Origin of the sequence: Streptomyces sp. NPDC046985 (genome assembly GCF_040644415.1) — a bacterium.
In the GTDB taxonomy this organism is placed as follows: Bacteria; Actinomycetota; Actinomycetes; order Streptomycetales; family Streptomycetaceae; genus Streptomyces.
Genome location: NZ_JBEYWK010000013.1, coordinates 171,614 through 229,284, shown reverse-complemented (window position 1 = coordinate 229,284; position 57,671 = coordinate 171,614). Strand labels below are relative to the sequence as shown.

Annotated in this window: 43 protein-coding genes, 2 tRNA genes and 1 pseudogene (1 of these 46 cut by a window edge); 31 read left to right on the top strand and 15 right to left on the bottom strand. The window is 73.0% G+C overall.

The genetic code is table 11. From position 1 onward, the window contains the following. Positions 1-833, top strand: the 3' portion of a protein-coding gene (locus tag ABZ861_RS19020; RefSeq protein WP_361631469.1) for a hypothetical protein. Its footprint begins 238 nt before the window's first position; 833 of the gene's 1,071 nt are visible here — the last part of the coding sequence; its start codon lies off the left edge, out of view; its stop codon occupies positions 831-833. A 789-nt stretch (positions 834-1,622) separates the two neighbouring features. On the opposite strand, the pseudogene ABZ861_RS19015 reads toward ABZ861_RS19020, so the two are convergent. Further along, positions 1,623-2,696 (bottom strand): annotated as a pseudogene (locus tag ABZ861_RS19015) (M48 family metallopeptidase); the annotation flags it as partial. An 88-nt stretch (positions 2,697-2,784) separates the two neighbouring features. Between ABZ861_RS19015 and ABZ861_RS19010 the strand changes: the two are divergent. The 10 genes from ABZ861_RS19010 to ABZ861_RS18965 all read left to right on the top strand — a co-directional run bounded on the left by ABZ861_RS19010 (position 2,785) and on the right by ABZ861_RS18965 (position 8,263). Beyond that, on the top strand, positions 2,785-2,949 hold the full coding sequence (locus ABZ861_RS19010; RefSeq protein ID WP_361631467.1) for a hypothetical protein: 165 nt from the start codon (positions 2,785-2,787) through the stop codon (positions 2,947-2,949). A gap of 83 nt (positions 2,950-3,032) precedes the next feature. Next, entirely contained in the window at positions 3,033-3,236 is a 204-nt protein-coding gene (locus tag ABZ861_RS19005; protein ID WP_361631509.1) for a hypothetical protein, read from the top strand. Between the two features lie 103 nt (positions 3,237-3,339). Continuing rightward, on the top strand, positions 3,340-4,002 hold the full coding sequence (nadD, locus tag ABZ861_RS19000; protein WP_361631465.1) for a nicotinate-nucleotide adenylyltransferase: 663 nt from the start codon (positions 3,340-3,342) through the stop codon (positions 4,000-4,002). A gap of 17 nt (positions 4,003-4,019) precedes the next feature. Continuing rightward, complete coding sequence (locus ABZ861_RS18995) at positions 4,020-5,942, top strand: LytR C-terminal domain-containing protein (protein WP_361631463.1); 1,923 nt, start codon at positions 4,020-4,022, stop codon at positions 5,940-5,942. Positions 5,943-6,019: 77 nt separating this feature from the next. Beyond that, on the top strand, positions 6,020-6,466 hold the full coding sequence (gene rsfS / locus ABZ861_RS18990) for a ribosome silencing factor (protein WP_361631461.1): 447 nt from the start codon (positions 6,020-6,022) through the stop codon (positions 6,464-6,466). Further along, complete coding sequence (locus ABZ861_RS18985) at positions 6,463-7,134, top strand: histidine phosphatase family protein (RefSeq protein ID WP_361631459.1); 672 nt, start codon at positions 6,463-6,465, stop codon at positions 7,132-7,134. The genes rsfS and ABZ861_RS18985 overlap by 4 nt, the downstream gene beginning before the upstream one ends. 174 nt (positions 7,135-7,308) lie before the next feature. Continuing rightward, a tRNA-Ala gene (locus ABZ861_RS18980) sits at positions 7,309-7,381 on the top strand. Positions 7,382-7,596: 215 nt separating this feature from the next. Continuing rightward, complete coding sequence (locus tag ABZ861_RS18975; RefSeq protein WP_361631457.1) at positions 7,597-7,767, top strand: hypothetical protein; 171 nt, start codon at positions 7,597-7,599, stop codon at positions 7,765-7,767. Between the two features lie 3 nt (positions 7,768-7,770). After that, positions 7,771-8,004: a hypothetical protein gene (locus ABZ861_RS18970; RefSeq protein ID WP_003976229.1), complete on the top strand. Its 234-nt coding sequence runs from the start codon at positions 7,771-7,773 to the stop codon at positions 8,002-8,004. Positions 8,005-8,190: 186 nt separating this feature from the next. Further along, positions 8,191-8,263: transfer RNA gene (locus ABZ861_RS18965), tRNA-Ala, on the top strand. Between the two features lie 169 nt (positions 8,264-8,432). Here the strand turns inward: ABZ861_RS18965 and ABZ861_RS18960 are convergent. After that, positions 8,433-10,043, bottom strand: a complete 1,611-nt coding sequence (locus tag ABZ861_RS18960) for an NADH-ubiquinone oxidoreductase-F iron-sulfur binding region domain-containing protein (protein ID WP_361631455.1) — start codon at positions 10,041-10,043, stop codon at positions 8,433-8,435. Continuing rightward, positions 10,040-11,485 (bottom strand): cytochrome b/b6 domain-containing protein, encoded by a 1,446-nt coding sequence (locus ABZ861_RS18955; RefSeq protein WP_361631453.1) that lies wholly within the window; start codon positions 11,483-11,485, stop codon positions 10,040-10,042. Before ABZ861_RS18955 ends, ABZ861_RS18960 begins: the two co-directional genes overlap by 4 nt. A gap of 565 nt (positions 11,486-12,050) precedes the next feature. Here ABZ861_RS18955 and leuS point away from each other — a divergent pair. From leuS to ABZ861_RS18930, 5 genes are all read left to right on the top strand, one after another. After that, positions 12,051-14,948 (top strand): leucine--tRNA ligase, encoded by a 2,898-nt coding sequence (gene leuS / locus ABZ861_RS18950; RefSeq protein WP_361631451.1) that lies wholly within the window; start codon positions 12,051-12,053, stop codon positions 14,946-14,948. Positions 14,949-15,169: 221 nt separating this feature from the next. After that, complete coding sequence (locus ABZ861_RS18945) at positions 15,170-15,904, top strand: hypothetical protein (protein WP_361631449.1); 735 nt, start codon at positions 15,170-15,172, stop codon at positions 15,902-15,904. A 72-nt stretch (positions 15,905-15,976) separates the two neighbouring features. Next, entirely contained in the window at positions 15,977-16,822 is an 846-nt protein-coding gene (locus tag ABZ861_RS18940) for a DegV family protein (protein ID WP_361631447.1), read from the top strand. Between the two features lie 551 nt (positions 16,823-17,373). Continuing rightward, positions 17,374-18,402: a ComEA family DNA-binding protein gene (locus ABZ861_RS18935; RefSeq protein WP_361631445.1), complete on the top strand. Its 1,029-nt coding sequence runs from the start codon at positions 17,374-17,376 to the stop codon at positions 18,400-18,402. A 677-nt stretch (positions 18,403-19,079) separates the two neighbouring features. Next, positions 19,080-21,344 carry a ComEC/Rec2 family competence protein gene (locus tag ABZ861_RS18930; protein WP_361631501.1) on the top strand — a complete coding sequence of 755 codons (2,265 nt, stop codon included), beginning with the start codon at positions 19,080-19,082 and terminating at the stop codon, positions 21,342-21,344. Positions 21,345-21,689: 345 nt separating this feature from the next. Here ABZ861_RS18930 and ABZ861_RS18925 read toward each other — a convergent pair whose 3' ends face one another. The 8 genes from ABZ861_RS18925 to ABZ861_RS18890 all read right to left on the bottom strand — a co-directional run bounded on the left by ABZ861_RS18925 (position 21,690) and on the right by ABZ861_RS18890 (position 30,328). Next, positions 21,690-23,036, bottom strand: coding sequence for a UDP-glucose/GDP-mannose dehydrogenase family protein (locus tag ABZ861_RS18925; RefSeq protein WP_361631443.1), 1,347 nt, complete (start codon positions 23,034-23,036; stop codon positions 21,690-21,692). A 70-nt stretch (positions 23,037-23,106) separates the two neighbouring features. Next, positions 23,107-23,763, bottom strand: coding sequence for a hypothetical protein (locus ABZ861_RS18920; RefSeq protein WP_361631441.1), 657 nt, complete (start codon positions 23,761-23,763; stop codon positions 23,107-23,109). 50 nt (positions 23,764-23,813) lie between these two features. After that, positions 23,814-25,601, bottom strand: a complete 1,788-nt coding sequence (locus tag ABZ861_RS18915) for an asparagine synthase-related protein (RefSeq protein WP_361631439.1) — start codon at positions 25,599-25,601, stop codon at positions 23,814-23,816. A 59-nt stretch (positions 25,602-25,660) separates the two neighbouring features. Further along, positions 25,661-27,454, bottom strand: coding sequence for an asparagine synthase (glutamine-hydrolyzing) (asnB, locus tag ABZ861_RS18910; RefSeq protein WP_361631437.1), 1,794 nt, complete (start codon positions 27,452-27,454; stop codon positions 25,661-25,663). A 30-nt stretch (positions 27,455-27,484) separates the two neighbouring features. Next, a complete protein-coding gene (locus ABZ861_RS18905) occupies positions 27,485-28,567 on the bottom strand; it encodes a nucleoside-diphosphate kinase (protein WP_361631435.1) in 1,083 nt (360 codons plus the stop codon). Then, positions 28,561-29,061, bottom strand: a complete 501-nt coding sequence (locus ABZ861_RS18900; protein WP_361631433.1) for an NUDIX domain-containing protein — start codon at positions 29,059-29,061, stop codon at positions 28,561-28,563. Before ABZ861_RS18900 ends, ABZ861_RS18905 begins: the two co-directional genes overlap by 7 nt. Next, positions 29,058-29,891 carry a nucleotidyltransferase domain-containing protein gene (locus tag ABZ861_RS18895; protein ID WP_361631431.1) on the bottom strand — a complete coding sequence of 278 codons (834 nt, stop codon included), beginning with the start codon at positions 29,889-29,891 and terminating at the stop codon, positions 29,058-29,060. Before ABZ861_RS18895 ends, ABZ861_RS18900 begins: the two co-directional genes overlap by 4 nt. Then, on the bottom strand, positions 29,885-30,328 hold the full coding sequence (locus tag ABZ861_RS18890; RefSeq protein ID WP_361631429.1) for a hypothetical protein: 444 nt from the start codon (positions 30,326-30,328) through the stop codon (positions 29,885-29,887). The genes ABZ861_RS18895 and ABZ861_RS18890 overlap by 7 nt, the downstream gene beginning before the upstream one ends. Before the next feature lie 978 nt (positions 30,329-31,306). Here ABZ861_RS18890 and ABZ861_RS18885 point away from each other — a divergent pair. The 7 genes from ABZ861_RS18885 to ABZ861_RS18855 all read left to right on the top strand — a co-directional run bounded on the left by ABZ861_RS18885 (position 31,307) and on the right by ABZ861_RS18855 (position 41,342). Then, complete coding sequence (locus tag ABZ861_RS18885) at positions 31,307-32,053, top strand: alpha/beta fold hydrolase (protein ID WP_361631427.1); 747 nt, start codon at positions 31,307-31,309, stop codon at positions 32,051-32,053. A gap of 115 nt (positions 32,054-32,168) precedes the next feature. Continuing rightward, complete coding sequence (locus tag ABZ861_RS18880) at positions 32,169-35,240, top strand: non-ribosomal peptide synthetase (protein ID WP_361631425.1); 3,072 nt, start codon at positions 32,169-32,171, stop codon at positions 35,238-35,240. Between the two features lie 166 nt (positions 35,241-35,406). Then, on the top strand, positions 35,407-37,224 hold the full coding sequence (locus ABZ861_RS18875) for a non-ribosomal peptide synthetase (protein ID WP_361631423.1): 1,818 nt from the start codon (positions 35,407-35,409) through the stop codon (positions 37,222-37,224). A gap of 156 nt (positions 37,225-37,380) precedes the next feature. Further along, positions 37,381-39,768, top strand: coding sequence for a beta-ketoacyl synthase N-terminal-like domain-containing protein (locus ABZ861_RS18870; protein ID WP_361631421.1), 2,388 nt, complete (start codon positions 37,381-37,383; stop codon positions 39,766-39,768). Continuing rightward, positions 39,765-40,115: a PqqD family protein gene (locus ABZ861_RS18865; RefSeq protein ID WP_361631419.1), complete on the top strand. Its 351-nt coding sequence runs from the start codon at positions 39,765-39,767 to the stop codon at positions 40,113-40,115. Before ABZ861_RS18870 ends, ABZ861_RS18865 begins: the two co-directional genes overlap by 4 nt. A gap of 59 nt (positions 40,116-40,174) precedes the next feature. Continuing rightward, positions 40,175-41,089, top strand: a complete 915-nt coding sequence (locus tag ABZ861_RS18860) for a TIGR03560 family F420-dependent LLM class oxidoreductase (protein ID WP_361631417.1) — start codon at positions 40,175-40,177, stop codon at positions 41,087-41,089. Beyond that, positions 41,082-41,342 (top strand): phosphopantetheine-binding protein, encoded by a 261-nt coding sequence (locus ABZ861_RS18855; protein ID WP_361631415.1) that lies wholly within the window; start codon positions 41,082-41,084, stop codon positions 41,340-41,342. The genes ABZ861_RS18860 and ABZ861_RS18855 overlap by 8 nt, the downstream gene beginning before the upstream one ends. 22 nt (positions 41,343-41,364) lie before the next feature. On the opposite strand, the gene ABZ861_RS18850 is transcribed toward ABZ861_RS18855, so the two are convergent. Beyond that, positions 41,365-42,090 (bottom strand): thioesterase domain-containing protein, encoded by a 726-nt coding sequence (locus ABZ861_RS18850; protein WP_361631413.1) that lies wholly within the window; start codon positions 42,088-42,090, stop codon positions 41,365-41,367. Positions 42,091-42,213: 123 nt separating this feature from the next. Here ABZ861_RS18850 and ABZ861_RS18845 point away from each other — a divergent pair, with 123 nt between their 5' ends. The 4 genes from ABZ861_RS18845 (at position 42,214) to holA (ending at position 45,914) form a co-directional block, all read left to right on the top strand. After that, positions 42,214-43,053 carry a hypothetical protein gene (locus ABZ861_RS18845; RefSeq protein WP_361631411.1) on the top strand — a complete coding sequence of 280 codons (840 nt, stop codon included), beginning with the start codon at positions 42,214-42,216 and terminating at the stop codon, positions 43,051-43,053. A 161-nt stretch (positions 43,054-43,214) separates the two neighbouring features. Further along, positions 43,215-44,483 (top strand): MFS transporter, encoded by a 1,269-nt coding sequence (locus ABZ861_RS18840; protein ID WP_361631409.1) that lies wholly within the window; start codon positions 43,215-43,217, stop codon positions 44,481-44,483. A 135-nt stretch (positions 44,484-44,618) separates the two neighbouring features. Further along, entirely contained in the window at positions 44,619-44,873 is a 255-nt protein-coding gene (locus ABZ861_RS18835) for a hypothetical protein (protein ID WP_361631407.1), read from the top strand. Between the two features lie 51 nt (positions 44,874-44,924). After that, positions 44,925-45,914, top strand: a complete 990-nt coding sequence (gene holA / locus ABZ861_RS18830; RefSeq protein ID WP_361631405.1) for a DNA polymerase III subunit delta — start codon at positions 44,925-44,927, stop codon at positions 45,912-45,914. Between the two features lie 354 nt (positions 45,915-46,268). Here holA and rpsT read toward each other — a convergent pair whose 3' ends face one another. Then, positions 46,269-46,535 carry a 30S ribosomal protein S20 gene (gene rpsT, locus ABZ861_RS18825; RefSeq protein WP_361631403.1) on the bottom strand — a complete coding sequence of 89 codons (267 nt, stop codon included), beginning with the start codon at positions 46,533-46,535 and terminating at the stop codon, positions 46,269-46,271. 253 nt (positions 46,536-46,788) lie between these two features. On the opposite strand from rpsT, the gene lepA reads away from it, so the two are divergent. The 4 genes from lepA (at position 46,789) to hemW (ending at position 54,862) form a co-directional block, all read left to right on the top strand. Then, the gene (gene lepA, locus ABZ861_RS18820; RefSeq protein WP_361631401.1) at positions 46,789-48,657 is read left to right on the top strand and encodes a translation elongation factor 4; all 1,869 of its coding nucleotides are present in this window, start codon (positions 46,789-46,791) and stop codon (positions 48,655-48,657) included. Between the two features lie 384 nt (positions 48,658-49,041). Next, entirely contained in the window at positions 49,042-50,913 is a 1,872-nt protein-coding gene (locus ABZ861_RS18815; protein WP_361631399.1) for an AMP-dependent synthetase/ligase, read from the top strand. A 526-nt stretch (positions 50,914-51,439) separates the two neighbouring features. Further along, complete coding sequence (locus ABZ861_RS18810; protein ID WP_361631397.1) at positions 51,440-53,314, top strand: SpoIIE family protein phosphatase; 1,875 nt, start codon at positions 51,440-51,442, stop codon at positions 53,312-53,314. Between the two features lie 315 nt (positions 53,315-53,629). Then, positions 53,630-54,862, top strand: a complete 1,233-nt coding sequence (gene hemW, locus ABZ861_RS18805) for a radical SAM family heme chaperone HemW (protein ID WP_361631395.1) — start codon at positions 53,630-53,632, stop codon at positions 54,860-54,862. Between the two features lie 634 nt (positions 54,863-55,496). Here hemW and ABZ861_RS18800 read toward each other — a convergent pair. Then, a complete protein-coding gene (locus ABZ861_RS18800) occupies positions 55,497-56,303 on the bottom strand; it encodes a DUF3097 domain-containing protein (RefSeq protein ID WP_361631393.1) in 807 nt (268 codons plus the stop codon). Positions 56,304-56,334: 31 nt separating this feature from the next. Next, positions 56,335-57,216, bottom strand: coding sequence for an MBL fold metallo-hydrolase (locus ABZ861_RS18795; protein WP_361631391.1), 882 nt, complete (start codon positions 57,214-57,216; stop codon positions 56,335-56,337). Between the last annotated feature and the right edge of the window lie 455 nt (positions 57,217-57,671).

Sequence of the window (57,671 nt, the reverse complement as noted above, 5' to 3'; positions counted from 1 at the left end):
CCACCGCCGTCTACATGGGCGTGCGCACCCCCACCCGGGCGCCGCGGGCCGAGACGCCCGCCGTGCCGCTGCGGGCGGCCGTCGTCCCGCTCGCCCCGCAGGGCGCGGTGCCCGGCGCCGCCGATCCCCGCTTCCTGTACGCGCACAGCCCCGCCGCCCACTTCGAGACCGGCGCCGAGGGCATCCCGCTGCCCGCCCACCGCAGCACCGCGCACTTCACGGACGGCCAGGTCGCCGCCGCCCTGCTGAGCGCCAGGGACTACATCGTCGCCTCCTCGCTCGACCCGGCGGTGCTCACCGGGGGCGAGAGCGACATGGTGCGGGCGCAGCTCGACGCGGCCCAGCTCGACCAGTTCGACCGCAGCCTGGACCACCCCGCCGCCGACGGGCAGCACGCGGCCACCGGCTGGCTCGTCCGCTTCGACCCCGCCCGCACCGAGCTGGCCGAGCCCGGGATCCGGGTCCAGGGCAGCCTCGCCGTCGCCGAGGCGGATCCGGCCACGCTGGAGGTCACCGCGGACCCGACCCTCGTCTACGCGCTGCGCCCGGCGGGCGCACGGGCCGGGGCGCCCGCCTCGCTGTTCACCGTGCGGCGCCAGCTCCAGTTCCGCTTCGACCACGACGACCTGCGGCTGCGTCAGGTCCGGCTGGTCGCCGCCACCGTGCAGGCCGGCCCGCTGTCCTGCGCCGACGACTCCGCCAGCCGCTTCCACCCCCTGCTGGCCGGGCAGAGCGCCCGCCCTGGCGGCCCGGCGGGCACCGACCCGTACGCGCCCGGCGCCCCGGCGCCCCTGTGCGGCGCCCTGTCGCCCGACGCCCAGCCGAAGGTGTGAGGTCGCTTCGGCGCTTCAGCGCTTCGGGGGAGCTGAGACGGGCACGCGCGTCGAGAACGTATGAGCTGCGGACTGGGACGCGCGCCGAAAAGGTCGATGTCGGGGACTGGGACGCGTTGACGGTCGCCCGTCCGGGACGCATGCCGACGGCGTGCACGGCGGGTACCGGAGCGCGCCGACGGCGGGCACCTAGGGGACTGGGACGCGCGCCCACGGCGGGCACCTAGGGAACTGGTATGCGCGCCCACGGCGGGCACGTCGGGGATTGGGATGCGCGCCCACGGCGGGCACCTAGGGGACTGGGATGCGCCTACGGCGGGCACCTCGGGGACCGAGACGCGCGCTGACGGCGTGCGAGCCGGGGCTCGCGGGTCGGGGGAGAAGCGTGAGGCCGTCGTGCGGTCAGCGGTGGTCGCGGGGCGGCTCGTCGCGGGGACCGGCGGTTCCCGGGCCGTCCGTCCCTGAGCTGCCGCTCCCCTCGCCGTCGTGTCCCGGGCGGCCGTCCGCCGGGTGACCGCCCGCCGGGTCGCTCGGACCCGGGCCGCCTGTACCCGCGCCGCTCGTACCCGAGCTGTCCCTACCGGGGTCGCCCTTGGCCGGACCGCCCGACTTCGGGCTGCCTGCCCCGGGGGTGCCGGAACCCGGGCTGCCTGCCCCCGGGGTGCCGGAACCCGGGTCGCCTGCCCCCGGCCCGCCGGAACCCGGCCCGCCGTCTGTCGGGTCCTCCGACGGCCCAGGCGGGCCGTCGGCCGGGCCGCCGGAACCCTTCGTCGGGCCGGCCTGCGCGCCGTCCCTGGACGCGCCCGGCCCCGCGAAGCCGCTGAAGCCGCGCCGGACCCGGTCGCCCAGGCCGCCGGCCCCGCCCGCGAGGTCGCTGACCAGCTTCATCAGCGGGTCCTTGGAGTCCTTCACCTGACCGGCGTAGTGCGCCGCCGACTCGCGGAAGGAGTCGCCGACCGAGGCGCCCTGGTCCTCGGCGCGCCGCGGATAGTGGCCGTCGACGATCCGCTGGTAGTCGCGGGAGGCCGCCCACTTGTTCAGCTCCGCGGCCCGCACGGTCGCGAACGGGTGCGTGCGCGGGAGCACGTTGAGGATCTTCAGCACGGAGTCGCGCAGGTCGCCGGACTTCTCGTACTCCTCGGCCTGCTCCAGGAACGCGTCCACGTTCATCTCGTGCAGATGGTTGCCGCCCGCCAGCTTCATCAGGCCGCGCAGCGAGGCGTGCACGTCCTGGCCGACCAGCAGGCCCGCCCGGTCCGCCGACAGCTCCGACGTGCGGAACCACTCGCGCAGGGCCGTGAGGATCGCCGTGATCGCCAGGTTGCCGAGCGGGATCCAGGCCACCCGCATGGCCAGGCTGGTCAGGAACAGCAGGATCGTGCGGTACACCGCGTGGCCGGACAGAGCGTGCCCCGCCTCGTGGCCGACGACCGCCCGCATCTCCTCCTCGTCCAGCAGCTCGACCAGGCCGGTGGTCAGCACGATGATCGGCTCGTCCAGGCCGATGCACATCGCGTTCGGCTGCGGGTCCTGGGTGACGTACATCGGCGGGACCTGCTCCAGGTCCAGGATGGAGCAGGCGTCCCGCAGCATGTCGTACAGGTGCGGGAACTGCCGGTCGCCGACGCGCACCGAGTCGGACAGGAACAGCAGCCGCAGGCTGCGCTCCGGCAGCAGACCGCTGAGCACCTTGAACACCGTGTCGAAGCCGCTCAGCCTGCGCAGCGCGACCAGGGCCGAGCGGTCGGCCGGGTGCTCGTAGGCGCGCGAGGAGATCTCAGGGAAGCGCCTGCGCCGCCGGCCCGGCACACGCTCGTGTCCCTGCCGCCCGCGGCCGTCGTCGTCGGTCATGTGATCCCCCATGCGTCGGTGATGCCCGAAGTGCCCCCGCTGCGGAAGCCAGCCTAGGCGGCGCTACCGTGGACGGGCAGAACAGCGAAGGAGTCCGTCCATGGAGCACCACATCGCCGCCGTCCGGCTCGCCCAGGCCCTCGCCGCCACCGCACCGCGCCAGGGATCGGGTGACCTGCTACGGGTCGTGCTGGTCGTCATGGTCCTGGGCTGCGTCCTCACCGGCTGGTTCCTGCTGCGCGGCTACAAGCGGAACGACGACTGAGCCGGCCGGAAGGTTCCCGGCGCCGCGGCGGCCCCCGCGCGACAGCGGAGTCGACGTGAGGCCCGCCACCGCGGACGCTTACGATGAGCGGGCATCTTTATCCCGCCCACACCCGGATAGGTCTGCCGAAGATGAGCTTCCACAGCGCCGCTGCCCCCTTGGTCAACCTCGCCGAGGCCCAGGGCGGCCACCACGAGAGCCTGAACCCCGCGGTGACGGGCGGGTCCGCGTTCGTCATCCTGCTGCTCCTGCTCTGGGTCACCACGCGTTTCAACCGCGACCGCTGAGCCGCGCCGGGGCCGTCCGCCGGGCCTGCGCCGCAGGCCCCGGCGCCCTGTGCGCCGATCTCGCCCACGGCGCCCCCAGGCCGGGCCGGTAGGGTCTGCACGCATGGGAGAGCAGCACATGCCGACCGGCCTGGAGACTGACACGGTGAACCACCCCGGCTACCGGCCCGCCCCGTCGGGCAGGCGCCGCCTGGGCGTCATGGGCGGGACGTTCGACCCGGTCCACCACGGGCACCTCGTGGCGGCCAGCGAGGTCGCCGCGCAGTTCCGGCTGGACGAGGTGGTGTTCGTCCCCACCGGCCAGCCCTGGCAGAAGAGCGACCGCGCCGTCTCCCCGGCCGAGGACCGCTATCTGATGACGGTCATCGCGACCGCCGAGAACCCGCAGTTCTCCGTCAGCCGCATCGACGTCGACCGCGGCGGCCCCACCTACACCGGGGACACCCTGCGCGACCTGCGCACCCTCAACCCCGACACGGACCTGTTCTTCATCACCGGCGCCGACGCGCTCGCCCAGATCCTCACCTGGCGGGACCCGGAGGAGCTGTTCGCCCTCGCGCACTTCATCGGCGTCACCCGGCCGGGTCACCACCTCACCGACGCCGGGCTCCCCGAGGGCGGCGTCTCGCTGGTCGAGGTCCCCGCACTGGCCATCTCCTCCACGGACTGCCGGGCGAGAGTCGCCAAGGGCGACCCCATCTGGTACATGGTCCCGGACGGAGTCGTGCGGTACATCGCCAAGCGCGAGCTGTACCGCGGCGAGTGAGCCGAGAGGGGGCACCGGTGAACGACCGATACGACGCCGGCTACACCGGCGACGGGGCCTACGGGGCTGACCGGGCAGGCCAGGCGCGGCAGCCAGACCAGCCCGACCAGCCCGATCAGTACGAGATCGCCGGCTACGACGAGTACGGCCGGCCCGTGTACCGGCGGATACCGGCCCCGCAGCAGCAGCAGCCGCCGCAGCAGCCCTACGGCGGCTACGGCGAGCAGGGCCGCCCGGACCAGCAGGGCTACGGCTACGACCCGTACGCGTCGGGCGGCCGGCCGCAGCCCCCTGCGCCCGGCTACGGCGGTCCCACGGCCGCCGGGCAGCCCCCGGCCCCCTACGGGTCCTACGACCCCTACGGGTCCGCCGAGCAGCCGCACGGCGGCCCGGACGGCGGCGCCTACGCCCCTTACGGCCCCGGCCCCGCCGCCGCGCCCTACGACCCCTACGGGGCCGCTCCCGGCCCCGCGCCCGCGTCGTACGACCCCTACGGCCAGGCGGCGACCAGCGGCCAGCAGCCCCGGACCGCCGAGCACACCGCGTACATCCCGCAGCAGACCGGCCCCGAAGACGCCGGCGACGCCGGACACGCGGCGCACGCGGCGGACCGTTCCGAGCAGGACGGCGCCGACTACGGCACCGAGCAGTTCGCCTTCGTGGAGGAGCCCAGCGACGACTCCGAGGACGTCATCGACTGGCTGAAGTTCACCGAGAACCGCACCGAGCGCCGCGAGGAGGCCCGGCGCCGCGCCCGCAGCCGGATCGTCTCCCTGGCCGTGGTCCTGGCCCTGGTCGCGGCCGGCGGCGCCGGCTACCTCTGGTACGCCGGAAAGCTGCCCGGGGTGTCGTCCTCCGGCGGCGGCGCAGCGACCTCCGCCGCCGCGGGCGCCCAGAAGCGGGACGTGATCGTCGTCCACCTGCACGACACGGCCAAGGGCGGCACCTCCACGGCGCTGCTCGTCGACAACACCACCGCCAAGCGGGGCGCCGCCGTCCTGCTGCCCAACTCCCTCGCCCTGTCCGACGACGACGGCGCCACGACGACGCTCGCCAAGTCGGTGCAGGACGACGGCTCCTCCGGCACCCGCGACCAGCTCGACACCGTCCTCGGCACCGACATCCAGGGCACCTGGCGCCTGGACACCCCCTACCTCCAGAACCTCGTCGACCTGGTGGGGAACATCGACGTCGACACCGACGCCGACGTGCCCGACCCGGACACGAAGAACACGAAGAACACGAAGAACACGAAGAAGAATGCCGCCGGCCCGCTCGTGCACAAGGGCGCGCAGCAGACCCTCAGCGGCCGGATGGCCGTCGCCTACGCCACCTACCGGGCCCCCGGCGAGTCCGTGAACGCCCAGCTCGAACGGTTCGGCCAGGTGATGCAGGGCGTGCTGCGCAAGATCTCCTCCGACCCCTCCTCGGCGACCACGACGGTGCAGACGCTGGCCCAGATCCTCGACCCCTCGCTCACCGACCGGGACCTCGGCGCCTTCCTCGCCAAGCTCGCCGACCTCGCCAAGGGCGGCGACTGCAAGACGGACCTGCTGCCCGTCGGCGCCGACGGCACGCTGAGCGCGCGCACTGGCCAGAGCGTGGTCAAGGAGGTGCTGGGCGGGACTGCCAAGAGCCCCGGCAGGGGATCGGCCGTGCGCGTCTCCGTCCAGAACGCGTCCGGGACCAAGGAGGACGCCGAGAAGGCCCGCGTCGCGCTGCTGGGCGGCGGATTCACCTTCCTGGAGGCCGGTGCGACGAACGCCGTCCAGTCGGCGTCCAAGGTCGTCTACGCCGACCCCGGGGACAAGGCGAACGCCGCCGAGGTCGCCAGGACCCTGGGCCTGCCCGCGTCCGCCGCGGCGAAGGGCGCGGTCGGGCCCGGCGCCGACGTCTCGGTCGTCCTCGGCCGCGACTACCGGCCCTCCCCGGCCCGGTGACACCGCCGTCACGTGGGACGCCCCCCGCGGTCCGTGAGATCCTGGGGGTCCAGTGACCGCCTACGGAAAGCTCCGCAGTGACCGCAACCGACCGTTCCCTTGAGCTCGTCAACGCCGCAGCCCAGGCTGCTGCCGACAAGCTCGCGCACGACATCATCGCCTACGACGTCAGCGACGTGCTGTCCATCACGGACGCCTTCGTGCTGGCGTCCGCGCCCAACGACCGCCAGGTCAAGTCGATCGTCGACGAGATCGAGGAGCGCCTCCTCAAGGACCTCGGCGTCAAGCCGGTGCGCCGCGAGGGCGACCGCGAGGCCCGCTGGGTGCTGCTCGACTACGTCGACATCGTGGTCCACGTCCAGCACAGCGAGGAGCGCGTCTTCTACGCCCTGGAGCGGCTGTGGAAGGACTGCCCCGAGATCGAGCTGCCCGACGACGCCCGCGCCACCCGGGGCAAGGCCGAGGAGCACGCCAAGACGCAGGCCGGCGGCGAGCCGGCCGAGCCGGACGGTGGGTGGCGGTGAGCCCCGCCGGTGAGGCGGTCGGCGCGGCGCCCGGCAGGGGCCGCCGCGTCATCCTGTGGCGGCACGGGCAGACGTCCTGGAACGTGGAGCGCCGTTTCCAGGGCTCCACGGACGTCGAGCTGACCGAGACCGGCGTCGCCCAGGCGCGTCGCGCCGCCCGGCTGCTGGCCTCCCTCGGACCCGACGCCATCGTCTCCTCGGACCTGACGCGCGCCGCGCGGACGGCCGAGGAGCTGGCCGCCCTCACCGGCCTGGAAGTCGTCGCCGACGAGGCCCTGCGCGAGACCTACGCGGGCGCCTGGCAGGGCCTGACGCACACGGAGATCATCGAGCGGCACGGCGGGGAGTACGCCGCCTGGAAGCGCGGCGAGCCGGTGCGCCGCGGCGGCGGCGAGCTGGAGACCGAGGTCGCCGACCGCGCCGCCCCGGTGGTGCTGGGGCACGTGGAGAAGCTGCCCGAGAACGGCACGCTCGTGGTGGTCAGCCACGGCGGCACCATCCGCACCACCATCGGGCGCCTGCTCGGCCTGGAGGCGCACCACTGGGAGAGCCTGGGCGGCCTGTCCAACTGCTGCTGGTCCGTCCTCGGCGAGGGCGCCCGCGGCTGGCGCCTGCTGGAGCACAACGCGGGCACCCTGCCCGAGCCCGTCCTCGGCGACGACGACTGATCCGCGGGGCGCCGCCCCGCCGGCGGCCAGGCGCGGCCCCGTCACTGCCCTGGCGCGGCGCCGACAGCCGCGCGGTCCGCGGATTTCACTTTCCGGCAGGTCACAGGCTAAAGTTCTTCTTGTTCGCCCCGCCCAGCGGGACGTAACGCCAAGTGGCCGCGCCACACTGCACAAGGGGCTATAGCTCAGTTGGTAGAGCGCCTGCATGGCATGCAGGAGGTCAGGAGTTCAATTCTCCTTAGCTCCACGGGTCGGCACTCTGTCGAGTCGAGTCGCCCAAGACCGGTGATGAGAATCCCGTCCCCCTCGGGGGGCGGGATTCTCCGCGTTGCGCTCCAGGCTCCCCGCCGCACGGCCTTCTCCCGCGGCCGGACTGGTACCGAGACGTCGCTGACCGCATCGGCCCGGCCGTGGCAGAATCAGACGGCCGGAAGGGGGCGCGCCCGACGGGAGGGAGTCGCGATGCCTGCCAGCATCCTCGAGGAGGGCGGTCGCCTCCTCGGTGCGGCATGGACAGGAGTCACCGTCACCCGCCTCGTCCGCCCCTCCCGCGGCGCCCTGCGCGCCGCCCGCCCGCTCGGCGACGACGGCGGGGCCTCGTACGCGTGCACGGCCTGCGGCCGCAGGAGCTGATCGATGGGCGCCCACAGGCGGAAGTGCGACTGGTGCGGCAGCGGTACGCCGATCGTCCGTGACATGGAACCGGTCAACCCGGACTACCAGTACTGGTGCGAGGAGTGCGCGCGGGCGCTCATCATCAAGGGCGACCCGATCGAGACGTACCGCGAGCTGGAGGGCGAGCCGATCTACGGGCGGCTTCTGGAGGAGCACTGCACCTTGAAGCGGTTCTACTCGTTCGTGACGGCGTGAGAGCGCGTCGGCGTGAGGGCACGACGCTGCGGGGGCGCGACGGTGTGACGGCGGGTTAATTCCGGTCACATCGGGCGTAAGGGAAACCGATTTGGTGGACCACCCCCTGGACCGTGTAATGTTGGCATCGCCGCCGGGGGAACCGGGCGGAACCAGTCCACTTGCGGCGTCGCCGCACGGCGACATGGGGCTATAGCTCAGTTGGTAGAGCGCCTGCATGGCATGCAGGAGGTCAGGAGTTCAATTCTCCTTAGCTCCACAGCGATCGAAGGCGGGTCATCCGAACGGATGGCCCGCCTTCGACGTGTTTCGACGTATGCGGTGGTCGCGCGCCCGCGCGCGTGCGCGTCTATGTGCCTGTGTGCGGCGGCTGTGCGTGCGGCGCCGGCGCGGGCCGCCCCTCGTGTGGAGGCGGCCCGCCGGGCGGTTCAGCGGCCCAGGGCGCGGCGTCCGCGTCCCTGGGAGAGCACCGGGAGGTTGCGCGACGGGGCCTGTGTCCCCGCGTCCTCCTCAAGGCGCAGGGCCAGCGCGGGACAGCGGCGCACCGCGCGCAGCGCCTTGGCCTCGGCGTAGCGCGGCACCTGCGCCTGGGCGACGGTCGGGAAGCCGTCGGCGCCCAGTTCGAACACCTCGGGGAGGATGTCCGCGCACAGGCCGTGCCCGCGGCACAGGGTCCAGTCGACGTGGATCTTCTGGCGGCTGGGACCGTTCTCCCCGGCCGCGCCGCCGCCGGGGACGCCTGTGGGGGCCCAGCCCCCCTCGAAGAGCGGCAGCACGCCTTCCACCGGGCGGCCGCAGCCGTTGCCGAGCACATGGGCGGCCAGGTCGTCGGTGAACGCCTTGACGGTGGACTCCAGGAACATCGCCGAGCCGTCCGGATGCGAGCACGCGCCGCGCCGCTTGACGTTCGAGGCGACCTGTTTGAGCGCTTCCAGCGCGGCCGGTCCGCCGCCGTTCAGGATGTCCTCCAGGCCGCGGGCGGCGGCGGGCAGCCCGAGGTAGCACGGTCCGCACTGACCGGCGCTCTCCTCGGCCAGCCACTTCGCCACCTGGAGCGACTCGCCCAGCGGGCAGGTGTTCTGACTGATCGGCAGGATCGCCCCGGCGCCGAGCGAACCGCCCACCGCGTCTAGGGAGTTACGGGAGACGATCGCCTCGTCGAGGGTCGCCGCGTCGATCCACTTGCCGTGGTAGCCGCCGGTCAGCACGCCCTGCGGCGCGGGCGGCGCCCCGGCCAACTGGAGGACGTAGCGCAGCGGCACGCCGGTGGGGACCTCGATCACCATGGGGCGGGCGACGGCGCCGGAGACCGTCAGCATGACGGTGCCCGGCTCGTCGTAGAGGCCGGTGTTGCCGTAGCGCTCGGGGCCGATGCGGGCGGCGATGGCGAGCTGGGCGAAGGTCTCGGCGTTGGACAGCAGGGTGGGCGCTCCGCCCACGCCGCTCTCCGAGGCGCTGATCTTGCGGCCGGTCGGGATCGCCGGGCCGCCGTCGATGGACCGCACCAGCGAGGCCGCCGCGCCGGTGACCATGCGCACGGGGTTGCGCTGCACGCGCGCCCGCAGCGCCGATCGGCGGCCGTTGGTCAGCCCCCGTTCGGCCAGCGCGGCTTCCATGGAGCGCTGGGTGGACTCCCGGGTGACCCCCACCACGAGCGTGCGGGCGCCCAGGGCCTCGGCGCACAGCAGCGCGCCGTCCAGGATGAGGTGCGGTGCGCGGTTGATGAGCACCGTGTCCTTGCGGCTGGCCGGCTCGTCCTCGCTGCCGTTGACGACGACGACCGGCCGGACGCCGCGGCGGATCGCCGACTCGGCGACCGCCCGCAGCTTCTTGTGGAAGGGGAAGCCCGCGCCGCCGCGGCCCCTGAGATTGATGGCCTCGGCGAGCTGCGCGAGCCGCTCGCCGCCCAGCGGTTCGAGCGGCCCGTGCACTTTCAGGTGCATGGGCAGGTCGAGTCGTTCGACAAGGTCGAAGCCCGAAGTGAGCTGCGGGAGTCCGACGACGCGGACTTCCGGAACGTCGGGCAGGGCCTCGTTCAACTATGGCCTCCGGAAGGCGTGTTCCAAGATTCGCCCGTCCCCGGCGCGTCGAAGGACGCGCCGGGGTGTGGTGCATTGGCAGGACCGCTCAGGTACGTGTCGTTCGCGTGGTACGTGCCGGAGCGGGGATTCGTCTCACCGGTGTCGTGCACATCACGTCCGCGGTAGCCGTTCGCGCCCGGATTGCCGTAGACCGGGATGGTGTATCCCGTGTCGTTCAGCGGGTCGTAGGCGGACGGGGGCGCTTCGCCGACCGGCGGCGGGGAGGGGATCGGCCAGCCGCCGCCGTCCGCGGCGGCGGCCTGGAGGTCGAACGGCAGGTCCATGCGGGCGGTCGGGTCGCCCGTCCCGTAGAGCTGCTGCGAGGGCGGGAGGGAGACGGCGCGGTAGGCGGCCGCGACGCCGGCGGCCGGGTCGGGCGCGGGCGCGTCGTAGTGCGGCGCGTAGGGCGCGTCGTACGAGGGGGAGGGCGCCTCGTACGGCGGGAAGGGCGAGTCGGAGGCCGGGGGGTGCGCCTGGTAGGCCGAGGAAGGCGTGCCGAACGCGGGGGCGGCCGTGTCGTAGAGCGGGGAGGGCATGCCGAACGGCGGGGAGGGCGCCTCGTACAGCGCGGAGGAGGGGGACGGCACGCGCGGCAGCGGGCCGGTGGCGTCGGGGCGGCCGTTCCGTTCGGACCGTGTGCGCTCGTAGCCCGGCAGCGCGGAGGCGCTCGCGCGGGAGCGGCTCGCGGTCAGGTCGTCCAGGTCCCGGCGGTCGCCGCCGTCGAATAGCGTCGTCAGCCGGTCGGCGACCCTGCGCTTGACCGGGCGCGGCGCCGCGCGCAGGGCGAGCGCGCCCATGACGCCGAGCAGGGACAGGCTGTAGAGGATCACGAAGACCGGCTTGGCCTGGCGGCCCGCGTACAGGCCGTGGACCAGGGCCGCGCACCAGGCCGGGTAGGCCAGCATGTGCATCGCCCGCCAGCGCGCGGCGACCGGGGCGGGGGTGGCGAAGTTGCTGCGCAGCGCGCCGGTGATGCCCACGAAGACCATCAGCAGGCCGGCCAGCGAGCCGAGGCCGATCAGGCCGGCGCTTCCGGAGACGCCGAGCGAGAAGGGCACCAGCGCCCCGATGAGCTGCGTGTGGTCCAGCGCGATCTTGACGGTGATGTGCAGCAGGAGGAAGGCGATCGAGGCCACCGCGGTGATCCGGTGGACGCCCTGGCCCACGATCCGCTGGCGGGTGTTGAGGAAGATCCGGTCCTGGGCGACCAGGCCCCAGATCACCGAGGCGCTGAGGGAGACCAGCGAGAGGACGCCCGCGCCGAAGTTCAGGAACTCGCGGAACTGGCTGCCTCCCACCAGTACGACCAGGGGTATCAGAAGCAGGACGACAGCGGACGCCGCCCCGTAGGCCGACCGGCCCGGTTTGGGGAGCGAGCTGTTGCTGCGACGAGGGTTCATGGGGGCGACTCCGAGCGGTTCGGGTGAGCGGTCCCGTGGACGCACTCTAAGTGGCTCTCAAACCGCTGAGTACGCCTTTCGAGTTATTCCTTTGTTATCTGGGTGACGTCCGGGGCGGGAGTTGTCCGGATAGCGTCCCTTACGCCGGGTAATTGTCGCGCGTCAATCCGTCCTGCCGCTTTTCCGCGCCTCCTCAAGCGGAGGGATGCTTTCCGTTTCGGGGCGGCGGCTTCCCGTCCGGGCGGGCGGCGGCGCCGTGCCGGGTGGTGGCGCCCTGCCGGGCGGCGAGGGGCCTGCCGGGCCGCCAGGGGCCTGCCGGGGGGAGGGCCTGCCAGGCGGGGAGGGGCGGCCGGGGGACGCTCCGTCGCCTCCCGCTCGACGGCTGCGGTACCCTGACGCCATGCGTGCCGTACGCCTTCTGCTTAGCGAGCCGCGCTGATCAGTCCCGACCGCCGGCCAATCGGACGGTCGGAACCGGCGCGGCGTCCCCTCCTGTGCGAGGGGATTTTTCATTTCCGGAAAGTCGCAGCCGCGGGCAGAGACGATCGATGGAGCTTTGAGGATCATGAGCGAGACGAACCCCGCCGCCCCCGCCGCCGCGTCGGCGGAGGCTGCGCCGCACCGCTACACGGCCGCCGTCGCGGCCGAGATCGAGGCACGCTGGCAGGACGTATGGGACGCCGAGGGCGTCTACGCCGCGCCCAACCCCGAGGGCGACCTGGCGGGCGACCCCGAACTGGTCGCCCGGCCCAAGAAGTTCATCATGGACATGTTCCCGTACCCGTCCGGTGCGGGCCTGCACGTCGGCCACCCCCTGGGCTACATCGCCACCGACGTACACGCCAGGTTCCAGCGGATGACCGGGCACAACGTGCTGCACACCCTGGGCTTCGACGCCTTCGGCCTGCCCGCCGAGCAGTACGCCGTGCAGACCGGCACGCACCCGCGCGTGTCCACCGAGGCCAACATCGCGAACATGAGGGCCCAGCTCCGCCGGCTGGGCCTCGGCCACGACAAGCGCCGCTCGTTCGCCACGATCGACCCGGAGTACTACAAGTGGACCCAGTGGATCTTCTTGCAGATCTTCGACTCCTGGTACGACGCCGAGGCGGGCAAGGCCCGGCCGATCTCCGAGCTGATCGCCCAGTTCGAGTCGGGTGAGCGCGCCGTGCCGGGCGCCGACGGCCGTACGCGCGCGTGGAGCGCGCTGACCGCCGCCGAGCGCGCCGCCGTCCTGAGCGAGTTCCGCCTGGCCTACGCCTCCGACGCGCCCGTCAACTGGTGCCCCGGCCTGGGCACGGTGCTGGCCAACGAGGAGGTCACCGCCGACGGCCGCTCCGAGCGCGGCAACTTCCCGGTCTTCAAGTCCAAGCTGCGCCAGTGGAACATGCGCATCACCGCCTACGCCGACCGTCTGCTGTCGGACCTGGACGGCCTGGACTGGCCCGACGCCATCAAACTCCAGCAGCGCAACTGGATCGGCCGCTCGGAGGGCGCCCGCGTCGACTTCCCGATCGACGGCGAGCACATCACGGTCTTCACCACGCGCCCCGACACCCTGTTCGGCGCGACCTACATGGTGCTGGCGCCCGAGCACCCGCTGGTGGACGAGTTCACCCCGGACACCTGGCCGGAGGGCGCCCACGCGGTGTGGACCGGCGGCCACGCCTCGCCCGCCGAGGCCGTCGCCGCCTACCGCGCGCAGGCCGCCGCCAAGTCCGACGTCGAGCGCCAGGCCGAGGCCAAGGACAAGACCGGCGTCTTCACCGGCGCGTTCGCCGCCAACCCGGTCAACGGCGAGAAGGTCCCCGTCTTCATCGCGGACTACGTGCTGATGGGCTACGGCACCGGCGCCATCATGGCCGTCCCGGCGCACGACAGCCGCGACTTCGCCTTCGCCCGCGCCTTCGAACTGCCCATGCGCTGCGTGGTCGAGCCGAGCGACGGCCGCGGCCTCGACCCGGCCGCCTGGGACGACGCCTTCGCCTCCCACGACGCGACGATCGTCAACTCCTGCGGCGACGACGTGGAGCTGGACGGCCTGGGCGTCGCCGACGCCAAGGCGCGCGTCACCGACTGGCTGGAGCGCCGGGGCCTCGGCGAGGGCACCGTCAACTTCCGGCTGCGCGACTGGCTGTTCAGCCGCCAGCGCTACTGGGGCGAGCCCTTCCCGATCGTCTACGACGAGGACGGCGCCGCCCACGCGCTGCCCGAGTCGATGCTGCCGCTGGAGCTGCCCGAGGTCGAGGACTACTCCCCGCGCACCTTCGACCCCGACGACGCGGACACCCGGCCCGAGACGCCCCTGTCGCGCAACGAGGACTGGGTGAACGTCACCCTGGACCTGGGCGACGGACGCGGCCCGCGCCGGTACCGCCGCGAGACCAACACCATGCCCAACTGGGCCGGTTCCTGCTGGTACGAGTTCCGCTACCTGGACCCGCACAACGACCGGCGGATGGTCGACCCGGAGATCGAGCGGTACTGGATGGGCCCCCGCGCGGGCCGCCCGCACGGCGGCGTCGACCTGTACGTCGGCGGCGCCGAGCACGCCGTGCTGCACCTGCTGTACGCCCGCTTCTGGTCCAAGGTCCTGTACGACCTGGGCCACGTCTCCTCCGCGGAGCCGTTCCACAAGCTGTTCAACCAGGGCATGATCCAGGCGTACGTCTACCGCGACAGCCGCGGCATCGCGGTGCCCGCCGCCGAGGTGGAGGAGCGCGACGGCGCCTACTTCTACCAGGGCGAGCAGGTCTCCCGGCTGCTGGGCAAGATGGGCAAGTCGCTGCGCAACGCGGTCACCCCGGACGAGATCTGCGCCGAGTACGGCGCCGACACGCTGCGGCTGTACGAGATGGCGATGGGCCCGCTGGACGTGTCCCGGCCGTGGGACACGCGTGCGGTGGTCGGCCAGTTCCGGCTGCTCCAGCGGCTGTGGCGCAACATCGTCGACGAGGGCGCCGGCGAGGTCACCGTCTCCGACGCCGCGCCCGACGAGGAGACCCTGCGCGCCCTGCACAAGGCGATCGACGGCGTCCGCCAGGACCTGGAGGGCCTGCGCTTCAACACCGCCATCGCCAAGGTCACCGAGCTGAACAACCACCTCACCAAGACGGGCGGAGCGGTGCCGCGCTCGGTCGCCGAGCCGCTGGTGCTGATGATCGCGCCGCTGGCCCCGCACATCGCCGAGGAGCTGTGGCACAAGCTGGGTCACACCGACTCCGTCGTCCACCGGGACTTCCCCGCGGCCGACCCGGCGTACCTGGTGGACGAGACGGTGACCTGCGTCGTCCAGATCAAGGGCAAGGTCAAGGCACGCCTGGAGGTGTCGCCGTCGATCTCCGAGGAGGACTTGGAGAAGACCGCGCTGGCGGACGAGAGGGTCGTCGCGGCGCTGGACGGCGCGAGCATCCGCAAGGTCGTCGTCCGGGCCCCGAAGCTGGTCAACATCGTCCCGGCGTGAGGTGACGGGGGCCGCGGCGGGGCGGCGGGCGCCTCCGCCGGTGTGGGCCCCGCTCCCGGTGCGGCCGCCTCCGCCGGTCCGGCTGCCTCCGCCCGTGCGGCCGCCTCCGGGTAGTCCCTTACGGGCAGGTTCGGGGTTCTGGTGGAACCTCGGGCCTGCCCGCTGCGTTTACCGTTGAAGAGCGGCGCGGCTGCGTGCCGCCCGAGCCGAGGAGGAGCGCCGTGGAAGCACTCGTCACCGTCTTCGCCGTGCTCTTCCTGCTCTGCCTGGCCGTCGGCGCCTATGCGGCGGTCAAGGCCGTCGGCGCCGCCAAGCGCGGGGTGGACCGCACCATCGGCCAGGCCCGCCGCGCTGTGGAGGACCACGCCCTACGGGCCAAGTCCTTCGCCCCGCCCGGCCCCGGCCGCGAGCTGGCCTCGCTGCGGCTCACCCTGCGCACCTCCATGCGTGCCACCCAGGACGCTCTGTACGCGGGCGCCGCCGAGGACGAGTCGCTGAAGGAGTCCATCGCCCTGTTCGAGCGCCTCAGCGCCTACGGGCGGGAACTCGACGCGGAACTGCGGCGCCTGGAGAGCGAGCCGGACCGCGCCACGCTCGCCCAGCAGATCCCGGCGCTGCGCGAGCGGACCCAGCGCGTCACACGGTCGGCCGACTCGCTGCGCTGGGCCGCCCGCGACCGCGCCCGCCGTTTCGCGGAGGACGACCTGGACGAGCTGAGCGCCCAGATCGACGTCGAGGCCGGCGCCCTGCGCCACTGGACCAGGCCGGCGCCCCCGGCCGCGGCGTCCCCGTCCTGGCCCGAGCCCGCCCCCGCCGACGAAGACGGACAGGGCATGCAGGAGCCCCCGCTGCCCACGCACGGATCGGCGACGGTCCAGCAGCCCGCCATCACGCCGCCCGCGCCCCGCTCCGTGTTCTCCTGGCAGAAGAAGCCCCGCCCCGAGAGCACCACGTGATCGGGTCACCGGACCACCCGGTCAGAGGGGCTGGGCTGCCGCGCGGACGCTACGGCAGGTAACCTCCAGCTCATGTCCCGCCATGTCGCGATCGTCACCGATTCAACGGCCTACCTGCCGCCGCGGACGATGGAGCGCCACGGCATCACCGCGGTCCCCCTGACCGTCGTCCTCGGCGACCAGGCGCTGGAGGAGGGCACCGAGATCTCCACGCGGTCCCTCGCCCAGGCCCTCCAGAAGCGCCGGTCCGTCACCACCTCCCGCCCCAGTCCGGAGGTCTTCGCCGAGACCTACCGCGCGGCCGCCCGGTCCGGCGCGACCGGCATCGTCTCCCTGCACCTGTCCGCGGAGCTGTCGGGCACCTACGACGCGGCGGTGCTCGCGGCGCGCGAGGCCCCGGTGCCGGTGCGCGTGGTGGACACGGGGATGGTGGCGATGGCGCTCGGCTTCTGCGCGCTCGCCGCGGCCCGCGCGACCGAGAACGGCGGCTCCGTGGACGACGCCGTCACCGCCGCGGAGAAGCGCGCCGGGGACACCTCCGCCCACTTCTACGTCGACACGCTCGACTACCTGCGCCGAGGCGGCCGGATCGGCGCCGCGCAGGCGCTGCTCGGCTCCGCGCTCGCCGTGAAGCCGCTGCTCCAGCTCCAGGACGGCCGTATCGAACTCCTGGAGAAGGTGCGGACGGCGTCGAAGGCGATCGCCCGTCTGGAGGAGATCGCCGCCGAACGTGCGGGCGGCGAGGGCATCGACATCGCCGTCCACCATCTCGCCGCCCCCGAGCGGGCGTCCGCCCTCGCGGACCGGCTGCGGGCGCGCGTGTCCGGACTGGCCGACCTGCATGTGAGCGAGGTGGGGGCGGTGATCGGCGCTCACACCGGTCCTGGGCTGCTGGGGGTCGTGGTCTCACCGCGGTGAGCGGTGTGGGGGTGTGGGTGTGGGGGTGTGGGTGCGGGGCGCGTTGGCCGGGGGGCGCGCATTGTGGGTCGTGGGTCGCGTGGCTCGCGTGGCTTCTGTGGGGGTCCACGGCGGTGGCGGCGGTGCCTGGGCGTGGCGAGCGAGCGGGCGGCCTTCGGTGAAGGCGAGTGGGTTCCGGCGTAGGCGGCGGGCCGACCTCCGGCAGGGGGCTGGGCGCGGCAGGGGGCTGGGCGGGGTCCGGGAGGGGGCTGGGCGATCTCCGGCAATGACGCGCGTGGGTGACGGACTTATCCACAACTGGGCGGTTATCCCCGGGAATCCAGCAAGATCATCGCGGATGTGCCTCGTTGGCCCAAGCTCCTCGCATGGCACTTCGCGCACAGTCACGCACCGCTACGGCGACCAGTGGTCCGGGTCGCGGCCCCGGCTCCGACGGTCGCCACCGGCACCGTCGCCCCGGCCCACCCACACGTCGCGGACATCGGCGGCCGCCCGCACCGGCCGCCGAGGAACTTCGCCGCCGCGCGCACGCGCTGTTCACCGAACGCCCCATGCCGGTCGGGGAGTCGGGAAGCGGACCGCCGGGGGACACCCCACGGGGCGCCGGGGCGGCTGAGCCGGACCCCGGGAGCCGTCCGCCCGGCCCGCCCGCTCAACGCCCGGCCACCGCCACCGCCCCCGACGTCTCCACGGCCGCCCGCCGCGCTCACGCCGTGGAGCCCGCCGCGCCCCCGGCCGCCTCGGTGCCCTTTGGCGCCGCCGCGCATGACGCGGGGTCGGTCGCGGAGGCCCACGCCGACCGGTTCCTCGCCGCCGATTCGGCCGCCGCTGAAGCGGGGCCGTCCGACTGGCGGGACCGTGCCGTGCTCGCGCTGCGCGAGCGGATGCCCCTGTGGGTGCAGACGCGATGCGAGCTGGAGCGCCGGCATGTGATCGCCCTCGCGGCGGTGTTCGCCCTCGCCGCGATCCTCGCCGTGCAGCACTTCTGGACCGGCCGCACCCAGACGGTCCACGCCCCCGACGTGGTGCGGGCGGCGGCCCCCGCCACCGTGAGCGGAAAGGACCAGGGCGCCCGCCCCGGCGCCCCGGCGTCAGAGACCACCGCCACCGCCACGGCTACGGCCACGGGACCGGCCATCGTCGTGGACGTCGGCGGCAAGGTCCGCCACCCGGGGATCCGCCGCCTGCCGGCCGGGTCACGGGTGGCCGACGCGCTGCGCGCCGCGGGCGGAGCGCGGCCCGGCACGGACCTCGACGGACTCAACCGGGCCCGCTTCCTGGTGGACGGCGAGCAGGTGGTCGTCGGCGGTCCCGCTCCGGTCTCGGCGCCCGCGCCGGGTTCGGGCGCCGGGGGCCCGGCCGGGACCGGCCCGGCGGGCGCCCCGCAGGCGCCGGTCCCGCTGAGCACGGCCACCGCCGAGCAACTGGAGGCGCTGCCCGGCGTCGGACCCGTGCTGGCCCAGCACATCGTCGAGTACCGCACGCAGCACGGAGGCTTCCGCTCGGTGGACGAGCTGCGCCAGGTCAGCGGCATCGGCGACCGCCGCTACGCCGACCTGCGCAGCCTGGTGACGTCATGAGCCGCACGCGCTCCGCCGTGCACGCGGCCGCGGAAAGCCGCCTCGGGGCCGCCCGTCCCCGGCAGGAGGGACCGGCCGACCTGCGCCTGGCGCCTCCCGCGCTCGCCGCCTGGGCGACGGCGGCCGTAGCGGTGACCGCGCCCGCGCGAGGGGTGGCCGTCTTCGCGCTCGCCTGCACCGCCGCGGCCGCCGTCCTCCTGACCGGTCCGCGCTTCCTGACCGGCCTGCGACGCCGAAGCGGTCAGCGGACCGCGGCGCACACGGGAATCGGCGGGCAGGCCGGTTTAGTGGAACCGGGGGAGCAGGGCGGAGCCCACGAACGGAGCGCACTCCGCGAGCAGCGCGGACTCGGCGGATTCGGCGCGACGAGCGGAATCGATGGATCATGCGATCCGGGCGGACTCGGCGGAACTGACAGGTCGCGCGGTCCGAGCGGACCCAGCGGCTCGGGCGGCTCGGGTGGCTCGGGCGGAGGGAGCGAAACTGAACCAGCCGGGCCGCGGGGCCTCAACGCACTCGCCGCACTCGCCGCATCCAGCGGACCCGGCGAGCCCGCCGCACCTGCCGCGCCCAGCGGACCCGCCGAACCGAGCGAGTCCGCCGGGTCTGGCGAACCTACCCAACCGGCCGAAGCGAGCGCACCGCGCGGTCCCCGCGCACCCACCAGTCCCGGCCGACTGCCCGGCTTCCGCTCCCGCGCCTGGTCCCGCGTCTCCGCCGCCGCCGTGCTGCTCGGGGCCGCCGCGGCAGCCGCCTCCGCTGGGTTGCATGGCGCCGATGTGCGGCGGGGCCCGGTGCCCGCCCTGGCGCGGCACTACGCCACGGTGACCGCCGAGGTGGAGCTGACCTCCGACCCGCGGCTCACCCGCCCCCGGGTGAGCGGCGACCACATGGCGCCGGTCTCCGTGCTGGTCGACGCGGAGGTGCGGCGGATCGAACGGGTGGGCCAAGGGAGCGCGGTGGCGACCCGGACGCCGGTGCTCATCCTGGTGGACGGCGGCGCACGGCACTCGCCGTGGCTCGGTCTGCTGCCCTCGACGCGGCTCAGGGTGACCGCGCGGCTGGCGCCTCCGCTGACGAGCGGCGACCGGATCGCGGCGGTGCTGCGGGTCCGTGATCGAGTGGCGCCCGAGGCGGTCGGCGGGCCGTCCGGACCGCAGCGGCTGGCGGGCCGGCTGCGGGCAGGACTGCGGGAGGCGACCGACGGGCTGCCGACGGACGCGAGGGCGCTGCTGCCGGGTCTCGTCGTCGGGGACACCTCGCGGATCACGCCCGAACTGGACCAGGCGTTCAAGGACACGGACCTCGCGCACCTTCTGGCCGTCTCCGGCGGCAACCTCACGATCCTGCTCGCCCTGCTCATCGGGCCGCCCGGCCTGGCCCAACACGTCGAGCGCCGCGGCCTCGCCCCGCGCCTCGGCCTGCCGCTGCGGGCCACGGCTCTGCTGGGCGGCCTGCTCACGCTCGCCTTCGTGGTGGTGTGCCGCCCCGACCCGAGCGTCCTGCGCGCGGCCGTCTGCGGTGCCGTCGTGCTGCTCGCCCTCGCGGCCGGGCGCCGCAGATCGCTCCTCCCCGCCCTGGCGGCGGCCGTCCTGCTGCTGGTCCTCTACGACCCGTGGCTGGCCCGCAGTTACGGCTTCCTGCTCTCGGTGCTGGCCACCGGCGCCCTGCTCACCCTCGCGCCGCGCTGGAGCGAAGCCCTGCGGCGGCGCGGGATGCCCGCCCGCCTGGCCGAGGCGCTGGCGGCGGCAGCGGCGGCGCAGGCCCTGTGCGCACCGGTGGTCGCCGTGCTGTCAGCGCGGGTGAGCCTGGTGGCGGTGCCGTGCAACCTGCTCGCGGAGGTCGCGGTCGTACCCGCCACCGTGCTGGGCTTCGCGGCCTTGGCGAGCGCGCCGGTGGCCATGCCGTTGGCCAAAGCGTTTGCATGGGGCGCGAGTTGGCCCGCGCGGTGGATCGCGGACGTGGCCCGGAGCGGGGCTTCGCTGCCCGGCGGGGGAGTGGACTGGCCGGGCGGCTGGGCGGGGGCGCCGTTGCTGGCTCTGGCCGTCGTGGCGGTGGTCCTGCTGGGCAGGCGGCTGCTGGCACATCCGTGGTGGTGCGGTCTGTGCGGGGCGCTGCTCCTCCTCGTGGTGATGCAGCCGCCGCCGTTGACCCGGGTGATCACGGGATGGCCGCCCCCGGGCTGGCGGTTCGCGATGTGCGACGTGGGGCAGGGCGACGCGACGGTGCTGGCGGCGGGTCCGGGCGCCGGAGTGGTGGTGGACGCCGGGCCCGACCCGAAGCCGGTGGACCGCTGCCTGCGCGCGCTCGGCGTCACCCGGATCCCCCTGCTCGTCCTGACCCACTTCCACGCCGACCACGTGTCCGGGCTGCTCGGCGTCCTGCGGGGGCGGTCGGTGGGGGCGATCGAGACGACGGGCTTCGAGGAACCCGCGGAACAGGCGGCGTTCGTCCGGAGGGAGGCAGCACGGCGGGGCATCCCGCTCACCCGGGCCGTCGCCGGGGAGGAGCGGCGCGTCGGGCAGCTCACCTGGCGGGTGCTGTGGCCCCCGCCGGCGCCCGCTCCGGCGCCGGACGGCCCCAACGACGCCAGCGTGGCGCTGCTCGTCCGCTCCGGCGGACTGCGGCTCCTGCTGCTGGGAGACCTCGAACCGCCGTCCCAGCAGGCGCTGACCCGGTCACCGGAACTGGCCTCGCTGGCCCACGTGGACGTGCTGAAAGTCGCTCATCACGGGTCGGCGTACCAGGATCCGTACCTGATACGGGTGGCGGCCCCGCGGATCGCGCTGATCTCCTGCGGTGCGGGCAACGTGTACGGGCACCCGGCGCCGAGCACCGTCGCCGCGCTGCGGGCCGAGGGCGCGGTGGTGCTCCGCACGGACCGGGACGGCGCGCTCGCGGTCACCGGGTCGGGCCCCGGCCTAGGCGTGACGCGAGACTGAGCGCACGGAAGACACAGAGGGCACAGAGGGCATCGAGGGGACGGAAGGCATCGAGGGCATCGAGGGCACAGAGGGCACAGAGGGCATCGAGGGGACGGAGGACGCTGAGGGCATCGAGGGGATGGAGGGCGCTGAGGGGACGGACGGCATGGACACCGCGCAGACGGACGCCTGTACCTGCGGGACATGTGAGCAGCCCGCGAGATCCCGTCCACCGGAACCGAACCCACATGACCGGGCGGGGACCGACTCGCGGCGACGCGCCAGACCCCGCGTCGAGGTGGACCGGCGCGTCGCGATGGACCGGCGCGTCGCGGTGGACCCGCGCGGCGCCGTCGCCTTCCGTCAGGAGCGCCCCATGGAGCGGTAGGTCCAGCCGGCGGCTCGCCAGGCGGCGGCGTCGAGGACGTTGCGGCCGTCCAGTATGTGACGCTCGGCGACGACGGCGCCCAGTTCGGCCGGATCGAGCTCACGGAACTGAGCCCATTCCGTGAGGTGCAGCACGAGGCGGGCGCCCTCGGCGGCCTCCAGCGGCGAGCGGGCGTAGTCGAGGGCGGGATACGCCTTGCGGGCGTTGTCCATCGCCTTGGGGTCGTACACGGTGACCTGGGCGCCCTGGCGCTGGAGCTGCCCCGCCACATCGAGGGCGGGGGAGTCCCGGATGTCGTCGGAGTCCGGCTTGAAGGAGGCGCCGAGGACGGCCACCCGCAGGCCGCGCAAGGCGCCGCACTGCTCGCGAGCCATCTCGACCATCCGGGACCGACGCCGCGTGTTGATCGAGTCGACCTCGCGCAGGAACGTCAGCGCCTGTCCGACGCCGAGTTCACCGGCCCGCGCCACGAACGCCCGGATGTCCTTCGGCAGACAGCCCCCGCCGAAGCCCAGCCCGGCGTGCAGGAACTTGCCGCCGATCCGCTCGTCGTAGGAGAGAGCCTCGCTGAGCCGGACGACGTCCGCGCCGGCGCTCTCGCACATCTCGGCCATCGCGTTGATGAAGGAGATCTTGGTGGCCAGGAACGAGTTGGCGGCCGTCTTCACGAGTTCGGCGGTGGCGAAGTCGGTCGCCAGGAACGGCACGCCCTCGGCGATCGGCGTGGCGTACACCTCGCGCAGCAGCCGCTCGGCTCGCTCGCTGCGGACACCGGCCACCAGCCGGTCCGGGTGCAGGGTGTCCTGCACCGCGAAGCTCTCGCGCAGGAACTCCGGGTTCCAGGCCAGCTCGGCCGCGGCGCCCGCCGGCGCGGCCGCGGCGATCCGCTCCGCCACCCGGTCAGCGGTGCCGACCGGCACGGTGGACTTGCCGACCACCAGGCAGGGCCGGTCCAGGTGCGGGACCAACGCCTCGACCGCGGCGTCCAGGTGGCGCAGGTCCGCGCTGAACTCACCAGCTAGCTGCGGGGTGTTCACGCACAGGAAGAACAGATCACCGAACCGCCCCGCCTCCTCGTAGGAGGCGGTGAACTTGAGGCGGCCGGTGGAGCCCTCGCCGCCCTCGACATGCTGGAGCAGAAGCGTGTCCAGGCCGGGTTCGTAGAACGGCAGGCGTCCCTGGTTCAGGGAGGCCACCTTTTCGGCGTCGACGTCCACGCCCAGGACCTCGAAACCGAGTTCCGCCATGCAGGCGGCGTGAGTCGCGCCGAGATAGCCGACTCCTATGACGACCACCTTGAGGCGTGCGGAGCCTCTTTGCACGGTCTACTCCTCTGTTGAACTCGTACGACGACGGGAGTGCCGGCCGCCCAGCGCGGGCGCCGGCGGGACATCAGAGCCGCGAGGAGTCCAGCAGCCCGACGCGGTGGGCGAGTTCGGCGATCTCCTCGACGCGGTCCGAGGTGGTGAGGACGGACCGGGTCTGCCCCTCGCTCTGCGACGCCCGGCCCTCCTGCCAGACGACGGCGCCGTCGCGGATCCGGAGCGCCCGTTCCTTGAGCCGCGGACCCTGGACGATGACCGAGAAGGTGTCCGCCTCCGTCTTCACGTAGTGCACCATCTCGTCGTCGATCGCGTAGGAGCTCCCCGCCCCCTCGGTCCGGACGACGGAAGGGCGCGGCAGCGAACCGCCGTTCTCCATCACGGATCTCACCCATCGCTCCGGGCCGTACAGCGCGTGGTGGTAGGAGCCGTGCAGGACCAGGGTGTGGAAGGGCCAGCGGTGGCTGTGCGGCTCGTCTGCCCGGTCCTCGAAACGGTGCAGCCGGATGCGCCACTGGTTGACCGGGTCGTCCCACAGCACGAGCCGATCACCCCAGCTATGCCGTTCGGAGAGGCCGAGCAGCCGTTCGTCCGTGAGCACTCCGGCCAGCAGGTCCCGGAGCGGACCCGGCCGGCACAGCTCGTCGAGCGCGGTCCGGCTCTGTCTCTCCGCCGTCTCGACACACGTCCAGTCCAGACGTGACAGCGCGTTCATCAAACGATCCATGAAGCTTTCCCCTTTTGGACGGTTCTGTGTGGTGACGGACCCGGGACGGATCAGACCTCGGCCAGAGCCTCGGGAGCGGTGTCGTACGACTGGTGCACCAGCTCCTGGCTGGCGGCCATCAGAATCGTGCGGTCGTAGCGGCCGCGAACGGGGTCCACGTCGACGCGGCGGCCCGTGCGCACGGCCCAGGACTCGGCCAGCCGGCCGATGAAGGCCGCGTAGCGGGGGTCGTTGTGCGGAAAGGCGAAGCCGACCTTGTCGGTCCGATGGGTGATCTCGTCCGGGACCAGCCCCCGGGACGCCGTGCGCAGCAGCGCCTTGGTGGTGAAACCCTGGATCTTCAGGTGCTCCGGGAGGGAGAAGGCGAAGCTCACCACCCGCGGGTCGAGGAACGGGCAGACCTTGTCGACGCCCCAGTACTTGTCGACCTTCGCGGTGTCGAGCAGCGGCGGCGCGGAGATCGCGATGTCGGCGAGCCCCATCTGGTCCACCAGCCGGCCCGAGCGGTCGAACTCGCGGCGCACCAGCTCCCGGTACCGGTCCTCGTCCCGGTCCGGAGTCCCGCGGCGCATCAGGCCGTAGTACTTCTCCCACTCGGGAGTCGCGGCCGGGTACTGCCCCAGCTTGGCGAACAGCGGCTCGTAGTTGACCAGCATCGGATGCCGCCTGAACAGCGGGGCGGACGCCTCCCGCTCGCGGTCGAGGTACATCACGAGGTAGCGCACCTCCCCGCCGAGTGCCTCGTCCGCCCCGTACCCGCTGAACAGGACGCGCTCGCCCCGGGCGGCCGCCTCCCGCGCTATCCAGTACTCGGTGAAGTGGGCGGCGTTGGCCTTCACCTCGTCGAAGATCGCCATGGTGGTGGGAAAGTGCTTCACGAAGTCCTCGGCCTCTGGTTCGAGCACGACGTGCTCGGCGCCGATGTGGTCGGCCACCCGGCGGGCGTGCGGGCTCTCGTCGTACACCGAGTCCAGCTCGCGGAAGGCCGTCGTGTAGACGCTGCGAGGCCGGTGGCCGATGGCGTCGAGGGCGCAACTGACCCAACTGCTGTCCTGGCCGCCGCTCAGGAACGCCGAGGGCTCGCCGCTCGCCGGCAGCCGGGCGCGCAGCGCCGTGTGAAGGAGCGCGCGGAGCTCTTCGGCCAGCTCCTCGTCACCGCGCGCGTCCGGCTCCCGCGGCTCGATCCGCCAGTACTCCTCGGTGCGGTGGCGCCCGTCCGGGCGCACAGTCAGCCGGGTTCCGCCCTCCAGCTTGCTGACGCCGCGGAACATCGTCTCGGCGCCGACGGGGGTCTCGAACACCTTCACGCTGTCCGGGACGTACAGCTCGGCCTCGGGCAGCACCGCGACCAGGCCGCGGAGGGACGAGGAGAACACCACACCGCCGTCCCGCGTCGTCGCGTGGTAGAGCTGCTCCTCACCGATCCGGTCCCGGATCAGTTCCAGCCCCCACGGACCGGTGCGGGCGATCACGAACTTGCCGTTGGCCTGCGCGAGGAGCCGCTCCGGGCAGCTCTCCAGGAGAATCGCCAGCAGGTGAGCGGCGTTGTCCGGGCGCGTCCGCGGGGCGACCGCCGCCGCCAGCCGCTCCAGTTCGCGGAGGTTGTACAGGTCGCCGCAGAACGCCAGCGCCTGCCGGCCGTCGGTCCACAGATGCGCGTCCAGCGTCTGTCCCGGGTAGGCATGGCCGCTGACCGTCAGAGCGGCGTCCGGCAGCACGACCTCGCGGCTGGACAGTGCGAGGGCGGACAACTGGCGGTCGGCCCGCGGACCGGTCGGCGTGCCGAAGCGCCCGGAGAGATAGCTGATGGGTGCGAGACGGGCACGGCTGAGTGTCATGAGGGTGGCCTTTCGCGGAGGAGCGGGGCACGGAGAACTGCTGAACGGGCGGTCACCGGCTACTGGGCGGCGCCCCGCACCAGGCCGGCCGCCGGGAGCCGGGCACCGCTGCGCTGCCACCAGAGAGAGATCAGCAGACCGTGGAATCGCGACCGGTCGAACTTCGACGAGGAGCTGAGCGCCTGGCGGCCGGCCAGTCGCGCGAGCCTGGGCGCACGCTCCTCCTGAAGGGAGCGCAGGTGGCCGTCGCACCACTCGGACAGCGACGAGCCGAGCCACTCCGGCACCGGCGAACCGAAACCGCGCTTGTCCACCTGCGCCCAGACCTCGCGCGGCACCCCGAGGTCGCCCGCGAAGTCGCGCAGCAGCCGCTTGGTGTAGGCGCCGTCGCGTTTGAGGTCCATCGGCAGGTTGAAGCAGAACTCCGCCCACTCATGGGCGAGGAAGGGGGAGCGGCGTTCGATCCCGAACGCCGACGCCAGCTTGTCGGAGGTCAGCAGCAGGGACGGGAAGGCGGTGTGCAGATCCACCAGCGACACCGCCTGGCCGAGGTCCCGCGAACGGGCGAAGCACTGGTGGACCAGCCGGCGGGTGTTGCCCGTCAGATCCGGCCCGCGCAGGATGAGCCGGTAGTAGCGGTCGGCCGCACTGGCCCGGCGGGTGGCGGCCTGCTCGAACCGCTTCTGCATCGGCCGGTACGAGCTGAGACCGGGCGTGGAGACGGCGGCCGGGCCGTCCAGCGCCAGCGAGTGCCGGACGTAGCCGAGCAGCAGCTCGTCGGGGCCGATGCCGCCGTGCACGACGCGGACCCCCAGCTCGGCCGCCTTCGCGTACAGCATGTACTCCGAGAGCAGACTGGCGTTGCCCATCGGGTAGTCGAGGAAGTGGACGATGGATTCGGCATGGGCGCGGAAGTCGTCCTCGGTAGGTTCGACGACCACCAGCTCGGACCCGATGGCCTCCGCGACCTTCCGGGCCAGCCCGTACTCGTCGTATCGCTCCTGACCCGCGTAGCGGACCGTCATCAGCACCGGCGGCCGCAGCAGGAACGCCAGTACCGCGGAGTCGAGGCCTCCGCTGAGCATCAGCGCCGCATCGCAGCCGGAGCCGCGGAGCGCGACGGACGAGCGCAGCAGCGCGTCGAACTCCTCCCGCGCCTCGCCGGGTTCCATGGGAACGCGGCGTGTGCTCTGCTCGATGCTCCACCAGCACCGCTTGTCGAGCGTCCAGTCGTCGAGATCGAGCGTCAGATGATGTCCGGGCTCCAGCAGTTCGACGTGATCGTAGGGAGTGCCCGATCCGAGCGGGCTCTCGATCGTGATCCACTCGGGTACGAACGCCGGATCCAGGGCGGTCACGGCGCCCAGCGCTTTGACCTCCGAGGCGAACACCAGTCGCCCGCCGTCGAGACGGTAATAGAGGGGCTTCTCCCCGAACCGGTCCCTGGCGAGGAACAGCCGGCGCCGCCGGGGGTCGTACGCGGCCAGCGCGAACATGCCGTCGAAGTCGTCCAGGCACTCGGGGCCGAATCGGACGTACGCGCGCAGCGCGAGATGGGCGTCGGACTCGCCCGGCAGCAGCTCGATGCCCCATCTCCTCGCCAGCTCACGGTAGTTGTAGATCTCGCCGTTGTACGTCAACAGCACGCCCGAGTCCCGGTCCAGATACGGTCCGGGGCGCACCGAGGCGTCGACGACGGCCAACAGGTTCATCGCCAGGCCGACCAGACCGTCGTCGGCGACCAGGGCGCCGACGCCGTCGGGGCCCCGGTGCGCCTGCCGGTGTGCCATCGCCGCGACTTCCTCGGCGTGCACGCCGCCGGCCGCGGCGGCGATTCCGACTACCCCGCACACGTTGGGTACCTCCTCTTGGGGCCGGGTCGATCAGGGCAGGAGCTGCGAGTAGTAGAGGCTGGTGTCCAGGGCCAGCTCGTCCCACGGATCGCAGGCGATCTTCCGTCTCGACAGCTCCACCCGGATGTCGTCGGCGGTGGAGAAGTCGAAGGCGGACGGCGTCGCCAGCCGTCTCAGCAGTTCCCGGTCGCCACCGGCACGGCCACGGTCCAGCCGGTCCAGGACGGCACGCTCCTCGGCGCAGAGTTCGCCGAACCGGGTCCAGCGCGTCCTGATGTCCGGGGGAGACGAGACGAGTGCGAGGTAACGCGCGTAGAGCGACCGCGTCGCCGACCGGTACTCCTCGTCCGGCCCGGTGGCCCGCAAGCGGCTTTTGACCAGCGTCAGCACGCTGGGCAGATCGAGGCGGCGTGTTCCGGCGCCCGCGAGGAACAACTGCTCCCGGAGCACCGCGTCCGGCAGGGCGGCGTCCGCGGCCCCGCCCGGCGGGGCCCCGGCGAGCGCGGCCGCGCGGCCGAGGGCGCGCAGGAGCTGGTCCTCGGTGTGGAAGATCAGGAACTCCCGCGCGCTGGAGATCGGGTCGTCGGCGGAGTGCAGCAAGTTGAGCGCGAGGTTGGTGCCGCCGGCGTCCCAGCGCAGCTCGCCGGGCGATCCCTTGAAGGGGTTCGAGGGCCCCTTCAGTCGTTTCACCTGCTGATGCGCCGTCAGTCCGTCCGCGTGCGGGGGCACCCGGACCATGAGGGCGACACTCGGGCCCATCGCGTAGAGCCGCTTGTTGATCCACCAGGCGCACATCATGTTCTGCTCGTTGCGGATCGTCAGGTTGTACTGGTACAGCTCCTCGAAGTGCCGCTCGGAAGCGGTCAGCGTCGCCTGTGCGTGCAGGAGCTGCCAGCCCGCCTCGGCCATGCCCGAGAGCAGCGACTCATAGCGCCCGGAGACCAGCGCGTCGGGTTTGAGCATCAGAAAGACGCACTCCGGCAGGTGTCCCAGCGCCCCGGCCGGCATCCCCCGGCTCAGCCGGGACCACACCTCGTCGGCTTGGCCCAACTGGGCGAGGTAGCTGTCCTCCACCAGTTCGCCGGGACATCGCACGCGGGTCTCGCTCAGCACGGGCGCGCTCCCGTCCGCCGCTCTGGGTCGTATCGCTCCAGGACGCGGCGGCAGAAGGGGGCGAGCCGGAGGGTGAGGGCCGTGTCGCGGTCGAATGCGCGCAGCGCCTGCCCTTCAGTCAGGTTCATGTCAGCAGGGCGGACGCGTGTGCGCGCCTCGAAGACCGTCAGCAGCCGGCCGTCGCCGCCGACGTCGACCACCCGCCAGAGGGGACGGCACACGGCGTCGTCGAGGCCCAGCTCCTCCCGCAGTTCCCGCACCACTGTCTCGGCCGGCTGCTCGCCCGGCTCCAGGGCCCCGCCGAACAGCGACCAGCGACCCGGGTGGGGGATCCATGACTTGTCGTCGCGCAGATGGAGCACGAGGCCGTCGGGGCTGATCACCAGCGCCATCGCGCCGGCCGCCGTGGTCTCCTGGGCCAGCTCCCCGTCCTCCGGGTCGAGGAACGGCGGGGCTTCGTCCCCGGCGGCGGATGCGTGGTCGAACACGTTCACTCTGCTGTCTCCATGGCGTCGAAAAGCAAGTTCTGGCAGCGAGCCACCGCGCGTCGTACCCAGTCGTCCGCCTGGTCGGGGTCCAGGTCGGCGAGGGTCAGCAGACGCCAGGCCTCCTCGGCGTCGAGGGCCAAGGCGGTGTCCGGACGGCGCTCGACCAGCGAGAGGTACTTGCGGTAGCGCCATTTCGCACCGGGCCACAGCTCGTCGTGGCTCGCCAGGCAGGCGTCGATGGCGTGGCCGACCGCGGCGGACGCCGCCAGGACGGCCGCGTGCGTGTCGCCGCTCGCGAGGAGACCGAGCGCGTCGTCCAGCGCCGCGTCGCACGTGTCCACGGCGACGCGCGCGACCACGTGGGCGACTCCCGCCGCCCGCAGTCTGTGCCGGAGGGCGTCGGCGTGCTCCTCGCCGGACAGCGCGACCGCTCCCAGCAGCCGCAGAGCCCTGCCCAGTTCGTACGAGCCGAGCCACGAGGCGGAGTCGTGTCCCTCGTCGGCGGCCTTCGCCGCGCCGCGCACCAGCTCGATGAGCCGTTCGGTGAAGCCGAGCGAGTAGTACTCGATCTCCCAGCGCCTGCCGTCGACGTAGTGCACTCGGCGGACGACGTCCTCGTCCTCGGTCTCCGCCTGCGGGTCCGCGCTCTGCGGAGGCGTGCCGATGACGATCACGTCGACGTCGCTGTGCGAGTGCTCCCAGCCCCGGGCGTAGGAGCCGCTGAGCAGGAGGCAGTGCGGCTCGGCAGTGAGCAGTTCGGTGCACAGCGTCTGCTCGGCGCTGCTCAGCCGCAGGCCCCGGTCCGGCTCGACGGTGGATGCGGTCGGCTTCAACATCGGGTGTCCTGAGCGCCGGCCCCGGTCACCGTCGCGCCGTGCCGCCCGGCGAGCGCGCGATTGCTCCAGCCGGTCTGACCGGTGAGTTCCTCGCCGAACCAGTCCGGCGGGGCGAAACGCTCGGCCTCCGCCGCATCGGCGAATTCCACCTCGGCCACCCTCAGCCCCGCCAACTGGCCTTCATAGACGTCCACTTCGGCCACCGCGCCGGGCACGGGCACCCGCCAGCGCCGCTTGTGAACGGCGTCGCCATGGGCCATGGACCACAGTGCCCCGAAGGAGTCGGCGGGGATCGGGAACTCGACCTCCTCCCGGATCGAGGCCGAGTGCCCCTTGGCGGCACGGCGCTCCTTGGCGGTCAGCAGCAAGGCGTCCCCGATCGCGCGCACCCGGATCTCCACGGCAGCGCCCGAATCGCTCAGGTATGCCTGCCGCACTGGCACGCCGTCCTGGCCGGCCGGCGGGGACCACCACTCGGCGACCCGGTACTTCCGTTCGACCTCTAGTGCCATGAGGGCCTCGCCTCTCCCTGCTCGATGACCCGGAACGGACATTTTCACGGGTTTCGCGAGAATTCCTGGACCGGATGGAGTGAACGCGCAGAACGCAACGCCGCGTCACGGACATGGCTGTGCCCGATCTGGCGAAAGGAGACGGAAGCACGGAACAGGGGCGGGTTATCCGCGTCATTGCCCAGTGCCGGCCGTCGGGATCAACAACTACACGAGCGAGCTCGAAGTGTGCCAGGCCGACGGAAGGATTTCATCGGCGACGTGGAACCGTACGGTCCCATGGCACTGAGAAAGAATGTGAAGAGCGGCGGCTATGTCATCGCCATATTCTTGAGTCCCCCCGTCAGATCCTGCCGGCCACACGTGGGCCAAGATCAACATAGGGGGCGGTTCAATCGGCTGTCAACGCTCCCACCGCCCCGAGTTCACCTGCCGTGTGCTTCACAGTGGCCCGATTGCTCGACTTGGAGGGTTTGACCGGGTCGGTGGCGCCGTCGGTGGAACAGCTCCCGGACGAGCCGCTTTGCTTACCTTCAGCTCATTGCACGGTATGGCTGATTCATCCGGTGTCGGCGTGGGGTCGGACCTCAACTCCCGTCCTGCGCTCCCGTATTAGGGCGTGACAACCGGCGAACCCGTGATCTATCTTGATCGCGCTGGAGCGCTGCTCGGCCATGTCCATGCGTCTTGTGACGCCTTCGGGTCACGGGAAAGGACAGACCGATTCGCCCGGGAAATGTCGTCCAGCGATGACAGAGTCCATTCTTTCGTCTTTCGTCTTTCAGTCAGGGGCGGTGTTCCCATGGGGCGCGGTATTCGGCGCTCGGCAGCGGTCACATGACCGGTCGATGTAGCACCGGAGAATCCCGGCTGACCTACGTCCGGCGGGGCGAGGGACCGCCTTTGCTGCTCGTGCAGGGCACGGCCGCGAGACATCTGCACTGGGGCGAGCGGCTGCTGTCGCTGCTCGCCACGTCGTTCGACGTCGTGGCCTACGACCATCGCGGCGTCGGCGACTCCAAACCCGCCGACGCCCCCTTCGGCATCGAGGACCTCGCTGACGACGCCGCCGCCCTGCTCGACGAGCTCGGCTGGCCGCGGGCCCACGTCGTGGGCGTGTCCATGGGGGGCCTCGTCGCCCAGGAACTGGCCCTGCGCCATCCGGACCGGGTCGAGACTCTGCTGCTCGGATGCACCCATCCCGGGGGCGCCGGCTCGCCGTCCGCCGTCCCGGACGCACTCGTGTCCGCGACCGTGCGCGGCGACGCGGCGGCCACGCTGCGCAACGTCTTCCGCGCGGGAGTGAAGGACCCCGAGCGGGTGCGGCCACAGGCCTGGGAAGAGTACGGCGCCGCCGCCCTGACCAGACCGGTGCCCGCACGGACGACGACCTTGCAGATCAGCGCCGTCGCCGGGCACAGCACCGCCGAGCGCCTGCACCGCATCACCATGCCCACCCATGTCCTGCACGGTGACACGGACCGCCTGGTCCCGGTCGAGGCCGGGAGAGCACTGGCGTCCGCGATTCCCGGCGCCTGCCTGACCGTACTGTCCGCCGGTCACTTCTTCTGGCTCGAACAGCCGGAGAGAACAGCCGAGTTGGTCGAGGAGAGCATCTCGCGCGCATCCGGCGCGGATGCTCACCGATGACCCTTCGGACGATTAGCCCGGACCTGGCACCCCAGCCGTCGGGCAGCACCCTTGAGCCGCAGCGCACGGCCGCGCCGCCCACCGGCGGTCCCCCCGTGCGAGGAGGTATGTTCCTGTGAAACACGGCAACTTGTGGCGGACGTTCCTGCACGTGGCCCGCACCCATCCCGCCCACGAGGCGGTCAGGGGCCCGGAGGACGCCTGGGACTACCGCCGGCTGGCCACCGCGGCGGCCGCGACGGCGGACCGGCTGGCCGAACGGAGCGTCGGTCCGGGCGACGTCGTCGCCGTGGACATGCCGGTCGGCCCGCGCTTCGTCATCGGCGTGCTGGCCGCGGTCGCCGTCGGCGCCGCGTATCTCCCGGTGGACGTCTCCTGGCCGGGGAAGCGGCGCGCGCAGATCCTGTCGGACGCCAGACCCTCGGTCGTGCTGCGCTCCGACGACCTGCACGGGATCACCGGCCTGCCCGACGCTCCGGCCGCCCCCGGCGCCCCGGGACCGGAGCGGCACGATCCGCACACCGGCGAGAACGATCCGGCCTACGTCATCTACACCTCCGGATCCACCGGCCGGCCCAAGGGAGTCGTGGTCCCGGCGCGCGGCGTCCACAATCTGCTGGCCGCGTTCCAGCGCCGGGCCCCGCTCGGCCCGGGAGCACGGCAGAGCTGGTGGACCTCCCCCGGCTTCGACGTCTCCGTGTACGAGATGTGGGGCGCGCTGACGAGCGGCGGGACCGTGGTCCCCGTGTCGGACGCGCACCGCCGTGACATCGACGCCACCCTCGACCACCTGACCGAGCAGCGCGTCGACTCCGCCTACCTGCCGCCCCAGTTCCTCACGGCGCTGCGAGACCGTGCCAGGAGCGGCGGCCGGGTCCCCCCGCTGAAGCGGCTGCTGACCGGCGTCGAGCCGATCCCCCTGGGGCTCCTGGCCGACCTGCGGTCGTACCTGCCGGACGTGGTCGTGATCAACGGGTACGGACCGACCGAGACCACGGTCTGCGCCACCCTGTACACGGTTCCCGGCCAGTGCGCCGAGCCGCAGCGGCGGACCCCGATCGGCAGGGTCGTCGAGGGCAACCGCGGCTTCGTCGTCGACGAGCGGCTCGCGCCGGTCGCGCCGGGACAGCCGGGCGAGCTGTGCGTCGCGGGCCGCGGCGTGGCCCTCGGTTACCTGCACGACCCCGGCCGGACCGCCGAACGTTTCGTGCCGGCCTGCGACGGCGACGGCCTGATGTACCGGACCGGCGATCTCGTCGTCCCCGACGCCGAGGGCGAACTGACGTTCCTGGGCCGGATCGACGACCAGCTCAAGATCGACGGCGTGCGCGTCGAACCGGTGGAGACGGAGGCGGCGCTCCGGCGGCTCCCGGAGGTCACCGACGTCGCCGTGCTGGCCCGGCCGGTGACCGAGGGCGGCCCTCCCGTGCTGACGGCCTTCGTCGTGCTCTCCGGCACGGCCGCTGGAGCCGACGTGCTCTCCGGCGCGGCCGCTGGAGCCGCCGTGCTCTCCGGCGCGGCCGCTGGAGCCGACGGTGATCCATGGGTCCGGACCAGGGCGAGTCTGGCCGAGGAACTGCCCCCGCAGGCCGTGCCCCGCCGCTTCGTCGCCCTCGACCGCATACCGATGACCGGCGACGGCAAGCTCGACCGCGCGGCTCTGCCGCGGCCGCTGGACCGACCGGCCCGACCGGCTCGCGACGAGCGGGAGCGGGCCGTCGAGGACGCCTGCCGTGCGGTGCTCCCGGCCACGCCGCCCTCAGTGCTCGACCTCGGCTTCGCCGAGCTGGGCGGCGACTCGTTGCGGGCGGCGCGGCTGTCGGTCGCCCTGCGGGCGGCCACCGGCCGGGCCGTCACGGCCGCCGAGGTGCTGGACGCGGCGACCCTGGCCGATCTGGCGGCGCGGATAGGCGTCCTGCCGGCCGTGGACACGCCGGCCGGCGACACGGCGGAGTCCGACACGGTCCCGTTGACGGCGGGCCAGATCGGGATCTGGGCGGCCGAACTGGTCAGCGCCGTCCCCGGCGCCTTCCACGAGTGCGTGGCGGTGGAGCTGGCCGGCGAGGCCGACCCGGACCGGACGGCGCGGGAGCTGACCGCGGTACTCAACCGGCACCCGGTCTTCGGCGGACGCGTCGACGCGGACGGCGCGCAGTTCGTCACCGACGGCAAGCCGGTGTCCGTCGAGGTGCGGTCCCTCGCACCCGGGAAGTCCATGGACCACGCCTGGGACGGACTGCTGGCGGAGCTGCAACGGCCGGCGTTCGACCTCGACCGGGGGCCGCTTGTGCGCGCCGCGGTGCTCGGCGCCGCCGACCGGGTCCGCGTCCTGATCGTCTGGCACCATCTCGTGGTCGACGCGTGGAGCGCCCGCGTCGTGCTGGAAGAGCTCGCGGCGGCCCTGAGCGGCGCCGCGCCCGGTTTCCCGGCGGAGTACGGTTACGCCGACTACGCACACCGGCAGCGCGGCTACCTGGGTTCCACGGAGGGCGCGCGTGCGCTGCGGGCCGCGGCCGACCGGGTGCTCGACTGGCTTCCGCGGGACGCGCACCAGGCGGGTCCGCCACTGGACTCCTGCCGGGTCGAGGAGCTGGCGGTCGGCGCGGACGTGTGGTCCCGGGTACGCGGCTGCGCGCGGCGCAACGGCACGACGGCGTTCGCGGTCACGCTGGCCGCGGCGCTCGGCGACCTGTGCCGGCTCGCGGAGACGGACGGCAGGTTCGCCCTCGCGGTGGCCGACCGGGAGGAGACCGTCGGCACGGACGCCGCCGGGTACTTCCTCACCACCGTTCCGTTCGGCCCCGGCCCCGGCGCCGATCCCGTCGGCCCCCAGGACGCTCTGCGCGGCGCGCGCCTGGCCGTCGCCGAGGCGAACGCCATGGCGCGGGTGCCCTTCCCCTCGCTGATGGCCGAACTGGGGCTGCGCGACGCGAGAGCGGTCGCCCCGCTGGTCGTCGCCTGGGACCGGGATCCCGCCCTTGCCCTGTCCGTCCCCGGCTGCACCGTACGGTCCGTGCCCGTGCGTCCGCTGGCGGCCCGCTGGCCGTGGACGGTCGTGCTGACCGACCGTGAGGACCTCGGGATGTCGGGCCGGATCGAGTTCCCGCCCCATGTTCCCGGCCACCGGGTGGCCGCATTCGCCGAGCGACTGGAATCGGTGCTGGACGCATTCGCGTCGAGTGTGTAATCGAGCTCTGACAAGACGGAGCCGAAAAAACTCACCATTTCGCGTGCGGGTAATTTCTCGATGCTCGGATATGGATCGAGAACCGCCTCTCCGCTATGATCCGATGCTGAGTCGCTTTTAAATTATGGGGGAAGCGTTGCTGGAAACGAAAAGGAATATGGGCGAATTGGCGGAGAGTGCAGCCACCGAAACGCTGCATTCGTGCTTCGCTCGCCAGGCAGCCGCAAGCCCCCAGGCCACGGCCCTGACCGCCGGTGGGACCACGCTGACCTACGCGGAACTCCACGGCCTGGCCGGGGCGATAGCGGGGCGGCTCGTCGCGGCCGGCGTCCGTCCGGGCGACCTGGTGCCCGTTCTCGTCTCACGGCAGCACGTCGTCCCGGCCGTTCTCGGCGTTCTCATGGCCGGCGCCGCCTACGTCCCGTTCGACCCGCGCTATCCGGACGCCCGCCTCGCGGGTCTCGCCGAACGCGTCGCGGCTCAGGTGGTCCTGACGGAGGAAAGCCTCACCGGCCGCGCGAAGGAATGGCACGAGGGCCGTCTCGTGCTCGCCGGGGCGGGCCCGGAACCGGACAGCGCGCCGGTGCACGTCGACGCCGGTCCGGACGACCTCGCCTACGTGATGTTCACCTCCGGATCGACCGGGACTCCCAAGGGCGTTCAGGTGTCGCACCGCAACGTCACCCGTCTGATGACCGGCACGGCCGCCCTCTACGACCTCGGGCCGGAGGACGTCTGGACGATGCTGCACTCCTTCGCCTTCGACTTCTCCGTGTGGGAGATGTGGGGCCCGCTGCTGTTCGGCGGCCGCCTCGTGGTCGTCGACGACGACACGGCCCGCACCCCCGACGAGCTGCTGGACCTGCTCGACAGCGAGCACGTCACCGTCCTCAGCCAGACGCCCTCCGCCCTCGCCGCGCTGGCCACCGCCGACGAACAGCGGTCGGCCCGGCTCGACCGCCTGAGACTGATCGTCCTCGGGGGCGAACGGCTCGACCCGGCCGCGCTCGGCGGCTGGTTCGCCCGCCGGGGCGACGAGCACCCCCGCGTGGCCAACATGTACGGCATCACGGAGACCACGGTCCACGTCACCTCGCGCTGGATCACGGCTGACGACACGGCCGCCGGCACGGGCAGCCCGATCGGCGTGCCGCTGCCCGACCTGGACGTCTCGCTGCGCGACGAGAACGGCGTGCCGGTCCCGGTGGGCGAGATGGGCGAGATCTGCGTCTCCGGTCCCGGGCTGGCGCGCGGCTACTTCGGGGACGAGGACACCACCGCACGCGCCTTCCGTACCCTCTCCTGGGGTCCCGAGGACCATCGCCGCACCTATCTCAGCGGTGATCTCGCCAGGGCCGGGACCGACGGGCAGTTGTTCTACCTGGGGCGCCGCGACGAGCAGGTGAAGGTCCGCGGCTACCGCGTCGAACTCGGCGAGATCGCCGCGGTGCTCAAGGCGCACCCCGACGTGATCGACGCCTGTGCGACGACCGACACCGGGGAGTCCGTGGGCTCACGGCTGCTCGCCTGGGCGACCGTGCGCCCCGGCGGCCCGGACCCGGACGGCCTGCGGGCGTTCCTCACCGACCGGCTGCCCGGCCACATGGCGCCCAGCGAGCTGCTGATCCTGGACCGCATGCCGCTGACGCCCAACGGCAAGATCGATCGCCGCGCCCTGCTGGACGGCGTCCGCGCGCAGCACGCCGGCGCCGGCCCGGAGCGCGGGGACGGCGATTCCCTCGAAGCGGCCGTCGCCGCCATCTGGGCCCGGGAACTGGGCGTCGCGGGGGTGCGGCCCACGGACGACTTCTTCGGCCTCGGCGGACACTCGCTGATGGTGGTCAAGGTCGTCGGCAGCGCCCGCAAGGAATGCGGCGCGGACATCCCGGTCCGCGCGCTGTTCGAAGCACCGCGGCTGGCCGACTTCGTAGAGCGGGTACGCGCGGGCGGCGGCCGGCGGCCGGATGCCGCAGTGGACCGCTGAGCCGTCGCACGGCTGGCGCACACGCCGGTCGCGACGCCGCGCACGCGCGGCCCTGCCCACAGATCAGCCGCCTGAAGCGCTCGTCCCCCGTCTGTCGCCGCGTGCGCCGTGACGTCGCGGCGCCGTCAGGCACGCACATCCCCAGGAGCCCTCTCTATGCAGCGAACACCCCTTCACGCGAGCCCCATCGCGGTGATCGGCATGGCGGCGCGGTTCGCCGGAGCCGACGACGTCGATCAGTACTGGACCAACCTCGTGGACGGCGTCGAGTCGGTCACCCGGTCCGAGCCGTCCGGGGCGCCGGACCAGGACGGTGACAGCCGCGACGGCCGTCACCTGAGCGCCGTCGCGAAGGTGCGCGACATCGAGTGGTTCGACGCCGACCACTTCCGGGTGGCGCCCGCGGAGGCCGTCACCATGGACCCCCAGCAGCGAGTGCTGCTGGAAGTGGCGGCCGCCGCGCTGGACGACGCCGGCCACGCCGGTGAGCGCGACGCGGTGGTCGGCGTCTTCGTCGGCTCCGGCCGCAACGACTACTACCGTGAGTTCGTCGGCCCGACGGAAGCCCAGGCCGGACGCGGGGACGACGTACGGGTCACCCTGGCCAACGAGAAGGACTTCCTCGCACCGCGGCTCGCCTTCAAGCTCGGTCTCGGCGGACCGGCGATCACGGTGCAGACCGGCTGCGCCACATCGCTCAGCGCGGTGGCGCTCGCCTGCACCTCCCTGGCGGCGGGAGACTGCGACATCGCCCTGGCCGGCGGGGTGAGCCTGCTCATGCCGGACGTGGACGGCTACACCTACACCGAGGGCGGCATCCTCTCGGCGGACGGTCGCTGCCGCACCTTCGACGCCGACGCGTCCGGAACGATCCCCGGCTCCGGCGCGGGCATCGTCGTCCTCAGACGCGATGCCGACGCCCGGGACCGGCGCGACCGCCGACGGGCCGTGATCCGCGGCTGGGCGGTCAACAACGACGGCGGATCGCGCGCCGGGTTCACCGTGCCCAACATCGCCGGCCAGGAGGCGGTCGTCCGCACCGCGCTGCGCCGGGCGGGCCTCACGCCCGAGCAGGTCGGCTACGTGGAAGCCCATGGCACGGCGACGGCGATCGGCGACCCCGTCGAGTTCGAGGCGCTCCGGCGCGTCTTCGCCACGCCCGGCCGACCGCCCCGCACGCTGGCGCTCGGAGCGGTCAAGCCCAACATCGGCCACACCGACGCCGCCGCGGGCATCGCGGGACTGATCAAGGCGACGATGGCGGTCGAACGGGCTGCCTTGCCGGGGACCTTGCACTTCCGCACCCCGAACCCCGAGATCGCCCTCGACTCGACCCCCTTCGTCATCAGCTCCGAGACCCGGCCCTGGGACACCGACGGGCCGCGTGTCGCCGGCGTCAGCTCCTTCGGTCTCGGCGGCTCCAACGCCCATGTGGTCCTGGAGTCGATCCCGGCCGAGCCGACCGCTGACACCCCCCGTCCGCGCCAGGTCCTCGCGCTGTCGGCGCGCACGGACGAGGAGCTGGCGCGGATGCGGGAACGGCTCGCCGACCGGCTGGCCGGCGCCCCCTCGCTCGGTCTCCCCGAGCTGGCCGACACCGCGTTCACTCTCGCGGTGGGCCGCCCCCGCTTCGCCCGGCGCTGGGCGGCCGTCGTCGGCGACCGCGCCGAGGCCGTCCGGCTGCTGCGCGAGCCTTCGGCGCCCGCGCGGCCGGTCACACGATGGTCGCTGGCCCTCCACGGCGCCCCCGACGAGCTGGCCGCGATGGGTGAACGGCTCCTGACCGAGGAACCGTTGATGGGTCCCGTGCTCGCGCAGCTCACCGGAGACCCGGCACGGGGGGAGCGCGACGGACTCATCGGCCTCGACCCGCACCGGGCCGGAGTACTGGCGGCGCTCGGGGCCGCCCGGATCCTGCGTCGCCTCGGCCTGACCTTCTCCCGGGTGGACGCGCCGAACTGGGCGAGTGCGGCCGCGAAGTGGCTGGCCGGCGGCGCGGACCTCGCGGCTCTCCCGGCGGCCCTCGACGCCTGTGCCGGCGCCGGGGACGACACCGGCTCGGTCCGCGAGCGGGCGGGCCAGCTACGGATCGGTCCGGCGTTCGACCTGACCGAGGTGGCGGCGACCGTGTGGCAGGCGGGCGTCGCCGTCGACTGGTCCGCCTACTACGGCGACGAGCCGCGCGCCCGGGTGCCGTTGCCGACGTACCCGTTCACCCGCCGCCGGTTCTGGCTCGAACGGCCCGAGATCCAGCCGAACCCCGTCGGCCAGCAGTCCGAAGCGTCGGGCCGGGCCGACGCGGTGGACCTCGCCGGCCGCGTCGAGAAGGTGTGGCGAGAGGTCCTCGGCGTCCAGGACATCCCGCACGACGCGCATTTCGTGGACGACCTCGGCGGCGACTCGCTGTACGCGGTCGAGATCGGCGCCCGTCTGAACGACGGCTTCGGCGTCGAACTGCCGATGGACCTGCCGTTCATCGCGCCCACAGTCGCTGCCACAACCGCCTTCGTAGAGAAGGCCCTAGCCATGGAGGCAAACGCATGAGCACTGTCGACGACAACACCGTTCTGGTCCGCCGGATGGACGTGACCGCCCGCCGCACCGAGCAGGTGACGGAGCTGAGCCAGTACGCCGAGGGCGGCGTGCTGCTCGAGACCGTGATCGGCCGCTACGTGCTCGACCGCGACGCACGGCGGATCTGGCTGCTCATCGACGGGCGCCGCACCGTCGCCCAGCTCGTCGAGGACGTCGCCGCGAAGGCGGGCGAGCCGGCCGACGAGGTCCGCCAGCCGGTGCTCGATCTGTGCGGCCAACTGCTCGAGCACGGTCTCGCCGAGATCGCGACCGCCGCCGACGTGGAGGCCGTCGCCCAGATGGCAGCCGCGGGATGAGTCGCCGGCCCCTCACCCGAGTGGGGTTCCAGTACGCCGGATACTCCTTTCCGGGAGTGATGGACGACAAGCTCTTCCAGACGGTCGTCGACATCGCCCGTACCGCCGAGGCGTCCGGCTTCGACAGCCTCTGGACCATGGACCACGTCCATCAGATCGCCTCGGTCGGGGAGGCCGACGAGCCGATCCTGGAGGCGTACACCACGCTCGCCGCCCTGGCGGCCGTGACCTCCACGGCCCGCCTCGGCGTGCTCGTCTCGTGCACCAGCTTCCGCAACCCGGCGCTGCTGGCGAAGATGGTCACCACCATCGACGTCATCAGCGGCGGCCGCGCGGTCCTCGGCATCGGCGCCGGATGGCACGAAGAGGAGACCCACGCCTACGGCATGGACTTCTCGCCGTCCGCCCGCCAGCGCCTGGCGCAGCTCGACGAGGCCGTCCAGATCTGCCGGGGCATGTTCACCGAGTCCGCACCGCGGTTCTCCGGCACGCATTACCGTGTGGACGAACCGCTCAACGTGCCCGGTCCGCTCCACCCCGACGGGCCGCCCGTCCTCATCGGCGGCGGCGGCGAACGCGTGCTCATTCCGCTGGCGGCCCGGCGCGGGGACGCCTGCAACTTCTTCGGCGGACCGGCCACCGTGCGTCACAAGATCCAGGTGCTCGAACGGGCCTGCGCGGACATCGGCCGCGACAGCGCCGAGATCAGCAAGACCTGGCTGGGGACGGCGATCGTCACCGACTCCGAGGCGGAACTCCAGGAGTCGCTGGAGCGGCTGGGGTCGCTGCTGGGCGTGGCGCCGAGCGCCGCCCGCGGCCTCGCCCTCTGCGGCGCCCCCGCCGAGGTGCGGCGCCGGGTCGCGGAGTACCGCGCCGCCGGGGTCGACGGCATGATCATCACGGTCCTCGACCCCAGCGACCTCGACCACCTGCACCGCGTCGGCGTCACCGTGCGGGAGGCCATGGATGACTGAGGCGACCAGCGCCGCCGAGGGCGGGCGCACGCTGGACGGCGCCCCAGAGGAGGTCATCGCGGCGGTCTGGGCCGAGGAGCTGGGCCTGGACTCCGTCGACCCGGACGCGGGCTTCTTCGATCTGGGCGCCGATTCGGCCATGGTGCTGCACGTGGTGCGCGTCCTGCGGGAGAGATGGCCGCGCCTGGGGCTCGTCCACGTCTTCGCCCACCCGACCGTCGCTCAGCTCGCGGAGTTCCTCGGCGATGCGTAGGCCGACGGCGGGTGACGCCTCCTCAGCCGAGCGCGGCCCGGACGGCCTCGGCGAGATCCAGCCACGCGGCGCCACTGAAGAGGTGGTCGGCGCCGGCCGTCTCGTGGAACGTGACGGGACCGGTGCTCTCCAGGCGCCAGCCGTCGACCTCGGACCGGCCGAGCTGCTCGTCCCGCGCGCCGTACGCCACGGTGAGCGGCACGTCGAGCGGTGCGTCCGTCGCGTAGGCGTAGTTCGCGACCAGCTTCATGTCCGCGGTGAGGATCGGCACCAGCAGATCGAGGAGCTCGGGCTCGCTCCGCAGATCCTCGGGCACATAGCGGGTGAGGTCCCCGTCCGACACGAGGGGGGCGCCCGCGAAGACCTGTGGGGGAAGCTGGGACGCGACGAGCAGGTGAACCAACTCGGGGGCCGCTTCCGAACGGCGAAGCGCCCGCGCCGCCTCGAAGGCCGACAGCGCTCCGGAGCAGTGACCGAACAGCGCGACGCGCGGCACTCCCAGCGCGGTCAGCGCGGAGACCAGTTCGGCGACGACGTCTTCCAAGGCGGTCGCCGGCGGCTCGACCTGACGGTTCTCCCGGCCGGCGAGCCGTACGCCGTACACGTCGGCCGTGTCGCCGATCACCGGCGCCCACGCACGGAAGGGCACCGCCCCGGCGCCCGCCCACGGAATGCATATCAGGGCTGTGTCATTTCCCTTTTCGGGGCTCCACGGAACCAGTACGGGGGATTGGTTTGAATTGCTCATAAGCACGAAGCATAGCCGCGCGCTATTCCAGGCGCCAGTATGACGAAGCTAACAAGAATTTCCCCTGGCCGTACGGCCGGGGAATCGCCGGTAAACCAATATTCTCTGCACACGGGACGGGTCATGACGTTTAACCCTCACATCGATGTCATCGCAGCCCAGCCGAGGCTTCTCACCCCGCCGGACCTTTCCTTCGAGGCCATTCTCCGGCATTTCCCGGGCCTGGCCGAGGCTGAGGCCGTCTGTATGACGGGCTCGACGGCGGCCGGCTGGGGCAACGCGTTCAGCGACATCGACCTCTATGTCTTCTCCGACAAGGAACTCGAGCTTCCCGTCGACGAGACGATGGAGACCTGGCCCGGCGCCGACCCCAGCGGAATCCGCTGGCACAACTGGATGGGCGTCTACGACAACGCCCGCGTCGACCTGAAAGTGTGGCCGACCTCCACGCTGGCCACGGTGCTGACCCCCTACGTCGAGCGCGAGGTCGAGTTCTGCTCTCTGGGCGATTTCCTCCAGGATTTCGTCTACCGGCTCTCCATCGGGGTTCCGCTCAAGAACGACGATTTCTTCAAGCAGCAGAAGGATCTGCTGGACAGCTCGTCGTACCGGCGGTCACTCGCCCGTCGGGTCAAGGCCGAGGTGGAGAACTGCCTCACCGACGTCGCCGGTCAGCTCGGCTCCGGCGACGACATGACCGCCCGCGTGTCCGCCGGGCTCGCGGCCGGGTTCGCCACGGATGCCGGCCTGGTCCTGGCCGGGCAGCTCTGCCGGGGCAGGAAGTGGCTGCTGCGCCGCCTGGAGGGCGCCCCGCAGTGCGGGATCACGGTCGACGAATACCGCTCCGTCGTGCTGGACGGCGCCCGTCCCGGCGAGTCCGACCGCGACTGCGCCCTGCGGGTGGCCCGCTGGACCCAGGCGCAGATCGTCCGGATGGAAGACGCCTTCCTCTCGGACTCCTGACCGGACCGGGGCGGCGGCCCGGCGCCCGCCGGCGAGGAGCCGCCGCCCCGGCGCACCACCGCGACGCCCATGAACAAGCCCTGCGCAACGCCGCAGTCCAAGGTAGGGAGAGACGAAGTGAACGCTCTGCGAGCCGCTCGGGCCGGCGAGGACGCCGCGTCATGAACCAGTTGACCAGGCTTCGTACCGCGCTGCGTGGTCCCGAGGACCCCCGCCAGCGACTGCTGGCGCTCGCGACCGTCGTGAACACCGTCGGCATGGGGATGTTCCTGTCCACGGGGACGATCTTCCTCATCAGATCCGCCGGACTGAGTCCGACCAGCGCCGGCGTCGGCCTCACCGTGGGCTCCCTGTGCGGGTTCGGCGCCGGAGTGCTGATCGGCGACCTGGCCGATCGCCGCGGCTCACGCGAGGTGGTCATCGCCGCCATGCTGCTCGAAGCGGTGGCGAGCGTCAGCCTGCTGTTCGTGCACAGTCTGTGGCCACTGCTGGTGGTCGCCGCCACCGCCGCCGTCGGCCGGGCGGGCACCAACAGCGCGCGCGGCGCCATGATCGGCGTACTGGCCGAGGAGGGCAAGGGCGGCCAACTGCGCACCTACCTCCGGGCCGTGACCAACGTCGGGCTCTCGGTCGGCACCCTCGGCGCCGCGGTCGTCCTGGCGATCGACACCCGTGCGGCGTACGTGTCCATGATCTTCGTCGACACAATCACCTTTCTGATCGGCATCGCCATCCTGAGCCGGATCCCGCACATACGTCCGACGCGCCCCTCGGAGAAGGCCGGCGGCGAGCAGAAGCAGGGGCCCCGGTGGGTGGCGCTGCGCGACCTGCCGTACCTGGGACTGACCGCCGCGGCGTCGGTGGCGAGCCTGCAGTACTTCGTCCTCGTCACCGGGCTGCCGGTGTGGATCGTCCTGCACACCACGGCGCCGCGCTGGATGGCGGCCGTCGTCCTGTTCTTCGAATCGGCCCTCGTCGCGGTCACCCAGGTGCCCGCCACGCGCTCCATCGACGGGCCGCGCTCCGCCGCGCGCCTGCTCGGGCTGTCCGGGCCGCTGTTCCTGGTGTCCTGGATCCTGATCGCGATGGCCTCCGGTCCCCGCGTGTGGATCGCCGTCGCGCTGCTGATCGTCGGCGTCGTGATCCACTCGCTGGCCGAGGTCTGGCACGCCGCCGGCTCCTTCGAGCTGTCCTTCGCGCTCGCCCGGCCAGAGGCCCAGGGGCAGTACCAGGGGGTGAACGGTCTCGGGCACGGGCTGGTCGAGGCGGTGGCGCCCATCATCGTGATCGCGATGTGCGTCAACTGGGGCAAGCCGGGCTGGATCGTGCTCGCCGTGATCGTCACTGCGGCGGGCTTCGCGTGCATGCTCGTCGAGCGGTATCGGGCCCGCTCGCAGGTCGTGGTCCCGGCCGTGCCCGCCGACGCCTGACCGGCGCCCTCCCGTTTCCCGGAGACGCGCGTCCACCGGCGCCGCGCTGCGGGACCTGCACGTGCGGCGCCTGCGGACGGCGCCGACCTGCTCGTGCGGCGCCCGCGGACCGCGCCCTCCGCCCCGTGCCGGACAATGGCGGGTGTGAGCAAGGTGAGACATGTGCTGGTGCTGCCCGACCGCGACGCGGCGCAGGAGGCGGCCGAGGCGCTGGGGGAGCGGTTCGGCGTCGCGGAGGAGCCCCGGCTCGTCCGCGACGCGCTGGCCGGGGAGGACGACGCCGAGGACGCCCAGTGGCTCGTCGTCCTGCGGGACGAGGAGCGGCGGCTGGACGCCGGCGAGCTGGACGCGTTCGCCGCGCGGTGGGACGGCTGGCGCGAGGAGCCGTAGGACGCGCTCCGTCCGGGCCCGTTGTCGGTGGCGCGTGGGATGCTTGTCGCGATGGCCAGGAACACTGCGAACGACGACCTTCTCGCCCCGGTGACGCTCGCCGTGGGCCAGGAGGACCTTCTGCTCGACCGCGCCGTGCGCGACGTGGTGACCGCCGCCCGCGCCGCCGACGCGGACACGGACGTGCGCGACCTCACCTCGGACCAGGTGCAGCCCGGCACGCTCGCCGAGCTGACCAGCCCGTCGCTGTTCGCCGAGCGCAAGGTCGTGGTCGTACGCGGCGCGCAGGATCTGTCCGCGGACACGGTCAAGGACGTCAAGGCGTATCTGACGGCGCCCGCCGAGGAGATCACGCTGGTGCTGCTGCACGCGGGCGGCGCCAAGGGCAAGGCGTTGCTGGACGCCGCCCGCAAGGCGGGCGCCCGGGAGGTGGCCTGCCCGAAGATGACCAAGCCGGCCGACCGTCTCGCCTTCGTGCGGGGCGAGTTCCGCGGCCTCGGGCGCTCGGCCACGGCCGAGGCGTGCCAGGCGCTGGTCGACGCGATCGGCAGCGACCTGAGAGAGCTGGCGTCGGCGGCGTCCCAACTGGCCGCGGACGTCGAGGGGACGATCGACGAGGCCGTCGTCGGGCGCTACTACACGGGGCGGGCGGAGGCGTCCAGCTTCACCGTCGCCGACCGGGCCGTGGAGGGCAGGACGGCGGAGGCCCTGGAGGCGCTGCGCTGGTCGCTGGCCACGGGGGTCGCGCCGGTGCTGATCACCAGCGCGCTGGCGCAGGGCGTGCGCGCGATCGGCAAGCTGTCGTCCGCACGCGGCGGACGCCCCGCCGACCTCGCACGGGAACTCGGCATGCCGCCGTGGAAGATCGACCGCGTCCGGCAGCAGATGCGCGGCTGGACCCCGGACGGGGTGGCCGTGGCCCTGCGCGCGGTGGCCGAGGCGGACGCGGGCGTGAAGGGCGGCGGCGACGACCCGGAATACGCCCTGGAGAAAGCCGTGGTGACCATCGCCCACGCGGCCCGCTCACGAGGCCGCGACTAGCCGACCCCGGGGACGCGGCCGAACAGCGGCCCGACAGGCGTGGGAAACGCACCGCCAGCGCCACTCGCCCCCCACTGTCCGCTGGCCGCTCGCCTCACTGTCCCCTGGCCGCCCCGCCCCACTGCCCAGTGGCCGCCCCGCTATCCCCTTGCTCGCCCCGCTCCACGTCGCCTCCTCCCACGCCGAAGGCCCCGACCGCGCTCCCTGGGGAAGGGAGGCGGCCGGGGCCTTCAGATCACGCTGGAGGATCCATGCCCGCGTGGCGAACGCAGGCCGCGCATGGATCCGGGGTGCCGGCCGGGAGCGGATGAGAGAGGGCCCGCTCGGGTCCCGCCGGCGTCAGGTCGGAAAAAATCAGCCCTTGAGGGTGGAGACGCGGGACGCCAGCGCCGACTTCTTGTTGGCGGCCTGGTTCCGGTGGATGACGCCCTTCGAGACCGCCTTGTCGAGCAGGCGCGCGGCGGCGCGCTCGTACTCGGTGGCCTTCTCGACGTCACCCGCGGCAGCAGCCTCGCGGGCCTTGCGGACCGCGGTCTTGAGGGAGGACTTGACGGCCTTGTTGCGCAGCCGCGCCTTCTCGTTGGTCTTGATCCGCTTGATCTGGGACTTGATGTTCGCCACGAATGAGCCTTTTCAGGTTCTGGCACGGAGCCGCACGGACCCCGGGCCGGTGATTTCTCGGAGATGTGCCTCGCGCTGAGAGGGCATGAGACACAGCCGCTCACACTACCAGCGGCCCGCTCGGCGGCCCAAACCCGTCACCGGTCCGCGCTCAGGAGCGTCCGTGGGACCATGGAGACTACGTATCGATCCGACCCGAGACCGCAGACGCACAAGCACACGTATGCGGACGCCTCAAGAATCAGGACCCTGCGTGCCCGCGACCCCCAGCCATGTGCCCGAGCCCAGCCGTACCGTTCCGGCGCTGATCCGCAACTTCTGCATCATCGCGCACATCGACCACGGCAAGTCCACGCTCGCCGACCGGATGCTCCAGCTCACCGGCGTGGTCGACCAGCGGCAGATGCGCTCCCAGTACCTCGACCGCATGGACATCGAGCGCGAGCGCGGCATCACGATCAAGTCCCAGGCGGTGCGACTGCCGTGGGCGCCCACCCACGACCCCGGCAACACGCACATCCTCAACATGATCGACACCCCGGGGCACGTCGACTTCACCTACGAGGTCTCCCGGTCGCTCGCCGCGTGCGAGGGCACGGTCCTCCTCGTGGACGCGGCCCAGGGCATCGAGGCGCAGACCCTCGCCAACCTCTACCTGGCGATGGAGAACGACCTCACGATCATCCCGGTCCTCAACAAGATCGACCTGCCGGCCGCGCAGCCGGAGAAGTTCGCCGAGGAACTGGCCAACCTGATCGGCTGCGACCCCGACGACGTGCTCAAGGTGTCCGCGAAGACCGGTCTGGGCGTGGACGCGCTGCTCGACCGGGTGGTCGAGCGGATCCCGGCCCCGGTCGGCGTCGCCGACGCCCCCGCGCGGGCGATGATCTTCGACTCGGTCTACGACTCCTACCGGGGCGTCGTGACGTACGTCCGGGTCGTGGACGGCCAGCTCAACAAGCGCGAGCGGATCCGGATGATGTCCACCGGCGCCACGCACGAGCTGCTGGAGATCGGCGTCAGCTCCCCGGAGATGCTGCCGGCCGACGGCCTCGGCGTCGGCGAGGTGGGCTATCTGATCACCGGTGTGAAGGACGTCCGCCAGTCCAAGGTCGGCGACACCGTCACCAGCCAGCACAAGGGCGCCCAGGACGCGCTGGGCGGCTACAAGGACCCCAAGCCCATGGTGTTCTCCGGGCTGTACCCGCTGGACGGGTCCGACTACCCGGAGCTGCGCGAGGCGCTGGACAAGCTCCAGCTCAACGACGCGGCCCTGGTCTACGAGCCGGAGACCTCCGCGGCCCTCGGCTTCGGCTTCCGCGTCGGCTTCCTCGGCCTGCTGCACCTGGACGTGATCCGGGAGCGGCTGGAGCGCGAGTTCGGCCTCGACCTGATCGCGACCGCCCCCAACGTGGTCTACCGGGTGCTCATGGAGGACGGCGTCGAGCACGTCGTCACGAACCCGAGCGAGTTCCCCGAGGGCAAGATCGACGAGGTCTACGAGCCGGTCGTGCGGGCCACGATCCTCGCGCCCACCGAGTTCATCGGCGCGATCATGGAGCTGTGCCAGACCCGGCGCGGCGCCCTGCTCGGCATGGACTACCTCTCCGAGGACCGGGTCGAGATCCGCTACACCCTCCCGCTCGCGGAGATCGTCTTCGACTTCTTCGACCAGCTCAAGTCCAAGACCCGCGGCTACGCCTCGCTGGACTACGAGCCCACCGGCGAGCAGATCAGCTCCCTGGTCAAGGTCGACATCCTGCTGCACGGCGACAAGGTGGACGCCTTCTCCGCGATCACCCACAAGGACCAGGCGTACCAGTACGGCGTGCGGCTGGTCGCCAAGCTCAAGGAGCTGATCCCGCGGCAGAGCTTCGAGGTGCCGGTCCAGGCCGCCATCGGCTCGCGCGTGATCGCCCGCGAGACCATCCGCGCCATCCGCAAGGACGTCCTCGCCAAGTGCTACGGCGGCGACATCTCCCGTAAGCGCAAGCTGCTGGAGAAGCAGAAGGAGGGCAAGAAGCGCATGAAGATGGTGGGCTCCGTGGAGGTTCCGCAGGAGGCGTTCATCGCGGTGCTCTCCAGCGACGACAGCGTGGGATCGGCCAAGGGCAAGAAGTAACCGCCGGTAGTCCGAGCGGGCGGCCGTCCTCGCGGCGAACCGGGTGAAATGGGGTCCGCCACACGCGCGTGCGGCGGGCCCCGGCGCGTGCGGACGGTCGCGCTCAGAGGGAAGTGACTGGCCACGGCCCCTTACGCAGCGGCCGGTCGCGCCTTAGTCTGATCCCCTGCTCCTTAGTTACTCGTGAGTTAAACAAGTACGGACCGCGGTCCGGAAGCACAGTCCGTCACCGAGCCGCCGTCCGTCACTGAGGCATAGCCCGTCACCGAAGCACAGCCAGCGCACAAGCCTCAGCAGTCACCCCGTAAGCCAACCCAGTCACCCCGTGAGTCAACCCAGCCGCATCGTGAGCCAGCCGCGCAGTCGCGGGCCCCGGAGGATGTCGTGAGCGACGCACTGACCCTGATCGAGAACCGTCCGCCGTCCGTGGCGGCCCTCTTCCTGGAGCGCGTGGCGGCCACACCGGACGCCGAGGCCTACCGGTACCCGGTGCCCGCGGCCGGCGAGGGTCCGGACGACTGGACGTCGCTGAGCTGGTCGCAGGCCGCCGACCGGGTCCACGCGATCGCCGCCGGACTCATCGAACTGGGCGTGCGGCCCGAGGAGCGGGTCGCGCTCGCCGCCGCCACCCGGGTGGAGTGGATGCTGGCCGACCTCGGCATCATGTGCGCGGGCGCGGCGACGACCACGATCTACCCGCAGACCAACGCCGACGAGTCCGGCTTCATCCTCTCCGACTCCGAGAGCAAGGTGCTGATCGCGGAGGACGCCGCCCAGCTCGCCAAGGCGCTGGAGAAGCGCGCCGAGCTGCCGGACCTGCACCACATCGTCGTCATCGACCCGGCCGGCGCCGAGACGGGCGACGACGTGCTCACCCTGGCCGAGCTGGAGCGGCGCGGCGCCGCCCACCTGGAGAAGCACCCCGAGCTGATCAAGGAGCGGGTCGGCGCGATCACCGGCGACCAGCTCGCCACCCTCATCTACACCTCCGGCACCACCGGCCGCCCCAAGGGCGTCCGCCTCCCGCACGACAACTGGTCGTACATGGCGAAGGCCATCGCCTCCACCGGCCTGCTCGGCCCCGACGACGTGCAGTACCTGTGGCTGCCGCTCGCGCACGTCTTCGGCAAGGTGCTCATCTCCGGCCAGATCGAGATCGGCCACGTCATCGCGGTCGACGGCCGGGTCGACAAGATCATCGAGAACCTGCCGGTCGTGCGGCCCACCTACATGGCGGCCGTGCCGCGCATCTTCGAGAAGGTCTACAACGGTGTCGCCGCCAAGGCCCGCGCGGGCGGCGCGGCCAAGTACCGGATCTTCCAGTGGGCCGCCGGCGTCGCCCGCGAGTACGCCAAGGTCACCCAGGACACCTTCCAGCGCACCGGCGTGCACTCCGCGCCCGTCGGACTCACGGCCAAGCACAAGGCCGCCGACCGGCTCGTCTACGCCAAGATCCGCGAGGCGTTCGGCGGCCGGCTGCGCGCCTGCGTGTCCGGCAGCGCGGCCCTCTCCCCGGAGATCGGCTACTTCTTCGCCGGCGCCGGCATCCACATCCTGGAGGGCTACGGCCTCACCGAGTCCTCCGCGGCCTCCTTCGTCAACCCCGGCGAGGCCTACCGCACCGGCACCGTGGGCAAGCCGCTGCCCGGCACCGAGGTCCGGATCGCCGAGGACGGCGAGATCCTGCTGCGCGGCCCCGGCATCATGCAGGGCTACCACCGGCTGCCCGAGAAGACCGCCGAGGTGCTGGAGGCCGACGGCTGGTTCCACACCGGCGACATCGGCGAGCTGTCCCCCGACGGCTACCTGCGCATCACCGACCGCAAGAAGGACCTCATCAAGACCTCCGGCGGCAAGTACATCGCGCCCGCCGAGGTCGAGGGCCAGTTCAAGGCGGTGTGCCCGTACGTCTCCAACATCCTGGTGCACGGCGCCGACCGGAACTTCTGCACCGCCCTGATCGCCCTCGACGAGGCGGCCATCCTGGAGTGGGCCGCGGAGAACGGCCTGGAGGGGAAGGCGTACGCCGAGGTCGTCGCCGCGCCGCAGACCGTCGAACTCGTCGACGGCTACGTCCGGGAGCTGAACGAGGGGCTCCAGCGCTGGCAGACCATCAAGAAGTTCCGCCTGCTGCCGCGCGACCTCGACGTCGAGCACGGCGAGATCACCCCGTCGCTGAAGCTGAAGCGGCCGGTGGTGGAGCGCGGGTACCGGCATCTGATCGACGAGATGTACGCGGGCACGCGCGAGGCGTGACGCGCGCGCCGCGCGCGCCGCGGGCGTGAGCGGCGGGCGTGAGCCGACGAGCCCCGGCGGGCCTCCGGCGCCTCCGGCGGCCCGCGCCGCGGCGTCGGCGCCGACCGTACGAACTGGAGTGAGGCGGCGTCGGCACCGCACGCGTGCACCGCGGAGACGCTGCCTCGACGCCGACCGTGCGAACCGGAACGAGGCGGCATCGATGCCGTACGCACGGACCGGGGCGAGGCGGCGTCGATGCCGTACGCACGGACCGGAGCGACGGGGTGTCGACCCCGAACGCCCGAACCGGGGCGAAGCGGCGTCGGCGCCGCACGTGCGCACCGCGGAGACGCGGCCTCGACGCTGAACGAACGAACTGTGAGGATTCGGCGGCCGGATCTGTTCTTCCGCGTGTCCGGGACGCGTCGGGTTCGTGCGTCGGTCGGCCCATTTCGGTTACCCGGCGCTCACGGGCGGGTCCTGTCTGTCACCCTGGCGGCGTTGCGCGCGCCGTGGGCGCGCGTCCGTAGCTCCGGGAGCCGCCATGACGGTCATACCGACGCAGCGGGAGACCGCCTTCCTGGGCGGTGGCCCGGCCGCGCGGCAGCGCGCGGGAGCGCGCGCCCCGGAGACGCACGCGACGCTGCACGGAAGCCCGCTCGCGCCGAGCGCCGGGCGTGCGCTGGCGCGCACGGCGCTCGCCGAGTGGCGGGACCTCGGGCTGAGCGTCCCCGACCGGCTGGTCGAGGAGGTGCTGATCGCGGTCAGCGAACTGGTCACCAACGCCGTGGTGCACGCGGGCACCGACGTCGGGCTGACCTGCCGCCTGGAGCCGGACACCGGTGCGTGCGTCGTCGAGGTGTCCGACTGCCACCCCGCGCGCGCCCCGCACGACCACGGCCCGGACGCGCCGGACGAGCCGGCCGAGTTCGGCCGCGGGCTGCGCCTGGTCGCCGCCCTCGCGGAGGAGTGGGGGATCACCTACCGCACCGGCGCCAAGACGGTCTGGGCGCGGCTGCCCGCGGAACGGGACCAGGAGCCCGTGTGGGACGCCGGGAGCGCCCTCGGTGACGTCGGGAGCCTCGCCCTCGACCCGCAGCGCTTCGAGCGCGACCGCGAATGGCTGGGACGCGGCGCCCTGTCCTTCCTGGCCGAGGCGTCCGACCTGCTCGCCGGGCAGCTCGACGAGGACCTGGTCGCCGCGCTCACCGGACAGCTCCTCGTGCCCCGGCTGGCCGACTGGTGCGCGGTGTGGCTGGAAGACGAGTCCACCGCCCACGGCGGCGCCGGCGCGGGCGGCCCGCGGCTCGCCCGCGTCTGGCACTGCAGCGAGAACCGGACCGAGGAGCTGCGCGCCGCCCTGGAGAAGGACCCGCCACGCCCGACCGGCGAGGGCCAGACCTCCGGGCCCGTGGCCCACCCCTGGCCCGCCACCACCGGCGACACGCGAGACAGGAACGGTTCTGCGCTCGCCTACCGGCTGCTCGCCGGCGGCCGCCCGCTCGGCACGCTCGTCATCGGCCGCTCCGGACTGCTCCCCTTCCCCGAGGAGATCACCGGACTGGTGGAGGATCTGAGCCGACGGGTCGCGCTCGGCATCGGCGCCGCCCGGCAGTACGCGCGCCAGGTCACCATCAGCTCCGTGCTCCAGCGCGGCCTGCTGCCCGGCGCGGTCGCCGAGATCCCCGGCATGCGCAGCGCCCTCGTCTACGAACCGCGCGACCAGGGCGGCCCCAGCGGCGACTTCTACGACCTCTTCCCGGCCGGCGACGGCCGCTGGTGCTTCGCCGTCGGCGACGTCCAGGGCAAGGGACCCGAGGCCGCCGTGGTCATCGGCCTCGTCCGGCCCTGGCTGCGGCTGCTCGCCCGCGAGGGCTACGGCGTCGCGGACGTGCTGGACCGCCTCAACCAGCTCCTGCTCGACGACGCCACCGAGGCGGCCGACGCCGCCGCCCGCGTCCTGGCCGCCGCGGGCGGCCGTCCCCCGGCCCCCGGCGACGCCCCGCAGACCCGCTTCCTGTCCCTGCTCTACGGCGAACTCGCCCCCTTCGAGGGCGGCGTCCGCTGCACCCTCGCCTGCGCCGGGCACCCGCTGCCGCTGACCCTGGACCGGAACGGCGCCGTACGGACGGTCGCCCGCCCGCAGACCCTGCTCGGCGTCATCGAGGACGAGACCTACACCTGCGACAGCTTCGAGCTGCGCACCGGCGACACGCTGCTCTGCGTCACCGACGGGGTCACCGAGCGGCGCAGCGGCTCCCGCCAGTTCGACGACGGCGACGGACTGGCCGCCGCCCTCGCCGGCTGCGCCGGACTCGACGCGCAGACCATCGCGGAGCGCATTCAGCGGCTGGTGCACGACTTCGGAGAACGCCCGCCCGAGGACGACCTGGCGTTGATGGTCCTCCAGATGGAGTGACGGCGTAGTGGCCGCGGGGCGGGTGCGCGGAGTGGCCGCAGGGGTGGGTGCGCGGAGTGACCGAGGGTGGGTGCGTTGAGTGGCCGCGGGGGCGGGTGGGACGGTGCGGGACTCGCTGCGGGTGGGTGCGGGGTGGGTGCGGCGGTGCGGGACTCGGCGCGGGGTGAGTGTGGGGTGGGCGCGGCGGTGCGGGGCTCGGCGCGCGGGGCGCGGGTGGAGGTGCGGGACGCGGGAGGAGGCGCGCGTCCTGGAGCGGAAGCGCGCGCCGGGCGGCCGCCGCGGGGCATAGTGCGGCGGTGCTGGACAATGGAGGACATGCCTTCCGCACTCCCCGACGGCGAGCCCGTCCCCGCCGACGGCGCGCTGCCCGCGTCCGCGCTCGCCGGGGCGCTCGGGCGGCCCCTCGGCTTCTACCTGCACGTCCCGTACTGCGCCACCCGCTGCGGCTACTGCGACTTCAACACCTACACCGCCTCCGAGCTGCGCGGCGCCGGCGGCGTGCTCGCCTCCCGCGACAATTACGCCGCCACCCTGGCCGACGAGGTGCGCCTCGCCCGCAAGGTGCTCGGCGACGACCCCCGCGAGGTCCGCACCGTCTTCGTCGGCGGCGGCACGCCCACCCTGCTCGCCGCCTCCGACCTGGTACGGATGCTGAACACGGTCCGCGAGGAGTTCGGGCTCGCCCCTGACGCGGAGATCACCACGGAGGCGAATCCCGAGTCGGTGGACCCGGCGTATCTGGCTGCCCTGCGCGAGGGCGGCTTCAACCGGATCTCGTTCGGCATGCAGAGCGCGCGCCGGCACGTGCTGAAGGTCCTGGACCGCACGCACACCCCCGGCCGCCCCGAGGCATGCGTGGCCGAGGCCCGCGCGGCCGGCTTCGAGCGCGTCAACCTGGACCTGATCTACGGCGCCCCCGGCGAGTCCGACGACGACTGGCGCGCCTCTCTGGACGCCGCCCTCGGCGCCGGCCCCGACCACGTCTCCGCGTACGCGCTGATCGTCGAGGAGGGCACCCAGCTCGCCCGCCGCATCCACCGCGGCGAGGTCCCCATGACGGACGACGACGTGCACGCCGACCGCTACCTGATCGCCGAGGACATGCTCTCCGCGGCGGGCTTCGACTGGTACGAGGTCTCCAACTGGGCCGCCTCCGCGTCCGGCCGCTGCCTGCACAACGAGCTGTACTGGCGCGGCGCCGACTGGTGGGGCGCGGGCCCGGGAGCGCACAGCCACGTCGGCGGCGTGCGCTGGTGGAACGTCAAGCACCCCGGCGCGTACGCCGCCGCCCTGGCCGGAGGCCGCTCCCCGGGCGCCGGCCGGGAACTCCTCACCGAGGAAGACCGCCGCGTCGAGCGCGTCCTCCTGGAACTGCGCCTGCGCGAGGGCGTCCCGCTGGACCTGCTGCACCCCGAGGGCCTGGCCGCCTCCCGCCGCGCCCTGACCGACGGCCTGCTGGAGCGTGCGCCGTACGAGGCGGGTCGCGCGGTCCTGACACTGCGCGGCCGACTGCTGGCGGACGCGGTGGTACGGGACCTGGTCGACTGAGGTCGCCTGGGGGCGCCTGAGAGGACCGTGCGGGTCGAGGGTGGTCAACGGCTGTTGGCCAACGTGCGTGGGCCTGTGCTCGTGGGCAACGGCCGTCGGCCAACCCGCGTGGGCCTCCACTTGGGGGCAAACGGCCGTTGGGCAACAGGCGTGGGCCACGCCCGCGAGTCAGCGCTCGTTGGTCAACGCGCGTGGGCTGGCGAGTGCGGGTCAACGCTTGTGGGCCAACATCTGTGGACCCAGGCTATTGGCTAGCGCGGGCGGGCCTACGCCTGTGGGCTCAACGGCCGTTGGTCAACGCGCGTGGATCATGGGTCGGCGCCTGCCGGTCAACGGCCGGTGGCCAACATCTGTGGGTCGACGCCTGCCGGTCAACAGCCGTTGGCCAGCGCGCATGGGCCTATGCCCATGGGCAAACGGCCGTCGGCCAACTCGCGTAGGCCTCCACGTGGGGGCAAACGGTTATTGGCCAACCCGTGTGGGCCAAGCCCGCGAGTCAACGCTCGTTGGCCAATGGGGGTGGGCCCCCAGGGGTAGGTCAACCGGAGTGGGCCAACAGCCGTAGGCCAGCGAACGTTGGCCCGCCCCACGCCCCCGCCGCCCTACGCCCCCGCCTCCCTGCACCCCCGCCGCCCTACACCCCCGCCTCCGTCACGAAGTCGATCAACTGCTCCACCCGCCCCAGCAACTCCGGCTCCAGGTCTTTGTAAGACCGCACCCGCGAGAGAATGTGCTGCCACGCCGCGCCGGTGTTCTCGGGCCAGCCCAGCGAGCGGCAGACGCCCTTCTTCCAGTCCTGGCCGTGCGGGATCCTGGGCCACGCCGCGATGCCGACCGAGGACGGTTTCACGGCCTCCCAGACGTCGATGTACGGGTGGCCGACGACCAGGGCGTGCTCGCCGGTCACCGACTCGGCGATGCGCCACTCCTTGGCGCCCGGGACGAGGTGGTCCACCAGGACGCCGAGGCGGGCGTCCGGGCCGGGCGCGAACTCCGCGACGACCGCGGGCAGGTCGTCCACGCCCTCCAGGTACTCCACCACCACGCCCTCGATGCGCAAATCGTCGCCCCACACCCGTTCGACCAGCTCGGCGTCGTGCCGGCCCTCCACGTAGATGCGCCCGGCGCGGGCCACGCGGGCGCGTGCGCCGGGCACGGCGACCGAGCCGGACGCCGTGCGGGCGGGGCGCGCGGGACCGGCGGCGGCCCTCACCAGCGTCACCGTCCGCCCCTCCAGCAGGAAGCCGCCAGGCTGGAGCGGGAACACCCGGTGCTTGCCGAAGCGGTCCTCCAGGGTCACCGTGCCCGCCTCGCAGCGGATCACGGCCCCGCAGAAGCCCGTTCCGGGCTCCTCCAGCACCAGGCCGGGCTCGGCCGGGACCTCCGGCACCGCCTTCGGCTTCTTCCAGGAAGGGGTCAGGTCCGCGTTGTACTGCCGCATTCGAGTGACGATAGGAGAAGTCCGCCGCCGATCAGGGAGACACGCCGAAACGGGTCGCCAGGGCGTCGCGCTGGGCCCGCACGAAGCCCACGTCGACCACCGCTCCGTGGCCGGGGACGTACAGCGCGTCCTCGCCGCCCAGCGCCAGCAGCCGGTCCAGGGCGGCGGGCCACCGGGACGGCACGGCGTCGGGTCCCGCCTGCGGCTCGCCGGACTCCTCGACCAGGTCGCCGCAGAACACCACCGGCCGCTCGCCGGGCGCCGACGCAGGCGCCAGCACCGCCAGATCGTGCCCGGTGTGCCCGGGGCCCACGTCCGCCAGCACCGCTTCCTGGCCGCCGCCCAGGGAGAGGGCCAGCCGGTCGGAGACTTCCCGGTCGGGCCGCACCAGGGCCGCCGCCGCCTCGTCCGCCGCCCGGGGCGCGAGACCGTGCGCCACGGCGTCGTCCCGCAGCTCGGCCCGCGCGCCCGCACCCCCGCCACCCGCGCCGCCGAGCAAGCCGCCCGCGCCGCCGAGCAAGCCGCTCGCACCGCCGCGCACGCCACCCGCACCACCGGACGCCCCGCCCACACCGTCACCCACCCCACCGGGCGCTCCGCCGCCGAGCACCGCCCCCGCCCCCGCGGCCGCGAAGACCTCCGCCCCGGGAAACGCCGCCGCCCCGAAGACGTGGTCGAAATGCGGATGCGTCAGCGCGAGAAGGGTCACACGGCCGCCCGCCAGTCGCTCCGCCCCGGCGCGCAGCCACGCGCCCTCCGCCAGGCTCGACCCGGCGTCCACGAGCAGCGCCGACCCCGCCCCCACGACCAGCCCGACCGTGCAGTCCCACACCGGCAGCCGCACCCTGTGCACCCCGTCGGCCAGCCGCTCCCAAACCGGCGCCGCCCGGCCCGCTTCCCGCGTCACCTTCATACCGGGACGTTAGGCCCTGCCGTCAAGCCACTGCCTACGGCCCCGCGACGCCCCGCACCCGTACGGGCCTCCCACCGCACCGATCCGTGAGCCGAGCACGCCTAGGAAGAGACCGGACTCTGAGCCAAGTACGGCCTGGTACGAAACCCAGGGTCCGGCGCGGCGAGAGCACACACCCTGACGCCGCGGCGCCGCCCTCCCGGCGCCCGACAGGAGAGCGGACGACGAGGCTCAGCCTCCCCGGCACCAGGCTCAGCCTCCCCGGCCCCGGGCCCAGCCTCCCCGGCCCCGGGCCCAGCCTCCCCGGCCCCGGGCCCAGCCTCCCCGGCCCCGGGCCCAGCCTCCCCGGCCCCGGGCCCAGCCTCCCCTCCAAGGGGCCCAACCCCCCCCAACCCCCGCCCAACCTCCCCGCCACCTCCCCGCCAAGGGCTCCACCCCCCACCCCCCGCCCAACC

Coding starts and splice junctions, on each gene's coding strand:
- ABZ861_RS19010 (WP_361631467.1), top strand. CDS start 2,785: ATGGAGCACCACATCGCCGCCGTCCGGCTCGCCCAGGCCCTCGCCGCC.
- ABZ861_RS19005 (WP_361631509.1), top strand. CDS start 3,033: ATGAGCGGGCATCTTTATCCCGCCCACACCCGGATAGGTCTGCCGAAG.
- nadD (WP_361631465.1), top strand. CDS start 3,340: ATGGGAGAGCAGCACATGCCGACCGGCCTGGAGACTGACACGGTGAAC.
- ABZ861_RS18975 (WP_361631457.1), top strand. CDS start 7,597: ATGCCTGCCAGCATCCTCGAGGAGGGCGGTCGCCTCCTCGGTGCGGCA.
- ABZ861_RS18970 (WP_003976229.1), top strand. CDS start 7,771: ATGGGCGCCCACAGGCGGAAGTGCGACTGGTGCGGCAGCGGTACGCCG.
- ABZ861_RS18955 (WP_361631453.1), bottom strand. CDS start 11,485: ATGAACCCTCGTCGCAGCAACAGCTCGCTCCCCAAACCGGGCCGGTCG.
- leuS (WP_361631451.1), top strand. CDS start 12,051: ATGAGCGAGACGAACCCCGCCGCCCCCGCCGCCGCGTCGGCGGAGGCT.
- ABZ861_RS18940 (WP_361631447.1), top strand. CDS start 15,977: ATGTCCCGCCATGTCGCGATCGTCACCGATTCAACGGCCTACCTGCCG.
- ABZ861_RS18935 (WP_361631445.1), top strand. CDS start 17,374: ATGCCGGTCGGGGAGTCGGGAAGCGGACCGCCGGGGGACACCCCACGG.
- ABZ861_RS18920 (WP_361631441.1), bottom strand. CDS start 23,763: ATGGATCGTTTGATGAACGCGCTGTCACGTCTGGACTGGACGTGTGTC.
- ABZ861_RS18915 (WP_361631439.1), bottom strand. CDS start 25,601: ATGACACTCAGCCGTGCCCGTCTCGCACCCATCAGCTATCTCTCCGGG.
- ABZ861_RS18895 (WP_361631431.1), bottom strand. CDS start 29,891: ATGTTGAAGCCGACCGCATCCACCGTCGAGCCGGACCGGGGCCTGCGG.
- ABZ861_RS18870 (WP_361631421.1), top strand. CDS start 37,381: ATGCAGCGAACACCCCTTCACGCGAGCCCCATCGCGGTGATCGGCATG.
- ABZ861_RS18865 (WP_361631419.1), top strand. CDS start 39,765: ATGAGCACTGTCGACGACAACACCGTTCTGGTCCGCCGGATGGACGTG.
- ABZ861_RS18860 (WP_361631417.1), top strand. CDS start 40,175: ATGGACGACAAGCTCTTCCAGACGGTCGTCGACATCGCCCGTACCGCC.
- ABZ861_RS18855 (WP_361631415.1), top strand. CDS start 41,082: ATGACTGAGGCGACCAGCGCCGCCGAGGGCGGGCGCACGCTGGACGGC.
- ABZ861_RS18850 (WP_361631413.1), bottom strand. CDS start 42,090: ATGAGCAATTCAAACCAATCCCCCGTACTGGTTCCGTGGAGCCCCGAA.
- ABZ861_RS18845 (WP_361631411.1), top strand. CDS start 42,214: ATGACGTTTAACCCTCACATCGATGTCATCGCAGCCCAGCCGAGGCTT.
- ABZ861_RS18840 (WP_361631409.1), top strand. CDS start 43,215: ATGAACCAGTTGACCAGGCTTCGTACCGCGCTGCGTGGTCCCGAGGAC.
- ABZ861_RS18835 (WP_361631407.1), top strand. CDS start 44,619: ATGGCGGGTGTGAGCAAGGTGAGACATGTGCTGGTGCTGCCCGACCGC.
- holA (WP_361631405.1), top strand. CDS start 44,925: ATGGCCAGGAACACTGCGAACGACGACCTTCTCGCCCCGGTGACGCTC.
- ABZ861_RS18810 (WP_361631397.1), top strand. CDS start 51,440: ATGACGGTCATACCGACGCAGCGGGAGACCGCCTTCCTGGGCGGTGGC.
- hemW (WP_361631395.1), top strand. CDS start 53,630: ATGCCTTCCGCACTCCCCGACGGCGAGCCCGTCCCCGCCGACGGCGCG.
- ABZ861_RS18800 (WP_361631393.1), bottom strand. CDS start 56,303: ATGCGGCAGTACAACGCGGACCTGACCCCTTCCTGGAAGAAGCCGAAG.
- ABZ861_RS18795 (WP_361631391.1), bottom strand. CDS start 57,216: ATGAAGGTGACGCGGGAAGCGGGCCGGGCGGCGCCGGTTTGGGAGCGG.